Below are 54,584 nucleotides of genomic sequence, written 5' to 3' on the forward strand. Positions count from 1 at the left end.
TCACTGAAGAGCTGATCCGCCAGGCTGCCATCTCGGCCTGCGGCAGTGCCGTCCTGACCTACCAGGAACGCGAGCTGGACCTGTCCAAGCCCTTCGATCGCCTGACCATCTGCGAAGCCATCCTCAAGTACGCCGACGGCTACACGCAGGCCCAGCTGGATGACCCGGCCTTCGTGCGCGCCGAACTGAAGAAGCTTGGCGCCGACGCCGACGGCCCCGTGCTCTCGCGCGCCGGCCTGGGCGCGCTGCAACTGGCGCTGTTCGAAGAGACCGCCGAAGCCAAGCTCTGGAACCCCACCTACATCATCGACTACCCGGTCGAAGTCTCGCCGCTGGCACGCGCCTCCGATTCGCGCGAAGGCATCACCGAGCGCTTCGAGCTCTTCATGACCGGCCGCGAAATCGCCAACGGCTTCTCGGAACTGAACGACCCCGAAGACCAGGCCGAACGCTTCCGCTCGCAAGTCGAAGCCAAGGACGCCGGCGACGAAGAAGCCATGTTCTACGACGCGGACTACATCCGCGCCCTGGAATACGGCATGCCCCCGACAGGCGGCTGCGGCATCGGCATCGACCGTCTGGTCATGCTGCTGACCGACAGCCCGAGCATCCGAGACGTCATCCTCTTCCCGCATCTGCGCCGTGAAGACTGATCGTCGGCGCGCGTCATGATCTTCAAGATCCTGATGCTGTTGCTGGTCGTGGCGGGGCTGGTCTACTGGATCAAGCAACCCCGCCGCATCCAGCCGGGCGCTCCCTACCGGACCGTCCCCGCGCGCCGGCCGGTATTCATCGTGCTGTGCGTGGCCACCGCCATTTCGCTGATCGCCGCCATCCTGACTGCCCTGCTCTGGATGGGCGGCGTGGCCGGCGGTGTCACCGGTGGCGGGTATCACGGCGAAGCCGATTTCCTGCTGCCCGTCGCGGCCGCGCTGCTCGCACTGTCCGTTGCCTGCGCCGTGGGTGCGTTCCTCAAGCGGCGGGGTTAGGGTCCACCGGCCACCTGCCCGCGTTCGCCGGCAGCGCCGGCAATGACGCCTGCAGCATCGCGTCGATGAACGCGGCGGGCGCCAGACGCCCGCCCGGCTTGTACCACTGCACCGTCAGGTTCATCGCGCCCAGCACGCATCGCTTGATGACGCGCGCATCGCCGCGCAGCAACCCCGCTTCCACCGCCCCCGCCACCACCGACTGCCACATCGCCTCGTAGCGGTCGCTCAGGACCTTCACCGCGGCCTGGCTGGGCGCAGACAGGCTGCGCCATTCGTACACCAGTGCGTTCATTGCATCCCCGCCCGCGCCGTGCAGCATGCTCCACATGTGCACGCGGAACAGCGCCGCCAGGCGGTCCTCCGGCTCGACATAGCTGGCCAGCGCCTTGCCGCCCAGGTCGATCACTTCCTGGATGCCGTTATTCATGACGGCGACCAGGATTTCCTCCTTGCTGCGAAAGTGATGGAAAAGGCTGCCCGACTGCAGCCCCACGGCCTTGGCTAGCTCGCGGACCGTAGTGCGTTCGTAACCCCGCTTGCTGAAGAGCCTTCCGGCCGCCAGGACCAGTTCCCGGCGCCGCTCGGTCTCCGCGCCATCGTCCCGCGGCGCGGCGGTCCCGGTCTTGTCCATGGCGTGTCAAACCCTCTGGATGATGGTCGCAGTCGCCATGCCGTGGCCGATGCACATGAGCTGCATGCCCAATTCTCCTTCGGTGGCCTCCAGCCCCGCCAGCATCTTGGCCATCAAACCCGCGCCCGTGGCGCCCAGCGGATGGCCATGCGCGATCGCGCCGCCCCACGGATTCACGCGCGCCAGGTCGGCGCCCAGTTCGCGCTGCCACGCCAGCACCACACTTGCAAAGGCCTCGTTGATCTCGATCCAGTCGATGTCCTCCAGCGCCAGGCCCGCGCGGGACAGCGCCTGCCGCGCCGCCGGGATCACGCCCGTCAGTTGCATCACCGGATCCGACCCCAGCACCACCCGCGCCAGGAATCGCGCCCGGGGCCGCAAGCCGTCGGCCAGGGCCGTATCCTTGTCGGCCAGCAGCACCGCCGCCGCGCCGTCGGCGAGCTGGCTCGCATTGGCGGCGGTGACGCCGCCCTGACCCGGCTGCCGCAACGCCGGCGCCATGGCCGCCATGCGGGCCGAGTCCGTGGTCTCGCGGATACCCTCGTCGCGCAGCGCCGGCGTGCCGGGCAGCAGCTCCGCATGCAGTCCGGCGCTGGCAGCCGCCCAGGCACGCGCGTGGCTCTCCCGCGCCCACTGATCCATCTCGGCCTGCGACAGTCCCCAATGGCTGGCGATACGTTCCGCGCTTTCGATCTGATGGATCAGCGGATATCGCGCCAGCAGCGCCGGGTTCAGCGATTCAAAGCCGCGGAATTCCGTCTGGCCAAGCGTGACGTCCAGGAACATGGGCACGCGGCTCATGCTCTCGACACCGCCCGCGACCACGTACCGCATGTCGCCCGCGGCGATGGCCTGTGCGCCGAAATGCACGGCCTGCTGGCTGGACCCGCACATCCGGTTGAGCGCCACGCCGGGCACGCTCTCCGGCAGCCCGGCTAGCATCGCGGCCAGCCTGCCGATGTTGGCGCCCTGCTCGCCCGCCTGGCTGACGCAGCCGGCAATCAGATCCTCGACCTTGCCGCCCGGCAGTCCCGCGCGCGTCAGCAGGCCCTGCACAGTCTCGGCCAGCAGCGCGTCCGGCCGCGTCTGCGCCCACCATCCACCGCGCCGCCCGAACGGCGTGCGCACGGCTTCCAGGATCACGGCTTGGTTCATGCCGTCGTCTCCTCAACGTAGAGCGTTTCGATTTCGTTGGCGTAAGCGCGGTAGATGCTGGCGCGCCGCACCTTCATCGTCGCCGTCACTTCGCCGTCGTCGTGGTCCAGTTCCTTGGTCAGCAGATGAAAGCGCTTGATCTGCGACACCGGCGCCAGCCCGGCATTGGCCCGCGCGACCTCTTGCTGCACCAGTTCGCGCACCTGCGGGCATTCGGCCAGAGACCGGAAATGCGTGAATGCGATGCGCCGCGATTCGGCCCATTTGCCCACCGTGTCGAACTCCAGCTGGATCAGCGCGGACACGTACTTCCTGCCGTCCGCGATGACGATGCATTCCTTGACGTACGGGCTGCCCTTGACCGCGTTCTCGATTTCCGACGGCGTCAGGTTCTTGCCGCCCGCCGTGATCATGATGTCCTTGAGCCGGTCCACGATGCGCACGCGTGCCCCGTCCTGCGCCACGACATCGCCCGTGTGCAGCCAGCCGTCGCGCGTCGCCTCGGCCGTCGCCTCCGGGTTCTTGTAGTAGCCCTGGAACACCATGTCGCCGCGCACGAGCAGCTCGCCGGCATCGCCGATTTTCCATTCCACGCCAAGGATCGGCTCGCCCACCGTGCCCACCTTCACGCGGTCGGGATGCTGGCCAAAGATCATCCCCGTCGACTCCGTCAGGCCGTATACCTCGACCAGCGGCACGCCCAGCGTGCGAAAGTAGCGCACGACGTCTGGCGGTATGGGAGCGGCGCCCGTCATTGCCACCCGCACGCGCCGCAGCCCGATGAAGTTCTGCAGCGCGCGCAACACCAGCCAGTACCACAGCCAGTGCGTCAGGCGTTCGCCCAGCCGGTACTGCGCGGGCGATTTTTCCAGGAACGGCGCGCATTGCACCAGCGCGCGGCCGTACAGCCAACGCTGCACCGGGCCGGCCTCCTGCATCTTGATGGAGATCGCGGCATGCAGCTTTTCCCAGATGCGGGGCACGCCCAGGAAGATCGTCGGCGCGACTTCGCGCAGGTCTTCCTGCACGGTGCGCAGCGACTCGCCAAAATTCACCTGCGAACCCAGGTAGATCGGCACGAACGTGGACAGCATCTGCTCGGCAACGTGGCACAGCGGCAGGTACGACAGGTGCACGCTGGACGCATCCATCGACACGCGATCGGCAATCCCGGGCGCCACGCCGCGCATGTTGCGGTAGCTCAGCATCGCGCCCTTGGGCTTGCCGGTCGACCCGGACGTGTAGATCATCAGTCCGGTGTCGTCCAGGCACTGGCCGTCCAGCATGGCATTCAGCGCGGCCAGTTCCACGGCTTCGCGCTGGCCGCCATCGGCCTCGACCTCCGCAAATGTCACAATGCGCGCGCGGTCCGCGGCCGCATACGAACGCAGGCCTTTCGTCTCGATCACCACGATGCGGCGCAAGCGCGCCAGCCTGTCCGCCACCTGCAGCACCTTGTCGGTCTGTTCCTGGTCTTCACACACAACCAGTTCGACGTCCGCATGCGCCAGCACGTAGCCCATTTCCTCGGCCGGACTGGTGGAATAGACCCCTACCGCCACGCCGCCGGCCGCGCAAGCGCCCATCTGCGTCAACAGCCACTCCACCCGGTTGTCCGACACGATGGCGACCCGGCCGCCCACGCTCAGCCCCAGCGCGCGCAGTCCCAGGCCGACCCGGCAGGCGCGCTGCCAGTATTGATCCCACGTCAGGGGCTTCCAGATCCCAAAGTCCTTTTGCCGGATCGCAACGGCGGATGGCTGCCGTCGCGCCTGCTCGCGCAGCATCTGCGGCAGCGTCAGCAGCGGCCAGCCGCCGGGATCGGTATGCGCGTTCGTCATGACAGCCAGCGCTTGCGGCGCTTGTAGTGCTTGATATCGCGAAAGCCCCGAGCCTCGCCCGAGCCGCCGATGCCCAGATAGAACTCGCGCACGTCGGGGTCGGCCGCCAGCTTGTCGGCAGACCCGTCGATCACCACCTTGCCGGTCTCCATGATGTAGCCGTAATGCGCCACCGCCAGCGCCACGGACGCGTTCTGCTCCACCAGCAACATCGACACCCCCTGTTCGATATTGATGCGCGCAATGATCGAAAAAATGCTTTCGACCAGCATCGGCGACAGGCCTAGCGACGGCTCGTCCAGCAGCATCAACGTGGGCTGGGCGATCAGCGCGCGGCCGATCGCCAGCATCTGCTGCTCGCCGCCGGACAGATAACCGGCCAGCCCGCGCCGCCGTTCGAAAAGCCGCGGGAAATAGCCGTAGACCAGATCGAAGTCCGCGCGCGCAGCCGGCCGCCCTGTCAGCGCATACGTCGCCGCCACCAGGTTCTCTTCCACGGTCAGGTCCTCGAACACGCGCCGCCCTTCCATCACGTGCGCCAGACCGGACCGCACCAGGTTCTGCGGCTTGATGCCCGCCGTGTCGCCGCCACCGAATACGATCTGGCCGCGCACCAGCTCGCCGTCCTCCAGATCCAGCAGACCCGAGACGGCCTTGAGCGTGGTGGACTTGCCGGCGCCGTTGCTTCCCAAGAGCGCCACGATACTGCCGGCCGGTACCGACAGGGACAAGCCGCGCAGCACCTGCACCGCCTTGTTGTAGACGACCTCGATGTTGTTGATGTCGAGCACCGCCTTGGGCGGCGCCGCGGCGTTCGTGCCCGCTCGCACGTCAGGTCCCCGCGCGTCATGTCCCGGATTCACGGCTGCCTCACTTGAGCACGATCCAATCGGACGCCGGCACCATCTGCTTCTGCTTCACGTCCGCGCGATAGATCCGGCCCACGGGGATCGAGTTGCCCTTAATGGAGATCGGCACGCCGATCAGCCCGCCCGTATCGAAGTCCTTGATGCCGTCCAGCGAGGCCTTCATGTTGGCGGCGGTCAGCTCCTTGCCGGCGTCCAGCGTGCGCTTGGCCACCTCAGAGAACAGCATGGCGGCCAGAAAGCCCTGCATGTATCCCGTGCTCTGATACTGCGGCCGCATTTCACGGATTTTCTTCAGCATCGGCGCGTCGGCCGCCTGGTCGTAGTAATAGCGGTACGGCATCACGCCCATGAAGCCCTCGGCATCCTCGCCCATCTGCATCACGGTCGAGTTGTCCATCGTCCAGAACGTGCCCATGTAGCGCGTCTTCAGCCCCATGCGCTTGCCCTGCCCCACGAACTCGGGAATCGGCGCCAGCACGTAGCCATGGAAGATGGTGAAGTCCGGATCCGCACGGCGCAGCTTGATGACCTCGGTCGACACGTCCACGCTGCCCGGCGGCGTCATGATCTCGGTCGCCACCTTCAGGCCCAGCTTCTCGGCCACCGCGCGCGAACTGGCGATCGGATCGCGCCCGAACTCCGTGTCCGAATACACGAACGCCACCTTGGCGCCCGGCTGCTCCTTGGCGATGTAGCGCAGCAGGATGCCGAACATCTCGGTGTAGTCCGGCCCCAGCATGAACTGGGCGGGATACTTGGCCGGGTCGTTCAGCTCGGTCGCAAAGGACGCGCCCGTCATCAGGATGTCGCCCGTACGGTTCAGCTCGGCATTGATGGTCTTGGAAAAGCCGGTCGAATCGCCGTAATAGAAGTTCACCTTGTTCTGGCTGGTGATCTTCTTGAACGCCGCCACCGACGCGTCCACCTTGTACGCGGTGTCCTCCGGCACGTAGCGCAGCTTGCGGCCCTTGATGCCGCCCTGGTCGTTGATGATCTTCACGTAGTCCGTGATCCCGGCGTGGATGCCCTGCCCGGCAAAGGCGAATACGCCGCTCAGCGGAATCGAGCCGCCCAGCACCAGGTCTTCGGCCGCCTGCGCGGCGGGCGCCGCCGCCAATGCCGCCGCCAGGCCCAACGGGGCCAACAATCTCGATAAACCGCTGCCTATCCGGATGCGCTTCATGGTTTGTCTCCTGGGTCTTATAGGTGGCCGCCGTCACGCCGCACGCATCGCGCTACGTGCGAAAAGGCCAGAGGTGAAAGAATCGGCGCACGCGCCGCCAGATTTCCGCGAGCCCGTGCGGCTCGAAGATCAGGAAGCCCACGATCAGCAGGCCGAAAACAATGGTGCGCACCGGCGATATCAGGCGCAGAGCATCACCGCCCACCGGCAGCCAGCCGACGACCAGCTTCAGGAACTCGGGCACCATCGTCATGAAGATGGCGCCCAGGATGGATCCCAGAATCGAGCCCATGCCCCCCACGATGATCGCCGCCAGAAAGAAGATCGACATGATGAGCGGAAAGCTCTCGGGCGTGACGACTCGGAAAAAGTAAGCCCACAGGCCGCCCGCCACGCCCGCGTAGAACGAGGAAAGGCCGAATGACAGCAGCTTGTAGCGCAAGAGCCGGATGCCCAGCACCTCGGCGGAAATGTCGCGGTCGCGGATCGCGATGAATGCCCGGCCGATGCGGGTGCGGAACAGATTGGCCGCGCCCAGCACCATCAGCACCGTCACCGGCACGATCAGCCAATAGATCTTGAACGAGGTGTCCAGGTCCATGCCCAGCACACGTGCCGGCGGCACCTGCAGTCCGCTTGTGCCGCCCGTGAACTGCCAGTTTGCAAAGATGAAGTGCGCGATGAAGGACGCGGCGATCGTCGAGATCGCCAGGTACAGTCCCTTCACCCGCAACGACGGAATGCCGACCAGCAGCCCGCCCAGCATGGCGACGATGCCGCCGGCCAGCAGGTTGACGAGAACCGGCGTGCCCAAGTGCAGTTCCATCACCGCCACGGTGTATGCGCCCAGGCCCATGAACGCCGCCTGGCCCAAGCTGACCAGCCCGGTGTAGCCAGTCAGGATGTTCAGCCCCGTCGCGCTGGCGATGTTGATCGCGACCAGACACGCCAGGTAGAGCCAATAGGCGTTCGCCATGAAGGGAAACAGCACCAGCGAGGCCGCCAGCAGCGCCAGCCACACGTGCTGCGTGCGCGTGTCGAAAAGCGCCTCGTCGGCCAGGTAGGTCTGCTTGGCGGTCGCGATGCGCATGGTTCAAAGCCTCTCGATTTCACGGGTGCCGAACAGGCCATAGGGCCTTGCCATCAGCACGACCACCAGCACGACAAACGTGGCCAGCAGCTTGTACTCGCCCCCCAGATAGGCGCCGGCCCACGCTTCCAGCAAGCCGATGAAGATGCCGCCGACCAGCGCGCCTGCAACGCTGTCCAGGCCGCCCACGATCACCACCACCAGCACCGACAGCCCGAACACGCCCATCGACGACGAGATGCCGCCGATCGCACCCACGATCACGCCGGACACCGCGGCGATGGCGCCCGCCGCCACCCACGCCAGCGAAAACACGCGCGGCACGTTGATCCCCATGGCATAGGCCGCGCCCTGATCCGACGCGGTCGCGCGCAGAGCCACCCCGCCGCGCCAGTAACGGAACACCACCAGCACCAGCAGCGCCAGCACCACCGCCACCCAGAAGCCATAAAACACCTTGGGGGCCACGAACGCTTCGCCCACCATGACGGGCGCGCGCGGCATGAATTCCGGCAGGCGCCGCTGGTCTGCCGTCCAGATGAGTTCGACCGCGCCCACCAGAATCGACGCCAGGCCCACGGTGATCATGAAGACGGAGATCGGCGACTCGCCCAGCATTGGCCGGATGGTCAGGCGCTCGACGACCGCGCCCAGCGCACCGGACACGACGACCGCGCCCACAATGGCCAGCCAGATGGGCCATTGCATGCCTGTCGCGAACGCGTAGAACACGTACGCGCCCAGCATCAGGAACTCGCCGATGGCGATGTTGACCACCCGGGTCGCCTTGTACACGATCACAAAGGCCAGCGCGGCCAGGGCATACAGGCCGCCGCTGCCCAGCCCGGCCAGCGACACCTCCAGCAGGAACAGCCAGTCCATCAGGCCGCCTCCCGCAGCCGTCGGCGCAGATCGCCCACGTCGCCCGCGCCAAGATATGCCTTGACGACCTCGGGGTTGGCCTGCACCTGCGCCGGCGTGCCGTGGGCGATCACCTGCCCGAAATTCAGCACCACGACGTGGTCCGACAGGTCCATCACCATGCCCATGTCGTGCTCCACCATCAGCACCGTCACGCCCCACTCGGAGCGCGCGTCCAGGATGAAGCGCGCCATGTCGTCCGTCTCTTCGCGGTTCATGCCGGCCACGGGCTCGTCCAGCATCAGCACCTTGGGCTGCATTGCCAGCGCCCGCGCCAGTTCCACCCGCTTTTGCAGCCCGTAAGACAACGCCGCGACCGGCGCGTGGCGGATATGGTCGATCTCAAGAAAGTCGATGATGCGTTCTTCGATGTCCGCCCGCAGCGCCATCTCCTCGCGGCGCGCGCGGCCCAGGTAGAACAGCGCATCCAGCACGTTGGTGCGCAGATGCGCGTGGCGGCCCAGCTTGATGTTGTCCAGCACCGTCATGCCGCGGAACAGCGCAATGTTCTGGAAGCTGCGCGCCAGGCCAAGCTTGGCGCGTTCCGGCGCATGCACGCGCGTGATGTCGCGGCCCTCGAAGCGGATGCGCCCGGCGGCTGGCTTGTAGAAACCCGAGATCGTGTTGAACAGCGAGGTCTTGCCGGCGCCGTTCGGGCCGATAACCGTGGTGATGGAACCGGGCGCGACGCGAAAGCCCACATTGGTGAGCGCCTTCACCCCGCCGAACGCCAGCGTCACCCCCTCGGCCTCCAGCAACGCAGGCCTGTCGGACTGATCCACCATTTGTCTCCCCGCTTTTGATGCGAAGTTTTTTTGCCGCCTGAGGCGGGCATTTTTTACGACGGTGAACCTGGCGACCCTGCGAGGCAGGTGATGCAACGAACCTGTCTTTACCTTCGCCAGTACAGCGCCGGAAAATCGTTCTATGCGTTACGCTAAGCGTGCTCAAACCCCAACCAAGCAAGCGCTCGGTTCAGACCATAGCATCGCGGTTTTTTGATCGAAAGTTGGTATTTACCCGACAACGGAGACTCGCCATGAACCAGGAACCACCGGTGTTCCAGACGCTGTTGCTCGAGACTGACGGCGCCCTCGCCACCCTGACGCTGAACCGCGCGGACGCGCTCAATGCCATCGATGTCGCCATGGCTCGCGACCTGCTGCGCGCCGCGCAATGGCTCGACACGCGCGATGCCGTGAAGGTCGTGCTGTTGCGCGGCGCGGGCAAGGCATTCTGCGCGGGCGGCGACATCAGCATGTTCACGGGCGACACCGCGACGGTGCGCGCCACCCTGTCGGATCTCTTCACGCCGCTCAATGAATTTGTCGCGCGCATACCGCGCATGGACAAGGTCTGGCTGGCGCAGGTGCACGGCGTGGCGGCAGGCGCGGGCCTGTCGCTGGTCCTGGCTTGCGACCTCGCCATCGCCGAGGCCGGCACGCGCTTCATGACGGCCTATCTGAAGCTCGGCGCCACGCCCGACGCCGGCATGACGCACGGCCTCCTCCGCGCCGCCGGCCCCAAGCGCGCACTGGATCTGCTGTTGCGGCACGACGCCTTCACCGCCGACGAGGCGCAGGCCTGGGGGATCATCACACGCACCGCGCAGGCTGGCGAACTGGCAGCGTCGGCGCAGACATATGCGCAGGGCCTCGCCCATCACGCGCCGCACGGCATCGCGGGCGCCAAGGCGCTGCTGCGCAGTGCCGCCCATGCGCCGCTTGAGACCCAGCTTGCCGAAGAAACCGCACGTTTCCTGCAGTCGGCCGCGCGGGCCGACTTCGCGGAGGGCGTCGCGGCATTCCGCGAAAAGCGCCCTCCCCGTTTCACCGGCCAATAGCGCTAGCGCGTCTCGGCGACGCTGGCCCAGTCGGGCGCGCGCTTCTGCACGAACGCGTTCAGGCCTTCGCGCGCTTCCGGCGTGGCCGCGGCGTTGCAAAACACCTCCACCGCCGTCGCCACCCGGCGGCGGTATTCGTTGTCGTTGCTGTACACGAACGCGCGGCGCCCCATCGCCAGGACTTGCGGGGGCTTTGCGGCCAGCGCCCGCGCCAGCGCGCGCGCCTGATCCAGCAGCTCGGCCTCCGGCGCCACGCGCGTCACAAGGCCCATCGTGTGCGCCTCTTGCGCGTCGAAGGTACGGCCCGTGAACAGCAGATCGAACGCCCGGTGCTTGCCCACAATGGCCGGCAGATGCACGTAATGAATGGCGGGCAACACGCCCACGTCGATCTCCGGATAGCCGAATGTCGCGGTGTCGGCGGCCACGATCATGTCGCTGGAAATCGCCACCGTCATGCCGCCGCCGCGCACCGCGCCCGACACGACGGATATCGACGGCTTGGTCAGATTGAACTGCGCGTCGTACAGCCTGATGTAGAGCCGGGTCAGCAATTCGCGCACGCGTGCCGGCGTGCTTTGCAGCAGCTGCTTCATGTCCAGCCCCGCGCAGAACCGTCCCGGCAGGCCGCTCGCCAGCAGCACCGCGCGCACGGACGGGTCCGCATTGGCCTCGTCCAGCGCACCGATCAGCGCGTCCAACACGTCCACGTCCAGCGCGTTGACGGGCGCATGGCACAGCTGGATCTCCGCGACGCCGTCGAGGACTTCATAACGCAATGAACTCATTTCGCATCTCCGTTGGAGGCGTGTTGCTGCACGCTGCCATGGGCCAGCATCGCTGCGATCTCAGCGTCTTCAAAGCCCAGCTCCGCAAGGATCTCGCGGCTGTGCTCGCCCAGCATCGGCGCGGGCCGTGCGGCGACGCGCGGCTGACGGCCGAAGCGCACGGGCAGGCCCACGTTACGCACCTCGCCCAGCACTGGATGCTGGCTCGTCACGATCAGCTCGCGCGCCGCGACCTGAGGATGGGCCAGCGCCTGGTCCAGCGTGTGGATGGCGGAGCAGGCAATGCCCGCAGGCTTGAGCAGTGCCAGCCATTGCGCCACCGTGCGCGTCTCGATGCAGGACTGCACCAGGGCAACCGTCGCATCAAAGTTGCGGACGCGTTCGGCATTGGTCGCAAACGCCGGCGCAGTCACGTAGTCCTGCAAACTCGCCGCCGCGCAGAAACGCTGCCACTGCGCGTCGTTGCCCACGCCCAGCATGAGGTCGCCATCGGATGCGCGAAAGGCCTGGTAAGGACACATGGCCGGATGCCCAGTGCCCATGCGACGCGGCACCTTTCCCGTGCGCCAATAGTTCTGCGCCATGTAGGACATCAAACCCAACGACGTATCCAGCAGCGACACGTCCAGGTACTGCCCCTTGCCCGTCTGGCCGCGCTCGAGCAGCGCCGCCAGAATCCCGCTCAGCGCAAACGATCCCGTGCCCAGATCCACCGGCGAAAAGCTGGCGCGCGCAAAATTTCCGCCCGGATCGCCCATCGTGCTGATCATGCCGCTGAAGGCTTGCAGCATGACGTCATAGCCCGGCTCCTGGCCCATGGGTCCCTCGCGGCCATAGCCCGAGATCTCGCAGTACACGAGGCGCGGATTGATACCGGCAAGCGTCTCGTAATCCACGCCCAGACGCGCGGCCGTCTTACCGCCAAAGCCCTGCAGCACGACGTCGGCCTGAGCGGACAGGCGATGCACCACGGCGCGCCCCGCCTCGGTCTTCAGGTCCACTGCCAGGCTGCGCTTGTTGTGATTGACGGCCAGAAAGGTCGCGGACTCTCCCGCATCCTGCGGCAGCCACGCCCGCGTATCGTCCCCGGTGCCCACCGGCTCGACCTTGATCACGCGGGCGCCCAGTTCGCCCAGATATTGCCCGCAAAGCGGCCCCGCCAGCACCTTGCTCAGGTCCAGGACCGTGATGTTCTTCAATGGAGTCATGCGATGCCCGCCTGCCGTAGTCACTGTTCCGCCTTCAGCCCAATGGTGTTCGCCGCCTGCGTCCATTGCGCGGTTTCCTGCTTGAAGAAGTCATCCAGCTTCGACGGCGCCACCTGGAAGGCCTCGGCCCCGCGCTCCTGCATCGCTTTTCGATACGCGTCGCTGGCCACCACCTTTGCGACCGCGGCGCGCAGCGTCTGCACCACGTCGTCCGGCGTGCCGGCGGGCGCCTGCAGCGAGAACCAGAACTTCAAATCCAGACTGGGGTAGCCCGCTTCCTTCAACGTCGGCACGTTCGGCAGCAGGGGCGATCGTTCGGCCGACGTGATGGCCAGCGCCTTCAATCGGCCGCCTTGCACCTGCCCGATGCTGGTGGACATGCTGTCGAACAGAAAATCGACCTGACCGCCGATTACGTCCGTCACCGCATTCGCGCTGCCCTTGTAGGCCACGCCCACAGCCTGGAAGTTGGCCAGCTTCTGCAGCGACGCGCCGTACACATGCGGCGAGCTACCCGGCCCGAACGTCGCATAGCTCAGGCCATGCGGCGCGCTGCGACCGCGCTCGACCAATTCGGCCAGCGTATTGACGGGGGTGCGCTCGGGGTTCACGACCAGCAGGTTCGGCATGGCGCCCGTCGTACCGACCGGCACATAGTCCTTCAACGGATGCATCTTGGCGCTGGGATACATCAGCGGATTGATGGCCTGCATGGCCACCGTGTTGTGCATCAGCGTGTAGCCGTCGGCCGGACCATTGAGCACGCTCTGATAGCCCACATTGCCGCTCGCACCCGGCTTGTTCTGCACGATGACCTGCTGCCCCAGTTCGTGCGACAGCGGCTCGGCCACCAGCCGCGCGATGAAATCCGTCGGCCCGCCCGCCGAAAACGGCACGACCAGCGTGATGGGCTTGGACGGCCACGCATCCGCAAACGCGGGCGCGGACAGTGCCGAGCAAGCGAGGCAGGCGGCAAAAATTTTGTTGAGTGTCATGACGTCTCCTGTGGTTCTTCTTGGATGACGCTCATTATCGGAAGCGGATTGCTATATTAGAAATACCGTTTAAATATGCTGGCCATAACAAAAACATGATGGCCTGCCTCTTTCCGGAGCCCTTCATGTCCATGTCCATACGCGCGATGCAGTGCTTTGTCGCGGTGGTGTCAACGGGTTCGATCAGCCGCGCCGCGGCGGCGCTGCATGTGGCCCAGCCTGCGCTCAGTTTGCAGATCCGTAACCTGGAGGAAGACCTGGGCGTCGTGCTGCTCTATCGCAGCGCCCGCGGCGTCACGCCCACCGCAGCGGGCACGCGCCTCTTGGCGCACGCGCGCGAAATCCTCGGCCGCATCGATGCGGCGCGCGCGGACGTGCGAGAAGACCTCAGCGCCCCGCGCGGCACGGTGTCGCTGGCCATGTCGATGTCCATGGCAAAGATGCTGACCGTGCCGTTGCTGCGGTTCAGCCTTGCCCATTGGCCGGGCGTCTACTTGAAGATCATCGAATCCAGCACGGGCTATATCCCCGGCTTTGTCAGCTCAGGCCACGCCGATCTGGGACTGACATTCAGCGATGAGGCGTCCGTCGATCTGCGTTTTCAGCATCTGATCGACGAGGAACTGGTGGTCGTTTCGCCGCCCGTGGCAAAACACGCTAAACAAGCTAAACGCGCGTCATCGGAGCTGGCTGCACTGCCGTCCATCAGCTTGCGCGCCCTGTCCGCGTTGCCGCTGGTGCTGCCGGGCAATCCGCACAGCCTGCGCCGCTTGCTCGATCAATACCAGCAGCGCGAACAGGTTGCATTTCGGGTCATTGCCGAAGCCAACGCCATCCCGCAGCTGATCGAGCTGGCGCAGGCCGGCGTCGCCCATACGATCCTGTCGTTTGAGGCGGTGCGCCAGGAGGCCGAACGCGGCCTGGTGCAATTGCGGCGGATCAGCCGGCCCCGGCTGACCCGTCCGGTCTTCCTGTGCCGTTCGGATGTGCTGCCGCTGTCGATGGCGGCGGTAGCCGTCGCGGACCGCGTCGCCCGCATCATCACGGACGCAGGGCCTGCCGCGGCGCGCGCGTAGCGCTCAGACGATCCGCTTTTCGACCGCTTGCGCCCAGCGCCGCGCGACCGTGGGCGACGTCGCGCACGTGGCCGACTCGGTCACCACCCGCACCGCGCGTTCCAGCAACTGGATGTCGGCCTCGTGCTGGCGCGCGACATGGGGGTCTTCGAAAAAGATGACGCGCTGGCACTGATGCTCAAGCACCAGTTCCGCGATCTGCGCATCGCCACCCAGGGGTCCGCTCAGGTAACGATGCACCCACGGCGTGTCCTTGGGCCAGCCGCGCGACCAGGCCAGCTCATTCAGCCGGCCACCCGTCGTGCCGGTGGCCACGCGCCGCGCAAAGCGCGAAAGCACATCGAAATGCTCGCTGGCAAACGCCACCATTTCGTCCTTGAGCGCATCGTGGGCGATCATCGCCAGCGTCTGACCCGAGAAATTGAAGTGGCGCGACGCCGACGCGTCCGGCGCCAGCCCGGCGTGGATGCGTTCAACTTCCATCCATTCGATGGCGCCAGCCAACGTCGAGATGAACGGACGGCCGTGCGTGATGCACTGCCGCTTGAGCGCCAGCGCTTCGGGAAAAATCGACGACGGGTCGACGGGATCAATCAGGTAGATCGCGCCGTCAAACGGCGCCTGCCCATCGCGCCCTTCGGTCACGCGCGCCACCAGCTTCATCAGGCCGCCCTCGCGGCCATAGGGATAGCGGATCAGGCCGGGATAGCCCTGCAGCATGCCTTCGCGCACGATCGCATCATGGGTGCGCCCGACCGTGTGCAACTGCACACCCAACTCGCGGATGGTGGACGAGCACGCACGCAGCCAAGTGAACAAGGCAGCGTCGGGGGTTTCGTGGTGCAGACGATTGGCGGCCAGGCCAAAACGCAATTGGGCAGCGGGCATCGGTAGACTCGGCTGGAAAGGTCAAACAAACGGATCCCCGATGATACCGTGGCCCACGAGACGACGGCGTGTCAGACGCAGGACCGCGCTCGAGCCTGTCCGCAGCATGGCGGCAGCGCCCAAAAAAAACGCTCCCAACAGGGAGCGCCTTGCGCAGCCGCAATCAGTCGGCTTCTTCGATCCAGGCCATCTGAATGGCCTCCAGGATCTTCTCGCCGCAATGGGCGGGATCGTCGCTGAAGCCCGGCAGAGCCATGACCCAGTCGCGCAGCTGCGTGAAGCGCAGCTCCTTCGGGTCGACGTCAGGATGCGCGTCGTACAGCGCGGCCGCAATCTCGTAGGTGTCGGTCCACTTCATCAATGGCCCTCTTTGGCGTGATTGATCGTGTACTTGGGAATCTCGACTGTCAGGTCAGCGTCGGTCACCAGCGCCTGGCACGACAGGCGCGACGTCGGGGTCAGGCCCCAGGCCTTGTCCAGCAGGTCTTCCTCGTCGTCCGTCGCGTCTTCCAGCGACGAATAACCCTGCTTGACCACCACATGACAGGTCGTGCAGGCACACGACAGTTCGCAGGCGTGCTCGATATCGATGTGGTTGTCCAGCAGCACGCGGCAGATCGACACGCCTTTGGGCGCATCTTCGATCACCGCGCCTTCGGGACAGTAGTCGGGATGAGGCAATACAGTCAGTTTCGGCATAACTTCTTATCAGGCGATTTCGTCTAGTTTGCGGCCGGCCAACGCGGCGCGGATGCTGCGGTCCATGCGGCGCGCGGCAAAGTCGTCGGTCGCGGCGGACAGCGCTTGCACGGCTTGCGTCACCGTGTCCACGTCCTGGGCCTGCTGCGCCGCGATCGCGGCTTCCAGGCACTCGTCCACCCGCTTGCGTTCTTCCGGCTCCAGCAGGTCGCCATCAACGGCTAGCGCCGCCTGCACCGATTCCACCAGCTGGCGCGCGTCGACTTGCTGCTCGCGCAACATGCGCGCCTTGGCGTCGGTATCAGCCTGCGCCACGCTGTCGGCCAGCATCTGCGCGATCTCGTCATCGGACAGACCGTAAGACGGCTTGACCGACACCATCGCCTCCACGCCCTGGCTCTGCTCGCGCGCGGTAACGCTGAGCAAGCCGTCCGCATCCACCTGGAAGGTCACGCGGATACGCGCGGCGCCGGCCACCATGGGCGGAATGCCGCGCAGTTCGAAGCGCGCCAGCGAACGGGAATCCGCCACCAGGTCGCGCTCGCCCTGCACCACGTGAATGCTCATGGCCGTCTGGCCATCCTTGAACGTCGTGAATTCCTGGGCGCGCGCCACTGGAATGGTGCTGTTGCGCGGAATGATGCGTTCGACCAGCCCACCCATCGTTTCCAGGCCCAGCGACAGCGGAATCACGTCCAGCAACAGCCAGTCTTCGCCCGGCGCCCGGTTGCCCGCCAACAGATTGGCCTGCAGCGCGGCGCCCAGCGCCACGACCTGATCCGGATCCAGATCGGTCAGCGGTTCCGTGCCGAACACCTTGGCCACCGCGGCGCGCACGACAGGCATACGCGTCGCGCCACCCACCATCACCACGCCGCGCACGTCGGCCGCCTTCAGCGACGCATCGCGCAGCGCGCGGCGCGCCGTGTCCAGCGTGCGCTCGATCAGCGGCTGGGCCAGCGATTCAAACTCGTCACGGGTAAGCGTCAGCGCGACGTCGCGCCCGCCCGACAGCGTCAGGTTCAGGCTCGTCACGTCGGCGTCCGACAGCGTTTCACGCGCGGTGCGCGCGGCCATCAGCAAGCCGCGGCGCTCAGCGGGCGACAGTTCGCCCAAGCCCAGCTTCGCCACGGCGTGATCCGCGATCAAGACATCGAAATCGTCGCCGCCAAGCGCCGTATCGCCGCCTGTGGAGATCACTTCGAACACCCCCTGCGTCAGGCGCAGGATGGAAATATCAAACGTGCCGCCGCCCAGGTCGTACACCGCGTAGACACCCTCGGCGGCATTATCCAGCCCATAGGCAATGGCGGCCGCGGTCGGTTCATTCAAAAGGCGCAGCACGTTCAGGCCCGCCAAGCGCGCGGCGTCTCGCGTGGCTTGGCGCTGTGCGTCATCAAAATACGCAGGCACGGTGATGACCGCGCCCACCAGTTCGTCGCCCAATACGTCTTCGGCGCGCTGACGCAGCACCGCCAGGATCTGCGCGGACACTTCCACGGGGCTCAGGTCGCCCTGCGCCGTGCGAATCCGCACCATGCCGGGCGCATCGACAAACTCATAAGGCGCGCGCGTTGCCTGCGCCTCTTCCAGCGAGCGACCCATGAAACGCTTCACGGACACAACCGTGTTCAGCGGATCCTCGGCCTGCTGAGCCAGCGGCTCACGGCCCGTCGTGACCTTGCCGCCAGGGAAATAGCGCACCGCCGAGGGCAGCAAGGCATGGCCTTGCGCATCGGGCAGCACTTCAGCCACGCTGCTGCGCACGGCAGCGACCAGCGAATTGGTGGTGCCCAGGTCAATCCCGACCGCCAGCTTGCGCTGGTGCGGCGCGGGCGACTCGCCGGGCTCGGATATCTGCAATAAGGCCATGATTCTGTTTTTCTGGTCAGTAGGCCGCGCCGGACAGGCGCCCATGACGGGAACGCCCCAGCGCGCCGTTGGCTATCCTGCGGGCTGCACGTGGGCCAGCTCCTGCGCCAGCTTTTCCACGAACATCCATTCCCGCACCTTGCGCCCGGCCGCCGCGTAATCGCGTTCGTCATCCAGAAGGCGCGTCAGCGTGGCGCGCATCTCTGCACGCGCATCGTCCAGTTCGGCTTGCAACGCGTCCAGGACGCCGGCGTCATCGCGCCCATCGTCCAGCATCTCACGCCAAGTCATCTGCTGCATCAGGAAAGCCGCGTCCATCGACGTGTTGCTTTCGGTCTGCAGGTCCACGCCCGCCTGCTCGCACAGATAGCGCGCCCGCAACAGCGGATCCTTCAACTCGCGATAAGCCTCGTTGGCACGAGCCGCCCATTGCATCGCCACGCGGCGTTCCGCCGGGCTGGCCGTGGCAAAGCGGTCGGGGTGCACCTTCGCGGCAACGGAGCGCCAGGCGTGTTCAAGCGCCTGGCCGTCCAGGTCGAATCGTGCCGGCAAGCCAAACAGGCTGAAGTGATCGTCACCAGCCAAGACTTACACCGTGAACGACTCGCCGCAGCCGCAGGTCGCCTTCTCGTTGGGGTTGCGGAACTTGAAGCCTTCGTTCAGGCCCTCGCGGGCGTAGTCCAGCTCCGTGCCATCGAGGTACGACAGGCTCTTGGGGTCAATGAAGACCTTCACGCCAAAGCTCTCGAAGACGACATCTTCCGACTCGACCGCGTCGACATATTCCAACTTGTAGGCCATGCCGGAGCAGCCCGTCGTCCTAACGCCGAGCCGCAAGCCGATACCCTTTCCGCGCTTTTGCAAGTAGCGGCCGATATGGGTGGCAGCCTGTTGGGTCAGGGTAACGGACATGATCAGCCCGCCACAGCTTCGGCGGTGACCGAATGCTTTTCTTTGTAGTTCTGCACCGCGGCCTTGATCGCGTCTTCGGCCAGGATGGAACAGTGCACCTTCACCGGCGGCAGGGCCAGTTCTTCGGCGATCTGCGTGTTGCGGATGTTCATCGCTTGATCCAGCGTCTTGCCCTTGACCCATTCGGTCACGAGCGAGCTGGAGGCGATGGCCGAGCCACAGCCGTAGGTCTTGAAGCGCGCGTCTTCAATCACGCCGGCTTCGTTCACCTTGATCTGCAGCTTCATGACGTCGCCACAGGCCGGCGCGCCCACCATGCCGGTGCCCACCGAGTCGTCCGACTTGTCGAACGAACCGACGTTGCGGGGGTTTTCGTAGTGATCCAGAACTTTGGTGCTGTAAGACATGTTAATTCTCCACGTATATCAAGGCGCGGGCGCTTAGTGCGCGGCCCACTGCACGGTGTTCAAGTCGATGCCTTCCTTGGCCATTTCCCAAAGCGGCGACATATCGCGCAGCTTGCCAACCCGGCTCTTGATCAGTTCGACCGCAAAGTCCACTTCCTTCTCGGTCGTGAAACGACCCAGCGTGAAGCGGATCGAGCTGTGCGCCAGTTCATCGTTGCGCCCCAGGGCGCGCAGCACGTACGAAGGCTCCAGGCTGGCCGAGGTGCAAGCCGAACCGCTGGAAACCGCAAGCTCCTTGATCGCCATGATCAGGGACTCGCCTTCGACGTAGTTGAAGCTCACGTTCAGGTTATGCGGCACGCGCTGGTCCATGTCGCCGTTGAGGTAGACCTCTTCGATTTCCGACAGGCCGTTCCACAGGCGATCACGCAGCATGCGAATGCGCTCGTTTTCGGTGCCCATTTCTTCGCGCGCCAGGCGGAAGGCTTCGCCCATGCCGACGATCTGGTGCGTGGCCAGCGTGCCCGAGCGGAAACCGCGCTCATGACCGCCGCCGTGCATTTGCGCTTCGATGCGGATACGCGGCTTGCGGCGCACATACAGCGCGCCGATGCCCTTGGGGCCGTAAGTCTTGTGCGCCGAGAACGACATCAGGTCGACCTTCAGCTTTTGCAAGTCGATTTCCACCTTGCCGGTCGCCTGAGCGGCGTCGACGTGGAAAATGATGCCCTTTTCGCGGCAGATCTCGCCCAGCGATTCCACGTCCTGGATCACGCCGATTTCGTTGTTCACCATCATCACGGACACCAGCACGGTATCGGGACGCAGCGCAGCCTTGAAGACATCCAGGTCGATCAGGCCGTTGTCCTTGACGTTCAGGTAGGTGACTTCGAAGCCCTGGCGCTCCAACTCACGACAGGTGTCCAGAACCGCCTTGTGTTCCGTCTTGACCGTGATGATGTGCTTGCCGCGCTCGGCATAGAAGTTGGCCGCGCCCTTGATGGCGAGGTTGTTGGATTCGGTGGCGCCGGAGGTCCAGACGATTTCGCGCGGGTCGGCATTGACCAGCTTGGCGACTTCTTCGCGGGCGCGTTCGACGGCTTCTTCGGACTCCCAGCCAAACGCATGGCTGCGCGACGCCGGGTTGCCAAAGTTCTCATAGAGCCAGGGCACCATCGCGTCGACGACGCGGGGGTCAACGGGCGTCGTGGCCGAATAATCCAGATAGATAGGACGGGTGGTCATTTCTACAACTCCTGATACTTCTTATACGGTGGCGTTGGCAGCAACAGTGGTGGTCGGAGCGTTGGCGGCGGTAGCGCCTCCCACCCGGTTCACACGCACTGCGCAGGCCTGCGCTTGATTCGTGGCTTCCTGCAACTGGCGCACGCGCTGCTGATCGACGAGATCCTGCAGGGACACCGAATCCAGGTAATCCACCATCTTGCGATTCAACGTAGCCCAGAGTTCATGCGTCATGCACTTGCCCGGCTTGCCGTCGTTGCCGCTCGTACAGTCCCGCTTGCCGCCACAGCTCGTGGCGTCCAGCGGTTCGTCGACGGCGAAAATGATGTCTGCAACAGTCACGTTGCGCGCCAGACGCGCAAGCGAATAACCGCCGCCCGGGCCGCGGACGCTGTCCACGAGCTCGTGACGACGGAGTTTTCCGAAGAGCTGTTCCAGATACGAAAGCGAAATGTTCTGACGCTGGCTGATGGCCGCAAGAGTGACCGGGCCGCTATGCTGCCGCATAGCCAAGTCGATCATGGCAGTCACGGCGAAACGCCCTTTGGTAGTTAGCCGCATGGTGAATTCCCTGTGATTCCGGCAATGGCCGCCAGCGAATCCAGCGGTCAATACCCGAGTAATTGGCTCAAGTATAGCCTATTCCCGACTAATTTGGTATGGCTCCCAGCTACAAAAAACCGCGCATCTGCGCGGTTATTTACTGCCTTGTGCCTTGAGAGCCGCCCTGCGAGCGGCTCTGCAACCGGCCGATCAGGCAGCCTGGTACTGGGTAGCGCGCTTGCGGACCAATTCGAGGACGCCCTGACAGGCATCTTCCAGGTAGTCCAGGACCTTGCCGAAGCCGTCGGCGCCGCCGTAGTACGGGTCGGGCACGGTGGCTTCTTCGAACTCATTGGCAAAGCGCATCAGGAGCATCAGCTTGTGCTGATACGCCTTGGGGCATTGCTGCTGCATGGCGGACAGATTGTCCCAATCCATGGCGAGGATAAGATCGAAGTCACGGAAGTCTTCCGCGGTGACCTGACGCGCCTCGCAGTGAGTGATCTCGTAGCCGCGCTTACGTGCCGCAGCCTGCGCCCGGGCATCAGGCGCCTCGCCGATATGAAACGCGTGCGTGCCCGCGGAGTCGATGCGAACAACATCGCCCAAACCCGCGTCATTCACCAAATGGCGAAACACGCCCTCTGCGCTCGGCGAGCGACAGATATTGCCCATGCAAACGAAAAGTACCTTGGTCATCATGGGAGCAAGTGTGCGGGAAAACCCGAGATAAGGCAAGCTTTTTTTGCACTCGCGCAATTGATGCAGCGCAAATTAAAGGCCCACATAACAACAACAAAATCATGGACTTGCAAGCTGATATTCAGGTACCCCATGAGACTCAAGCAGCGCAAAATTCCGGAATGGTTACACCATGATGGCAACGCACCACTTTTTGCACAATTTCAGCCCGCAGTAAGCAACGAGACATGACTTGAAACATATGATCCGGCCCTAAACTGCCCCGTCGAGCAACACCCGTTGCTTGAGCGCATTGAGCGAATCTCGCGCGGCCGCAGCCTGTTCAAATTCAAGGTTGCGGGCGTGGTCCATCATCAGTTTCTCCAGGCGCTTGATCTCGCGCGCCAGGGCCTTCTCGTCCTTCAACAATTCCGCAGGCACCGCCGCTTCCAGCGTGTCGTGCTGGGCAGGCGCCACGATACCGTCGATCAGTTCGCGTACTGCCTTATGCACACCGCGCGCCGTGATGCCGTTGTCGACGTTGAATTGCAACTGCTTCGTGCGCCGGCGCGCGGTTTCGTCCATGGCGCGCTTCATGGAATCCGTGATTCGGTCGGCATACAGAATGGCGTGACCGTTCAGGTTGCGCGCCGCGCGCCCAATGGTCTGAATGAGGCTGCGCTCTGAACGCAGGAAACCTTCCTTGTCCGCGTCCAGGATGGCCACCAGCGACACTTCCGGAATGTCCAACCCTTCGCGCAGCAGGTTGATGCCCACCAGCACGTCGAAGGTGCCCAAGCGCAAGTCGCGCAGGATTTCGACGCGCTCGACCGTATCGATGTCCGAGTGCAGGTAGCGCACCTTCACGCCATGCTCGCTCAGGAAGTCGGTCAGGTCTTCGGCCATCCGCTTGGTCAGCGTCGTGACCAGCACGCGGTCGCCTTGCGAAACGCGAGTCTTGATCTGGCCCAGCAGATCATCCACCTGCGTGCGGGCAGGCAGCACCTGCACGATCGGGTCGACAAGCCCCGTGGGACGCACCACCTGCTCCACTACGTTGTCCGCGTGCTCCTGCTCGTACGCGGCCGGCGTTGCCGATACGAACACGCATTGGCGCATCCGGGTTTCGAACTCCTCGAGCTTGAGTGGACGGTTGTCCAGCGCCGAGGGCAGCCGGAAGCCGTACTGCACCAGCGTTTCCTTGCGCGAGCGGTCGCCGCGGTACATGGCGCTGAGCTGGCCGATCGTGACGTGGCTTTCGTCAATGAACATCAGCGCGTCGGACGGCAGGTAATCAATCAGGGTCGGTGGCGGGTCGCCCGGCGCGGCGCCCGACAAATGACGCGAGTAGTTCTCGATGCCTTTGCAGAAACCCAGCTCCTGCAGCATTTCCAGGTCGAAGCGGGTTCGCTGTTCAAGACGCTGGGCCTCCACCAGGTGACCATCATCGACGAAGCGCTTGACGCGTTCGCGCAGCTCTTCCTTGATGGTTTCGATGGCGCGCAGCACGGTATCGCGCGGCGTCACGTAGTGCGAGCCAGGATAGACGGTGAATCGCGGCAACTTCTGGCGGATGCGGCCCGTCAGCGGGTCGAACAGTTCCAGGGTTTCGATTTCGTCATCGAACAACGTGACACGCAAGGCGAGCTCGGCACTTTCCGCCGGGAAGATGTCGATGGTCTCGCCGCGCACGCGGAAAACCCCACGCGTGAATTCGGCATCGTTGCGCGTGTACTGCATGGCAACCAGGCGCGCGAGAATCTCGCGCCGGGCGATCTGGTCACCGGCGCGCAGGATCAGCACCATCGCGTGATAGTCGCCGGGGTTACCGATACCGTAGATGCACGACACCGTGCCCACGATGATCGTGTCGCGCCGCTCGAGCAGGCTCTTGGTGGCCGACAGCCGCATCTGCTCGATGTGTTCGTTGATGGACGAGTCCTTCTCAATGAACAGGTCGCGCGTCGGCACGTAGGCCTCGGGCTGGTAATAATCGTAGTAAGAAACGAAATACTCCACCGCGTTCTTCGGGAAGAACTCGCGCATTTCGGCGTAGAGCTGCGCGGCCAATGTCTTATTGGGTGCAAGGACCAGCGCCGGGCGGCCCATGCGCGCGATGACGTTGGCCATGGTGTAAGTTTTGCCTGACCCGGTCACGCCCAGAAGCGTCTGGTACATGAGACCGTCTTCGACACCCTGGGTCAGCCCTGCGATGGCCGTGGGCTGGTCCCCCGCCGGCGGATAGGGTTGATAGAGATGAAACGGGCTGTCAGGGAAATCGACGAATCCCGGACCTGCGGCGGGAGCCCCCGCGCTTGGATCTATTGCGCTCTTAGGCATGCTAGACTGTTCCAGGGTAAACCCCCCATTATCCACAGCACTTCGTACTGCGTCCACCCACCTCATCAGAGTCCCATGAGCACCCTATTCGATTCCGTCGAGCTCGCGCCGCGCGACCCCATTCTTGGCCTGAACGAACAATACAACGCGGACACCCGCCCCGGTAAAGTGAACCTGGGTGTGGGCGTGTATTACGATGATCAGGGACGGATCCCGCTCCTGGGCGCAGTGCGCAAGGCTGAAACCGCCCGCATCGAGGCCGCTGCTGCTCGCGGCTACCTGCCGATCGAAGGCATCGCCGGCTACAACGCCGGTGCGCAAGCGCTGCTGCTGGGCAAGGATTCCGCGCTGGCCGCCGCCGGCCGTGTGCTGACCACGCAGGCACTGGGCGGCACCGGCGCCCTGAAGATTGGCGCCGATTTCCTGCACCAGTTGCTGCCGGGCTCCAAGGTTCTGATCAGCAATCCCAGCTGGGAAAACCACCGCGCCCTGTTCGAGCGCGCCGGTTTTGAAGTCGGCACCTATGCCTATTACGACGCCACCACCCGCGGGCTGAACTTCGAAGCCATGCTGGCCGACCTCAAGGCCGCGCCCGCCAAGACCGTCGTTGTGCTGCACGCTTGCTGCCACAACCCCACCGGCGCCGATCCCACCCCCGATCAGTGGAAGCAAATTGCCGCTGTCGTGAAGGACAACAACCTGGTCCCGTTCCTGGACATCGCCTACCAAGGGTTTGGCGACGGCTTGACGGAAGACGCCTCGGTCGTGCGCCTGTTCGCCGACCTGGACATGACCATGTTCATCAGCTCGTCGTTCTCGAAGTCGTTCTCGCTGTATGGCGAGCGCGTTGGCGCACTGACTGTCGTGGCCGGCAGCAAGGACGAAGCCACCCGCGTGCTGAGCCAGCTCAAGCGCGTCATCCGCACCAATTATTCCAACCCGCCGACGCACGGCGGCACGGTCGTCTCCACGGTGCTGAACACGCCCGAGCTGTTCGCCCTCTGGGAAGAAGAACTGGCCGGCATGCGCGATCGCATCCGCCTGATGCGCGCGCAGCTGGTCGACAAGATCAAAGAGCACGGCGGCAAGCAGGACTTCAGCTTCGTGCTGAAGCAGCGCGGCATGTTCTCGTATTCGGGTCTGTCCGCCGCTCAGGTGGACCGGCTGCGCGAAGAACACGGCGTCTACGCCGTGTCCAGCGGCCGCATCTGCGTGGCCGCGCTGAACAGCGGCAACATCGACAAGGTCGCAGCCGGCATCGCGGCCGTGCTGTAAATCGCCAGGCGGCGCCGCGCCGTCTTCAACCAAAAACGGGACCTGCGGGTCCCGTTTTTGTTGGCCTCGCGACCGGCTTGCTTTTTTACGCTGCGTCCCCCAGAATGGCGCTGTATATATGTACAGTCCGCTCGCAACGGATCATCGCCATGGCCAGCAAACTCACGGATCGCCAACAACAAATCCTGGACCTCATCAGGCAAACGGTCACGCGCACCGGCTTTCCGCCGACGCGTGCCGAAATCGCCCAGGCCCTGGGTTTCCGCTCCCCCAACGCCGCCGAAGACCATCTCAAGGCGTTGGCTCGCAAGGGCGCCATCGAACTCACGGCCGGCGCCTCGCGCGGCATCCGCTTGAAGGACGCCACCACACCGGTCCAGTCCTCGCTTCCCATCCCCGCCCTCGCCCAGCTCCTATTGCCGCTCGTCGGCCGCGTTGCGGCAGGCAGCCCGATTCTTGCAGCCGAGCACGTTGAACGCGAAGTCGGCGTAGACCCTAGCCTCTTTGCACAGGCGCCCGATTATCTGCTCAAGGTGCGCGGCATGAGCATGCGCGACGCAGGCATCCTCGAAGGCGACCTGCTCGCTGTCAAAAAGGCATCTGAAGCCCGCAATGGCCAGATCGTGGTGGCTCGTATTGGCGACGATGTCACGGTCAAGCGCCTTCAGCGCCAGAACGGCCACATCGAGCTGCTGCCCGAAAATCCCGACTTCGAAACCATCGTGGTCAAGGCCGATCAGGAATTTGCGCTCGAAGGCATTGCAGTGGGCCTCATCCGCACCCAGGCGCTGCACTAGGCCGGGCTCGGCCTATGTAAAGTCGGGCCGCCATCATGCGGCCTGCGCCCCGCCCCTTGCAGGGGGGCCCAAGCTCAAAAAACAAAACCCCGCTCATGTGAGCGGGGTTTTTTGCTTTCGGGGCGTTCGCAACACTTGCGCCACCCCTGGGCTTCGGACGCCCTCTTTCGAGAGCGTCCTGCGTTCAAGACGCCATTAGTGCTTCATGACCGGGTCGGTCGAGCCGGGTTCAGCCGGCTTGGCAACCAGGGCATCCTTGACGGATTCTTCCTCGGCCAACGGCTCCGGCAGACGTTCCAGGGCCAGTTCAAGCACCTTGTCGATCCAACGCACCGGCACGATCTCAAGGTGGTTCTTGACGTTGTCCGGAATCTCCGCCAAATCCTTGACGTTTTCTTCCGGGATCAGAACCGTCTTGATACCACCGCGGTGAGCCGCGAGCAGCTTTTCCTTCAGGCCGCCGATGGGCAGCACTTCGCCGCGCAGCGTGATCTCGCCCGTCATGGCGACATCTGCGCGCACCGGGATGCGCGACAGCGCCGACACCATGGCCGTGGTGATCGCGATACCCGCGGACGGACCGTCCTTGGGCGTCGCGCCTTCCGGCACGTGCACGTGCATGTCGTGCTTTTCAAACACGCTGTCGGCAAAGCCCAGGCGGCGAGCCCGCGAACGCACGACGGTGCGCGCTGCCTCGACCGATTCCTTCATCACGTCGCCGAGCGAACCCGTGCGCTGGATGACGCCCTTGCCGGGCATGTCCGCGACTTCAATCGTCAGCAGGTCGCCGCCGACTTCCGTCCACGCCAGGCCGGTCACCTGACCAGTCTGGTTTTCCTTCTCGGCCATGCCAAAGGCGTAGCGGCGCACACCCAGGAAATCGCTGAGGTTGTCGGCCGTGACGTTGACCGCCTTGACCTCGAGCGTCTTGCCCTCGGCCTTGGCGCGATCGCTTTGGGTCAGCAACTGCTTGATGACCTTGCGGCAGATCTTGCCCACTTCGCGTTCGAGCGCACGGACACCGGCTTCGCGGGTGTAATAGCGCACGATGTCGCGCAGCGCGCTGTCGTCGACCGTCAGCTCGGTCTCCTTCACGCCGTTGTTCTTCATCAGCTTGGGCAGCAGATGGTCGCGGGCGATGTGGATCTTTTCTTCCTCGGTGTAACCCGACAGGCGGATCACTTCCATACGGTCCAGCAGGGCCGGCGGGATGTTCAGCGTGTTGCTGGTGGCCACGAACATGACGTCGGACAGATCGAAGTCGACCTCGATGTAGTGGTCCTGGAACGTGTGGTTCTGTTCCGGATCCAGCACTTCGAGCAGGGCCGACGAGGGATCGCCGCGGAAATCCATGCCCAGCTTGTCGATTTCATCAAGCAGGAACAGCGGATTGCGCACGCCGACCTTCGACATGTTCTGCACGATCTTGCCGGGCATCGAGCCGATGTACGTGCGACGGTGGCCGCGGATCTCGGCTTCGTCACGCACGCCGCCCAGGGCCATGCGCACGAACTTGCGGTTCGTTGCCTTGGCGATCGACTGGCCAAGCGAGGTCTTGCCGACGCCCGGAGGGCCAACCAGGCACAGGATCGGCGCCTTCACCTTGTCCACGCGCTGTTGCACGGCAAGATATTCGAGGATCCGTTCCTTGACCTTTTCCAGACCGTAGTGGTCGTTGTCCAGCACCGTTTCGGCGTTGCTGATCGAGTTGTTGATCTTGCTCTTCTTTCTCCAGGGGAGATTGATGAGCGTGTCGATGTAGTTGCGCACCACGGTGGCTTCGGCCGACATGGGCGACATGAGCTTGAGCTTCTTGAGCTCGGCATCGGCCTTCTTGCGTGCCTCTTTGGGCATGTGGGCAGCGATGATCTTCTTTTCAAGCTCTTCGATGTCCGCGCCCTCTTCGCCTTCGCCCAACTCTTTCTGAATGGCCTTGACCTGCTCATTCAGGTAGTAGTCGCGCTGGCTCTTTTCCATCTGCTTCTTCACGCGGCCGCGAATCCGCTTCTCGACCTGGAGGATGTCGATTTCGGTTTCGAGTTGCGTGAGCAGGCCTTCGAGGCGTTCAGAAGTGCCGGTGATCTCGAGCATCTTTTGCTTCTGCTCGAGCTTCAGGGGAAGATGCGCGGCAATCGTGTCAGCCAGGCGACCGGCATCGTCGATGCCAGCCAGCGAGGTCAGGATCTCCGGGGGGATCTTCTTGTTGAGCTTAACGTACTGCTCGAACTGCGCGACGATGGCGCGGCGCAGGGCTTCGGTTTCGGAGCCTTGCATGGCGTCCGGTTCGATGGGCGACACCTGGCAGGTGAAGTGCGAATCGGCGTCTTCAATGGTGTTGATGCGCGCGCGCTGCGTGCCTTCAACCAGCACCTTCACGGTGCCGTCAGGCAGCTTGAGCATCTGCAGGATGCCGGCGACGCAGCCAATTTCGTAAACGTCTTCAGGCGTGGGGTCATCTTTGCCGGCGGACTTTTGAGCCACCAGCATGATGCTTTTGCCCGCTTCCATCGCGACCTCGAGCGCGCGGATGGAGCGCGGACGGCCGACGAACAGCGGGATGACCATGTGCGGGAACACTACGACATCGCGCAGCGGCAGCAGGGGAAGGTCGATCGGGTCGGAAGGCAGGGTCTGGCTGGCAGACATATGAGGTTCCTCGGTATGACTCGGCGTATGGGGACGGGACACCCGGGTAATACCCGAGCAAACTCGTCAATTACGTCTGTTATGGGAACAATAGCCGAAAATTCAAGATCTCGGCCGCCTGGATCACCAAAAGGCCCCAAAAAGGCCCTGGAACCGCCTTCAGTATGCGGCCATGGCGGACGGCTGAAAAGCGCGATCGGGGGTGTAGAAGCGCCCTAGGCAAAAAAACCCGTTACGAGAACGGGCTTTTTTGAAATATCAGGCGGCGGCATCGCGGACTTCACCGCGCTCCGGCTTCTCTGGCGCGGCGTTTTCATCCGCGTAGATCAGCAAGGGCTTGCCCTCGCCTTCGATGGCGTTTTCGTCGAGCACCACACGCTTGACGTTGCCCTGCGAGGGCAGGTCGTACATGGTGTCGAGCAGCGCCTGTTCGATGATGGAGCGCAGGCCACGAGCGCCCGTCTTGCGGCGCAGCGCCTTGCGGGCGATGGCCTTGAGCGCGGCGGGCCGCACATCGAGCTCGGCGCCTTCCATGGCGAACAGCTTCTGGAATTGCTTGAGCAAGGCGTTCTTGGGCTCGGTCAGAATCTGGACCAGCGCGGCTTCGTCCAGCTCGTCTAGCGTTGCGACAACGGGCAGACGGCCGACCAGTTCGGGGATGAGGCCGAACTTGATGAGGTCTTCGGGCTCGACTTCGGAGAACAGTTCACCGACGCCACGCTCGGACTTGGCGCGCACCGACGCCGAAAAACCGATGCCGGACTTTTCAGTGCGGTCACGGATGACCTTTTCCAGTCCGTCGAAGGCGCCGCCCACGATGAACAGGATGTTAGTCGTATCAACCTGGACAAAGTCCTGGTTGGGGTGCTTGCGGCCGCCCTGCGGGGGCACCGACGCCACCGTGCCTTCGATCAGCTTCAGCAAGGCCTGCTGCACACCCTCACCCGACACGTCGCGGGTGATGGAGGGGTTGTCGGACTTGCGCGAGATCTTGTCGATCTCGTCGATGTAGATGATGGCGCGCTGGGCCTTTTCGACTTCATAGTTGCAGTTCTGCAGCAACTTCTGAATGATGTTTTCGACGTCTTCACCCACGTAACCGGCTTCGGTCAGCGTGGTCGCGTCGGCCATGACGAAGGGCACGTTCAGCATGCGAGCCAGCGTCTGGGCCAGGAGCGTCTTGCCGGAGCCAGTGGGCCCGATCAGCATGATGTTGCTCTTGGAGAGCTCGACTTCGTCGCCCTTGATTTCGCCGTGGCGAATGCGCTTGTAGTGGTTGTAGACGGCCACGGCCAGCATGCGCTTGGGCGACGATTGCCCAATGACGTACTGGTCGAGGAAGGTCTTGATTTCAGCCGGAGTGGGCAGCTCGGAACGAATCGCCGCGCGCGCGGTAGCCTGCGCCTCTTCGCGGATGATGTCGTTGCACAGATCTATACATTCATCGCAGATGAATACCGACGGACCCGCGATCAGCTTGCGGACTTCGTGCTGGCTTTTATTGCAAAACGAGCAATGCAGCACCTTAGCGTCTGCCGATCCCTTTTTTTCAGGCATATTTCTTTCGTATCTCAGGTAAAGATGCGCCAGGCCGGATAAATGGCCTAGCGCATGCGCTTACTCAAACATGATGGCAGCGGGTCTGGATCAACCGGGAAGTCAGCCTTCGGACCGGGAGGCCATGACCTTGTCCACCAGTCCATACGATACCGCATCTTCGGCCGACATGAAGTTGTCACGTTCCGTGTCCAGCTCGATGCGCTCCATGCTCTGTCCGGTGTTGGTGGACAGGATGCGGTTCAGGCGCTCGCGCAGATCCAGGATTTCGCGGGCCTGGATCTGGATGTCGGAAGCCTGCCCCTGGGCGCCGCCCGAGGGCTGGTGGATCATGATGCGCGAGTTGGGCAGCGTGAAACGCTTGCCCTTCTTGCCAGCCGCCAGCAGGAACGCGCCCATGCTGGCCGCAAGGCCGGTGCACAGGGTGGACACGTCCGGCTTGACGAACTGCATGGTGTCAAAAATGGCCATTCCCGCGTACACCGACCCGCCGGGCGAGTTGATGTACAGGGAAATGTCCTTGTCAGGATTCTCCGATTCCAGGAACAGCAACTGAGCCACGACCAGGTTGGCCGTGGCGTCGTTCACCGGACCCACCAGGAAAATGAGCCGTTCGCGGAGCAGACGCGAATAGATGTCGTAGGCGCGCTCGCCGCGCCCCGACTGCTCGATCACCATGGGAATGTAGCCCAGGCCGGTGGGGGTCACCGAAGACCCGCCATTCATTGCCGCATAGAAATCGGTGAATCTCTGCATAGTGTTACGCCATCCCCATCAACTGATCGAAAGCCACCTTTTCGTCGGTGACCTTAGCCTTTTCCAGAACATGCGCGACGACGTTGTCTTCGAGCACGATAGCCTCGATTTCAGCACGACGCTGGCGGTCTGCCAGGTAATAGCTGACAACCTGGGCGGGTTGTTCGTAGTTCTGGGCGAATTCTTCGATGCGCGCGCGAACCTGTTCCGGCTTGGCTTGCAGCTGAGCTTGCTTGACCAGTTCGGACACCAGCAGGCCCAGGCGGACACGGCGCTCGGATTCGGTCGAGAAGGCCTCGGCCGGGATCGGCACGGATTCGGCGTTCGGCACGCCGCGCTGCTTCAGTTCTTCGCGGGCAGCGGCGATACGGCCTTGCACGTCGTTGTCGATCAGGGCCTTCGGCACGTCGAACTTACCGGCTTCGACCAGGGCGTCCATGACGCTGGACTTGGTGCGGCCTTGCGAACGAACTTTGACTTCGCGCTCGATGTTGCTGCGGATGTCGGCCTTCAGCTTTTCGACGTCGCCTTCGGCTTGGCCGAGCGACTTGGCGAATTCGCCGTTCAGTTCGGGCAGGACGCCTTCAGCCACTTCCTTGATGGTGATGGTGAATTCGGCAGTCTTGCCAGCGACTTCCACACCTTGGTAGTCGTCCGGGAACTTGAGCTGGAAAACCTTGGTTTCGCCAGCCTTCAGGCCGCGGGCGGCTTCTTCGAATTCCGGCAGCATGCGGCCTTGGCCCAGCACGAACGGGAAGTCTTCGGCCTTGCCGCCTTCGAACGGCACGCCGTCGATGGTGCCGGCGAAGTCGAGGGTGACGCGGTCGCCGTCGGCGCTGGCGCGGCCTTCACGGGCTTCGAACGTGGCGCGTTGCTTGCGCAGCACATCCAGCGTCTGCTGGACTTCTGCGTCGGTGACGGCGGTTTCGTAGCGGGTGACGGCCAGGTCGGACAGGTCCGGCACGGCGACTTCAGGATAGACCTCGAACGTGGCGGTGAACGCCAGCGTGTCGTCGGAAACGCCTTCCGTCTTGGGCTCGAGGTTCGGGGCGCCAGCGACGCGCAGCTTGGCGCCGTCGATGGCTTGTTCAAAGGCACGGCCAACTTGGCTATTGATCACGTCGTAGCGGATGCTGGGACCATGGCTGCGCTCGAGCATGGCGAGCGGCGCCTTGCCCGGACGGAAGCCGGGGACCTTGGCGGTCCGAGCCACGCGCTTCAATTGCGCCTGGACTTCCTTTTCGACGTCGGCCACCGAGACGGCCAGATCAACACGGCGCTCCAGGCCGGAGAGGGTTTCAACCACAGGCTGCATTAAAAGACCTATTTTCCGAGAGATGAGATTACGGGCGGATAAACGCGGCATTTTACCGGAAACTTCCGGAACCCTGACGCAAAGGGGCGCGAGCCCCGGAATTGCCCGGATGCTCGCGCCCCGTTTATCGCCCAAAAAGCGAGGACGGACGCCTGGCCGCGAGGTTACTTGGCCTTGGCGATGCGATCTTCGATGTGCTGCGCACGCTTGGTCGAGGACGGGTGGGAGCTCATCATATCGCTCTTGCCGCCGTTCAGCTCGGCCAGCTTCTGGAACGCGGTCACGAGACCACGGGTGTTCTGCTTCTTGGACTGCAGCAGATCAAACGAATAATCGTCCGCCGCGCTTTCCTGCGACTGCGAGAACTGCGCATTGATGAACTTCTCGGACAGGTCGCCCAGTTGCGAGGCGCTCAGCTTGGCAACAGTCGCGCCGCCCGCCGCGCCAGCCGCGTCACGCGCCGCCGACACCGTGTAGGCCGTCTGCATCGCCTTCTTGGTGTGACCCAGCGCCACGTGGCCGATTTCGTGACCCACCACGCCCATCACCTCATCGTCGGTCATCAGGTCCATGAGACCGCTATAGACGCGGATGCAGCCGTTGGCCATGGCCCACGCATTGACATCCTTGGTCATGTAGACCTTGTAGCTTGCCTTCTGGCCATTGACCGAGCTGCCCAACGACTTGGCGATCTTTTGCAGCCGGGCGTCATATTTGCTGCCCGGCGCGGCGATCTTTTCTTGCGAGTCGAGTTGCGCGCACGCTTGGTCAGACACGGACTTGATCTCGGCGTCGCTCAGCGTAGCCGCCTGGACAACCTTGCTGCCCGCGCCAACGAGCCCACCGATATCGAACGCATGTGCGGCCGAGTACGGTGCGAGCACAAAGGCCAACGCGGCGACGGTGTAGCGGATCTTCATGGGAACAAACTCCTATTGACTTGTTCTATGCAAACGAGGCGGCAATTCTATATACGCCAATAGCTCTCGAAGCATTCCGGCACAGAGTTTCGCAAATGCGATTTTCACTTACCAAAAAGCCGAGCAATTCGAGGGCTGCCATGCTACGCACCGCCAGGCCTCTTGAAGCCAGCCAAAAGAGATGTCCGCTGTCCCATGGCGTTGTTAGAATTGCCGCCGCGCTTTTTTTCGCAAACCCCAACGGCTCGCACCCAACATGATCCCGAATCCCCCTCCCCGCCTTGGCCTGCTTCCCAGTCTCATCTTCAGTTCGCGCTGGTTGCAGCTACCGCTGTACCTGGGCCTGATCGTCGCGCAGGGCGTCTATGTCATGCTGTTCCTCAAGGAGCTCTGGCACCTGGTCACGCACGCCACCAGCTTCGGCGAAATGGAGATCATGCTGATCGTGCTGGGACTGATCGACGTGGTCATGATCTCCAACCTGCTGGTGATGGTCATCGTGGGCGGATACGAGACCTTCGTGTCCCGCCTGCGCTTGCAGAACCACCCTGACCAGCCTGAATGGCTCAGCCACGTGAATGCCAGCGTGCTTAAGGTAAAGCTTGCGATGGCCATCATCGGCATCTCGTCGATCCACCTGCTGCGCACCTTCATCGAAGCCGGCACCATCGGCACGCCGAACGCGCGCTTTACCGAAGCCGGCGTGATGTGGCAGACCATCATCCACGCCATCTTCATCCTGTCGGCGCTGGGAATCGCCCTGGTCGACAAGCTGTCGTCCAGCGGCAACGGCAAGCACTGAAGAAAGCCAGGACAAAAAAAGCCCCCACGCAGCAAGCCGTGGGGGCTTTTTTATGGATAGAACGCCGGGCGGACCCGGAACGCTACCCGAGAGATCTCAGGCCGCGACCTTGATGTTCTTGGCGCTGGGACCCTTGGGTCCGGTTCCAACGTCGAAAGTGACCCGCTGGTTTTCTTGTAGCGACTTATAGCCTTCGCTACGGATTTCAGAGTAGTGAGCGAAAAGATCCTTGCTGCCGTCGTCGGGCATGATGAAGCCATAACCCTTCTCGGCGTTGAACCACTTGACGATGCCGGTTGCCATGGGATGTCCTTGACCTAAAAAGCGATTGCTCGCGGGACGCCAGATCTTCAAGGATGGGAGAGGATAGCAACCGCGGCACCACTGACGGCGACCAAGGAGAACGCAGACCGCGTCGCTTGAGAATCTCGCTGAAATCAGTTTATTGGCGAACCCGGAAAAACGTCAAATGTCCGAAAGGGCGGGATTGACCCCGGAAAACGCCTGCTACACCCGCTAAAGAGCGCAAGCCGGGCCCGTGCGGGCGCCCAACATTTTCAACTTGCCACGTACCGATACACGTGGACACCGCGTCGCTTCGCGCCGCCTGCGCGCAGCGGAGCCCTACCCTGCAAAACCGCCCGACTCCAGGAACTCGCGTTCAGCCTGGGTGGTCTGGCGTCCCAGCGCCGCATTCCGATGCGGGAAGCGTCCGAATCGCTTGATGATGTCGCGATGCAGGACGGCCCAGCGCACGGCGTCGGCGCCCAGCGGCTCCATCAACGCGATAGCCCGATTCTGCGCGGCCAGGTTCTCGGCGTGTTCGAACGGCATATAGAAAAACTGGCGCAGCGAGGCATCGACTTGCAGGTCGTGGCCTGCCGCGATGGCGCGTTCGGCAAAATGCAGCGCCAGCGCATCGGTGGCGAACATATGTCCAGTATCGCGGTAGGCATTGCGGGGGAACTGGTCCAACAGAATCATCAGCGCGATCGCGCCCGCGGGTTCGTCCAGCCACGCATCGAGTTGGCGGGCAGCAGCCGCCATGTGCGCGGCTTCGAAGCGCGCGCAAAAGTCGGCATCGAACTGTGCGCTCTTACTGAACCATTGCGCGGGCCCGGAATCGAGCCAGAAATCGACCACTTCGTGGGGTTGCGTGACGAACGGCGTGGCAATCGGCGTGGGCAAGGTAGCGGTCATGGCGGCGATGGATCCGTAGGATTGATAACGCGCAGAAAACAAAAAAGGCCCCACTAGGGGGCCTTCTTGAGAAAACTCAGATCCTTACAGGACTTGAATCTTCGTGGCTTGCGGGCCCTTGGGGCCATTGGCCGTCACAAAGCTGACGCGCTGGTTCTCTTCCAGAGACTTGAAGCCCGAGCCCTGAATTTCGGAGAAGTGAGCGAAGAGGTCCTTGCCGCCCGCTTCCGGGGTGATGAAGCCATAACCCTTTTCCGAATTGAACCACTTAACGACGCCGGTTTCCATACTGTATTTCCTAGAGATAATGGGCAAATGCCCGGAGGTCACGAATCAATCAAGGAGGGGACAGTAGAACAATAACGCTGAGCCGGAAAAGGCACGGCACTGATCGAAAATCGCAACGCTTGTGATCGTGTGCCGACACTATCGTTATGTTCCCCTCACAAGTCAACATAATCCTAAAAAATACGTGCCAATAATGCAACAAAGAGAAACTGCGCAGTTAATTCGCACGTTTTTAAAGGCAAAACGGGTCCCTGCATAGGTGTAAACACCCATACATCATAAAAAAACAAACAAGGCTTATATAAATGCCATCTAAAGTCAGCGCGACCTGCAATACGCCGTTTGGATGACACTATGGTTTGCCGTCAGGCTTACTCGTCGATAGGTAAACCCAACAAGTCGAGCGCCGCGCCGAAAGCATCGGGGCCCGAGCAAAGGAAAACCGCCACGTCGCCGGGATTCATATTTTCCAGCACTTGGTCGATCTGTTCTTGCGCATTATCAACATTGTCGACATTGGCGGCGTGTATGTCCGCTCCTGCTTCGACTTTTTCGCGCGGCACGATGTCTGCGATCGCATTGAGATCATCCACGCCCATGACGGCGTAGACGCTGATGCTTTCGCCATCCAGCGTGGTGTGCAGCTCGACGCCGCCCGCTACGTCGGCAACGTGCCGACTGAGTATTTCCATTTCCATCTTCCTTGATTTGCGGGCCGAGCCCGCCAGGGCGCGCACCGTGCAGGTGCTCACGCACGCCCAGGCGCGACTATAACAGCCTTGGGCTAACGTTTCTTGGTCAGGGGGCCGAGTGACTGGCGAGCGGCCCCGGATGTGGCGGCCACACTGCGGCTGCGCACCCCGGCTTCGGCCAGCACACGGGCCAGCGGCTTCTGTGCGGCCAGGAACGCGGTCTTCTCGTCACCAGCCAGCTTGCAGAGGAACATCTGAGCTTGGAGCTGGGTGCGGCGGGCCTTGCGGTTGTCGGCCTCTTTGGCGAGCCATTCGCCCACCCAGACGGCGGCGGACTCGGCATCGCCCTGCTGCTTGACGTGGCCGAGCAGGTCGTAAACGGTCACGCCGTCGATACGCTCATCCTCGCCGCGCGAGAGATACAGCTTGGCGGACTGGCCCGTGTAGCCGGGGACGACCGCCAGGCAATCCCGTTCTGCGGGTTTTTTCATGGTGTTTTCGAATGTGGTTTAGCAAGAACCCCGGACTGTAACGCAGGCGCGCGCGCTGTCCTATTGCTGCAGCCGAAGTCTGCTATCGTCGTCGTGTTCTTTTATCCCTACATGGTGGACATCATGCAACGCGATTTCGATCTGGTCGTCACGATTCTGGGCGCCCTGCGCGACGCCCCCGGCCCCAACCTGAGCACGCACGACATCAAGAACGCCGCGCTGGCGCCCCACCCCGAAGAGCAAGGCCTGCAGGTCATCGCGCATCACCTGGACTTGCTGGAAGACGCCGGCCTGGTCAAGCAGGTCAGCGAGACTTCGGCGAATGCGGGCGCAACGCGCTGGCGCATCACCTGGAAGGGGTACGACGCCCTCGAGCAGGATGAGGACGACGAAGACGATGAGGACGAGGACTACGACGCGGAAGAATGAAGCCGCTGCTGCCGGATGCGACGCGTCAGCAGCGCCGCTGCCGCGCCAATCACCAGGCTGAACATGAAGGCGGCGATCGACAGCATCGCCGCCAGTTCGTCGAATCCCCCCTGGCGCGCAAGCAATAGCACCGCCGTGAAGATCGCCGCCGCCAATCCCAGCAGGCCGATCACCAGATGCTTGATCGACTGCAGCCGGCCGCACAAGGCGCCGCCGGCAAGCGCGGCGGCCACCATGGCAGCCATGGACCAGAACAGATACTCGTAGTGCATGTGGACGGTCTCCGCCAAGGGCATTGAGGCGCAGGCATTATAGGCGGCGCCTGTCCTTCGGCCTTTGGGGCCACACCCTCCCCCCCCGGGCAGAATGCGAACCGCGTTCAGGTCACCGCTACCACACTGATTTCCACCAATGCGCCGTAGTGGAGTTCACGCGTGGGCACGATGGCGCGCGCCGGGCGATGGCTGCCAAAGCAGGCTTCGTAGACCGCGTTGACCTCATCCCACAGGCTGACGTCCGGGATGTACACGGTGACGTTGACCACCGACGACAGCGACGAGCCCGCGGCCTCCAGAATGGCCCGCACGCTGCGTAGCGCCTCACGTGTCTGGCCGGCCGCGTCCGCCGCCAGAACGGGACGCGCGCCAGGTTCGGCCGGCGGCAAAAAGCCCAGTTGGCCCGAGACGAAGACGAAGCCGTTGGCGCGAACCGCCTGGGAGTAATGCCCGGCGGGCGGCGTGGCCTCGGACGTTTGAATGAAGTCCATGGCGGATTCCTTGTTGAGGTGCGGCCTACCAGCCACGGAAGCGTTCCCAACGTGCAACGACGCCCGGCTCGCCGGGACGCACGACCTCGTAGGCATCGTGCTGCGCGCAGGTCGCGCAAGCGTGATTCGGGACGATGCGCAACTTGGCGCCGATGGGCAGGTCGGGCAGGACCGCGTTGCTGCCGGGGCGCACCTTGATGATGCCCTGCTCCTGGTTGGTTTCGGCCAGCAGCACGTCCGGGTAGACCTTGCCCTGCGCATCGCACACCAGGCCGTATAGCTGGTCTACCGGCTGCTTTGCCGTGCCGCGGTCCCGCGACATGGCCATCCATCCCGCGTCGACCAGAATCCAGCCCTTCTCGGGCTGATGGCCGATGACGGTGGTGAGCACCGTGGCGGCGATGTCGTCCACGCTGCACACGCCCAGCCCGGCCATGACCAGATCAAAAAAGACATACACCCCGGCGCGGACTTCCGTCACGCCATCCAGCTTGCGCGCAAAGTGCGCGGTGGGCGTTGAACCGACGCTGACCACCGGGCACGGCAGGCCTGCGCCGCGAATCGCTTCTGCGCAACTGACGGCGGCCCAGCGCTCCTGTTCGGCCATGTCTGCAATCGCCTCGACGCTGCGGCACCCATAGGATTCGCCCGCGTGCGTCATGACGCCGCGCAGGCAGGCGCCGTCTTCGTGCAGCACGCGTGCGATCGCCAGCAGTCGATCCGTGTCCTTGGGCTGCACGCCGGCGCGGTGGCCATCGCAATCGATCTCGATGAGCGCCGGAATGGGGTCGCCAGCGGCCTTCGCACGCGCCGACACCGCACGCGCGGCTTCCAGGCTGTCGACCACCACTGTCAGGTCCACGCCGCTCTGACGCAAGGCCAGCACGCGGTCGAGTTTCGACGGCGACACGCCGACTGCATACAGCAGATCCGTGACGCCTGCGGCGGCAAACTGTTCGGCCTCCTGCAGGGTCGAAACGGCGGCCGGTCCTTGCGGCGTTGCCATGAGACGACGGGCTACCTCGATGGATTTGGGGGTTTTCAGATGGGGACGCAACCGGACGCCGTGACCGGCCATCAAGCCGTTCAGCCGTTCGATATTGCCCGTCATGCGCGTTTCGTCGAGCAGCAGGCAGGGCGTTTCCAGGGCATCCAGCGTGGACGCGGCGGTTTGCAGGGTCATGGCAATCTCTTCGGCGAGGGAGCGCGGGCACGACGGACCCGCGGGAATCAGCGTGCAGTATGGCGCGGATGCCGCTTACCGGGTTTAATAGCAACTTAATATCCCATTAAGCCTTGACTGAATGATCGCGACCGATGATCTGCGTTTTTTTCTAAGCCTGTCCTCTGCCGGCTCGCTTGCGCAGGCGGCCCGCGCGCTGGATGTGACGCCGCCTGCGGTGACGCAGCGTCTGAATGCGCTGGAGAAGCGGCTGGGCGTCAGATTGGTCAACCGGTCGGCCCGCGGCATTGCGCTGACCGAAGAAGGCCATCTCCTGACCAAGCGCGCCGCACAGATCTGCAATGACCTGACCGAGCTGGCGGACGAGCTGGCGGGCCGGCGCGGCGTCGTGGCGGGGCATCTTCGTGTGGTGGCGCCGCTGGGATTCGGCCAGCGCTACATCGCCGGATTGGTGGCGGATTTCCGATCGCGCAGTGAAGACGTGACGGCCAGCCTGACGTTGTCGGACGGCCCTCCCCGCCTGGCGTCGGACAACTGGGACGTGATGGTCCACATCGGTGAGCTGCGCGATTCAACGCTGGTTGCCTACCCGCTGGCGCCCAACCGCCGCATTCTGTGCGCGTCGCGCGATTACCTGGCGCGCCGCGGTGCGCCCGCGACGCCGGAAGACCTGCGCAACCACGACTGCATCGCCTTACGCGAGAACGACGAGGACGTGACGCTGTGGCGGTTCCGGCGTCTCCGCGGCACGGCTGTCGGCGTGCGCATCGCGCCCGTCATGTCCTGCAATGCGGGCGCGACAGCGCTGGACTGGGCGCGTGCTGGACACGGCATCATTGCGCGATCGGAATGGGACGTGGCCGAGCACGTGCGCACGGGCGAGCTCGTGCCGCTGCTGTCGGGCTGGAACTTGCCCGACGCGAATGTGGTGGCGCTGGTGAAATCGCGGCAGGAACTGTCCGCGCGCACGGCGGGATTTCTGGCGTCCCTGCGCGCCGCCTTCGCCGTGCCGCCGTGGCGCGAGGCGCCGGCATGACGGGCCCGCAGGCATCGCGCCCGCCGGCCTGCAATCTACTCAATCCAGCATCGCTTCCGCTTCAATCTCGATCAGCCATTCCGGCAGCGACAGCCCGCTGACGATGATCCATGAAGACGGCGGCGGATCCACCTTGAAGCGGTCCCGCAGCGCCTGCGCCACGACTTCCTGTTCGGTACTTACCGAGTCGCAGATGTAGATGCGAAGCATGATGACCTGCGACAGATTGCCGCCGCCCGCCGCCAGTACCCGTTCGATATTGTCCAGCGCGGCCTCGGTCTGCACCTGCAGCCCCGGGCCGACTGTCTTTTCGTTGGCGTCCACGCCAACCTGGCCGGACAGCAGCATGCGGCGCTGGCCGGTCACGATGACCGCCTGGCTGAAACCGTACTGCACAGAGTTGAATACCGTATCGGGATTGACGACGATTCGGGACATGAACTTCTCCTGTGCAAGCCGGCGCTGAGGGGCCGGCCATTCTAGCAACACGAGCGGCACGCGCCAGAAAACGGGCGCTGCGCAGGATCGACCAAACGCGGTATGGATGGGCGGCACGGCGTTTGCTACGCTGGTTCATCTGTTCAGCCAGGGTGATGGCCATGAGCGACAAGATCCGAGTCCTGTGCATTCAGCCCGCCTCCACGTCCGCGCGTTTCGCGTTTTTGCTGATCGCCTTGAAGTGGTCGCTGGGCGCCACGCCCCGGCCGTCGCGGCTGCAGATAGGGCCCCATGATCTGGCGCCCGAAGGTTCGGAAGCCGCGTTCTGGCAGTTTGCGCTGCGCCACGCCTTTTCCAGCCAATCCATTCTTGTGACGCGCGGCGACCATTGGGATGTGTCGGCGTCGGTGGACGGCGACGAGGTCCGCGCGTTTGGCCGGACCTTCGCGCTGAGGCAATGCCTGTTTTGATCCGCAGCGTGATTGGGTCCGCAATGTGACGCGCCTCAGGCGTCGGCGGGGGCCTTGCGGTGAAAGGCAGCTAATTCCTCGGCGGTCCAGCGCTGACGCGCCTCATCCTGACAGCAGGTGCGGTACACCAGGGCGCCCACGTCCAGGAAGCGCTTCACATCGGTTTCCGTGAGCTTTCCCTGCACCTGCATGAGACAGTCCGCAAGGGTGGAGAGTACGCCATCCCACCCGTCGAACCTGCCCGGCGACACTGGCAATGTGATCATGCGAGCCATCATTTCACTATGGTCCATGCTGAATCTCCGCTAAGACTCGGCGCCGCTCGGTCCGCATAGGCGAGGCGCCCCTGGATTCCTGCAGCAAGTGGCGTTCCTGATGGGAACCGGTGTCTGACACCTGCGTAGCCGCACGGAAGGGTCGCTCATCGGGCGGGCGCTCGCCCTGTCACCGGATCCGGCGCGCGGCCCCGCAGCAACGATCCCGGATGGGTTTGCAGGTAGTCGGCCAGTTCCCGCAAGGAACGCGCCGTGCGCGCCAGTTCTTGCAGCAGCGCGCTCGTGTTGACGGGCAAACCGGAATCGGGGCTGAGCAGCCCACCGACGGCGGCCAGTGACCGGCTTGCCTGACGCAACGTCGCGGTCGCCTCGGGCGCAAGCTGCGTGTCCAGGCGCTTTATCAGCTTGGACGTGCCCTGCAGCAGGTTGTTGAGTTCGCTGCCCAGGCCTTCAAAGGGGATCCTGTCGAGCTTGGTCAGGATGCTGTTCAGTTGAAGCTGCAACTGGTCCAGATTGTTCGGCACCGTGGGGATGAAAGGCGCTTCTTCCATCTTGAACGTCACGGGCTCGGCGTCGGGAAACACCGCCATGGCGACATACAACTGGCCCGTCAGCAAATTGCCGATGCGCAACTGCGCCCGCAATCCCTGGTCGATCATGGCGGCCATCAGCTTGCCGCTGGGATGCGTGTCGGTCGAGCCGGAAAACTCCTTGATTTCCTCGAACGTCTTCGCGCCCAGCCGCTCGGGATAGAGGGTGGCGTCCACCAGCGCATAGAACTGCTGCGTGGTGCGATCCAGTTCCAGTCCGATGGCATCCACCTGCCCGACCGACGCGCCGAACGCGTCGATCGGCGCGCCGACGGACAGTCCTCGCACCGACTGATCGAACCGCATGCGGATGCGCAGCGGCGCGCCGTCCGGCTGCGCGCGCGCCGCGGTTTCGGAAGGGAAGATGACGAACGCGGCGTCCGGCTTGGCCGCAGTGTGCAGCCGGGTCTCGACGGAGTCGAAAGCGACGCCGCCAACGATCACCGAGACCAGCGACGGAGACCGCACTTGCAGCCCGCCCGCGTCCACCGAGAAATCCACCCCGCTGGCGTTCCAGAAACGCGTGCCTTCGTTGACGAAGGCGTCGTTGGGGGCATCGACGAACACCTGGATGTCGACGCCCTTGCCGGCGGCATCCAGGCGATAGCTCACCACCTGTCCCACCGCGATGCGCTTGTAATAGACGGGCGACCCGATGTCCAGCGAACCGAGGTCGTGGCCCTTTAGGGTGAAGCGCTTGCCCGGCCTGTCCTGCGTCACCTCGGGCGGGACCTCCAGGCCGGCGAAAGCGAATTTGGTCGCCTTGTCAGGATCGCTGCCGCCCTTCAGGCCGGCGGGATCCAGCCCGATGTAGGCGCCGGACAGCAACGTGCTCAGACCGGAAACGCCGCTGAGTGTCAGGCGGGGCCGCACCACCCAGAACACGGTGCCTTCTTGCAGGAGCCCTGCCGCGTCCTTGTTCAGCCGCACCGTCGCGATCACGCCGGTCCGGTCCGCGTTGAGCGCCACGCGTTGGACCGTGCCGACGTTCACTTCCTTGTAGCGGACCTGTGTCTTGCCGGCCTCCAGCCCTTCGGCCGTCTGGAAGCTGATCGTGGCCTCGGGCCCGGCGTCCATCCACACCTTCAACACAAGCAGCAGGCCACCCAGCGCCGCGACGATCGGCACCAGCCAGATCCAGGAAAACCGCCGGCCACGGCCAGCAGGCGGCGGCTTGTGGGCCGCGGCAGTCGAAGTCTCGGGCATTGAGGGCATCCTTCGTGAGCACGCGTCCGGACTCTGGGTGCAATCCCGATCAAGCGTCGCGCCGGGCGGTCCGCCGCGCAACAAGGGTATTCCCGACGTCGCCACCTGCCCCCTGCGCCAATAGCGAGTAGGATAGCCATCCCAATAAACAGGAAAGCTCCGTGAACATCGAAATCCGTCCCGCCGCGCCGTCGGACGCGGCCCAGATCCATGCCTTCATCACCGAACTAGCCGTCTATGAGCGCGCTGCCCATGAGGTGATCGCCAGCGCCGCCGACGTCGAGCGCACCTTGTTCGCCGAAGGCGCCCCCGCCCGTGCATTGATGTGCCTGCTGGACGGCAAGGCCATCGGCTACGCCGTCTATTTCTACAGCTATTCCACTTGGCTCGGAAAGAACGGCATTTACCTGGAAGACCTATACGTCACACCCGAGCACCGTGGCATCGGCGCCGGCCGCGACCTGCTGCGCCATCTGGCGCGCGAGGCCGTGGCCAACGGCTGCGGACGGCTGGAATGGAGCGTGCTGGACTGGAACCAGCCCGCCATCGACTTCTATCAATCCATCGGCGCCCTGCCCCAGGACGAATGGGTGCGCTATCGGATGGCGGGCGACGCATTGGTCAACTTCGCCGAGGGCCGCCGCTAGGGCAGCCCGGGCCTGTCAGAACTCCGGCAGGTCGAACAGCGTGTGCAAGGTCGAACTGGGTACCGGCACGGATGCGAGGTGTTCTCGCCCGCCGGCATCCACCAGCACGCGCACCGCGCGCGATGCGACGGTCAGGCCATCGACGCTGATCGCGGTTTCGACGTCGGCGCCGTCCTTGATGAGTTCGATCACTTCGGAGGCTGCGGCCGTCGTGGGCTCCGAGATCCACCCGGGGACGCCGCGCACGGCCTGCCCCCAGCGCACGTAGGCGATATGGCCGCTCCCGGCCTCTTTGCGCACGGCGACGATCACATACAAAGACATCCAGGCCTCCCTAAAGTGTGGCCTGGATCGTATAACAGCTTGGCGGCCGTGTGATGACCGCGCGCGCGTCAGGGTTCGATGTCGATCGGCGCAAAGGACTTCACCAGGTCGTCCAGCTGCTTGAGCTGCGTCAGGAAGGGTTCAAGCTTGTCCAGCGGCAGGGCGCTGGGGCCGTCGCATTTCGCGTTCTTGGGATCGGGGTGGGCTTCCAGAAAGAGGCCCGCCAGCCCGACCGCCATGCCGGCGCGTGCCAGGTCCGCCACCTGTTCACGACGGCCACCGGATGCCGCGTCCAGCGACGAACGCTGCTGCAGCGCGTGGGTCACGTCGAAGATCAGCGGGCGGTTGCCGGACACCTTTTTCATGACGCCGAAGCCCAGCATGTCGACGACCAGGTTGTCGTAGCCAAAGCTTGTGCCGCGATCGCAGAGAATCAGCTTGTCGTTGCCGGCTTCGGTGAACTTCTCGACGATGTTCAGCATCTGCGCGGGGCTGAGAAACTGCGGCTTCTTGATGTTGACCACCCGCTGCGTCTTGGCCAGTGCGACCACCAGATCGGTCTGGCGCGCCAAAAAGGCCGGCAGTTGCAGGATGTCTGCGACTTCGGCCACCGGCGCCGCCTGCCAGGGCTCGTGCACGTCGGTAATGACCGGAACGCCGAACTCCTTTTTCACGGCTTCGAAGATCTTCATGCCTTCTTCGAGGCCCGGTCCGCGATACGAGTGGATCGACGAGCGGTTGGCTTTGTCGAACGAGGCCTTGAACACGTAGGGGATGCCCAGCTTGGCGGTGACGCGCTGGTATTCCTCGCAGGCGCGCAGCGCCAGATCCTTGGATTCCAGCACATTGATGCCGCCGAACAGCACGAAGGGCCGGTCGTTCGCGCAGGCGATCGAGGGGGAAATTACGACTTCTGGGGCGGTCATGATGGGCGATCCTGTAAAGGTGAAGCAGGTGATAGTGCGTAATGTACAACCTGCCTCGTTGCCCCTCGCCCGGACCGCCCCCGTTTTCCAGCTGGCGGCGCCAAATTTGATCCGCGACGCCGCGCTTCGGGCTTGTCAGGCGCGCTCGATCGCCGGGTCGCTGACCAACCGGTAGGCCACCGCCCCGATGATCGCGCCAACGATCGGCGCCACCCAGAACAGCCACAACTGTTCCAGCGCCCAGCCGCCCACGAACAGCGCCGGTCCGGTCGATCGCGCCGGGTTCACCGACGTGTTGGTGACCGGAATGCTGATGAGGTGGATGAGGGTCAGCGCAAAGCCGATGGGGATGGCCGCAAACCCGGCCGGCGCCCGCCTGCTGGTGGCGCCGAGAATCACGAAGATGAACCCGGCCGTCAGCACCACTTCGGTCACCAGCGCTGACAGCAGCGTGTATTTGCCCGGGGAATAGGCGCCATAGCCATTGGCGGCAAAGTGGCTAGCCTTCAGGTCGAAACCCAGTTTGCCGTTTGCAATGCACGCGAGAACCGCCGCAGCCGCGATGGCGCCCAGGACCTGGACGATGACGTACGGCACGATTTCGCGGGCGGGGAATCGGCCGCCAGCCACCAGCCCCACCGTGACGGCCGGGTTGAAGTGCCCGCCGGATATGTGGCCAACGGCAAAGACCATCGTCAGGACAGTCAGGCCGAATGCCAGCGCAACGCCCGCGAATCCGATGCCCAATTGGGGAAATCCGGCGGCCAGCACCGCCGCGCCGCAACCGCCCAGCACCAGCCAGAAAGTGCCGAAAAACTCCGCGCCACAACGCTTGGGTAGTGAGTACATGTCCAATCCTTAAAAACGAAAGCCCTAAGGTATCGGCAAGCGCACGAGGCAATATTCAAGAATCGACAATCTTGACGATTCTTGAATGCCCGGCGTGCCGGGCGCACAGGTGCTGGACAAAATAGCCGGAGCGCCGGCCGCGTGAAATCGTGCGGATGGGCGATGGCGCCGCCGTGTTCGGGCGCGATCAAGGGACGAATTTCGTTGGCGAAAACAAACGGCGAGTGCTAATTTCAGCGGCACGCCTTCGCCGGAGGAACATCCGTGAAACTACTGCTCGCCTTTGTTCCCTTCATCACCTTTGCGCTACTGGAGCACCGAGTCGGCACCCACGCCGCGCTCGTGGCGGCCACGGCCGTTTCTGCCCTTCTGGTAATCCGGGACCGGTTCATCCTTCATGCTTCGCCCAAGACACTGGAAGTGGGATCGCTGGTCCTCTTTGGGGCGCTGGCCTTCGCGACGCGCTTCGCGGAATTCAGCCCGTCGCTCTTGAGCGTTCGGCTGCTGGTGGACGCGGGCCTGCTGGCCATCGTGCTGGGTTCGATCTTTGCCGGCCGGCCTTTCACGCTTCAGTACGCGATAGAACGCGTGACCCCCGAAGTGGCCGCCCGTCCCGCGTTCCGGCGCACTGCGGAACGGATCGCGTGGGCGTGGGCTGGCGCTTTCATGGTCATCGTGCTGGCGGATCTGGCGATGATGTACGTGCCGGCTTTCACGCCCACCGTCGGCACGGTGGTCATCCTGGCGGCGCTGGCAGCGGCGGCCTGGTTTACCGCGTGGTTGCCGAAGGCGGCAAGGCGGTAAATTCGCGCGGTGACTGCCGTGGCGGATCAGTCCCGCCGGACGCGCTCCGGCCACCGCACGGCAGGCACCCCATTGAGCGCTGGTCTGGCAAACAGATAGCCTTGGAACCGTTCGAATCCGGCGGCTTGCAGCCAGCACCATTCCTCGACCCGCTCCACGCCTTCGGCGACGGGCGTGATGCCCATGGCGCTGCACGCGCGGGCAATGGCGCAGACGATCGCCTGGCGGGGTCCATCCAGATGAATGTTCTGAATGATTTGACGGTCAATCTTGAGCTTGTCCGGCTGAAATTCGGCCAGCAGCGACAAGCCCGCAAACCCCGCGCCGAAATCGTCGATCGCGACGCCAATGCCTGCCCGGCGCAGGCGCTCGATCGCGTCCCTGAAGGCATGCGGCCGTTCGATGGCTTCCTGTTCGGTGATTTCAACGATTACGTTCTGCGGCAATAGCTCGCACGCAGCGACCTGATCCACTAGGCGGTCGACGGCGGACGAGTCCTCGATCAGCGACATGGGCAACAGATTGACCGACAGCTTCACGTCGGTCAGGCCCAGCCGTTGCGCCAGCGCGAATGCCGAGGCTTTGGACTCAAGGTCCACGCGGTAACGATCCGCGGGATCGAGGCTGGCGAACAACTGTTCCGGCGAGCCGCCGGATTGCCCGCGGATCAGGAATTCAAAGGAGGTTATCTCGCGCCGCAGGGGATCGACGATGGGTTGCAGCGCAAAAGGATACGGCCGCGCAGGCGCCGCGGGGTCTTCATGGGCCAAGGGGGCATTGCTGGTCTCAAACCGCCAGTTGACCGCGTCCTCGCCTTCGACGATATGGTCCGTGCCATGCGCATCGGCATACCAGCCAAGGATCTTCAGCACCCGGTCATCACTGCCCGCCCACCGCGCCGGCTTTTTCATCTTTGCGAGGATGCGCGCGGAAACCTGTTGCGGGTCGAGCGCTCGCAGGTCAAGCAGGGCCATCGCGTCCCCGCCAAACCGGCGGGCGGGACCATGATCCCGCATGAGAAGCACAACGTTCTTGTGGGTCTCGTCGCGCTGGATGGCATCGAATATCCGGCTGACCGCCGCATCAGGGCCTTCCAGCAGTTGCACGAAATGAACGCCGTCAAAGAGCAAAAGGCCGGTGACCTGCATCGCAGCGTTGCGTGCGCGGGCGGGCGTCAGGAGGTCGTCCAGCGCCTGAGCGTTCATCGGTTCGACAGCTCGGCTGCGGTATATCAGTGTCGAAAGCATGTCGTGCTCTTTGCAAACGGGTCTGAAGGGTAATGGCTCGCGGCCAGACAGTTCAACCAGGCAGGCGACCGCTGCGGGCAATCTGTGCGCATGCGCCGTAACTGCGGCTACGTTGATTGATCGGCCAGTGGGCGCCAAGCATGCGGCGCTGCAGATGAACCGTGTGGATGGTGCCACGGCTGATTGGCGCGAAATGGCGGCCGATGCCGTCTGGAGTCTGGAGACTTCAAGACCGCAGGCATGCGGCCTGAAAGGATCGCTCTGGCGGGTTCGGGCTGGATGATTCGGGAAAACCGGAGGTAAACCGGAAACCTTCCAAGAACCGAAGCCGTCGCGGCCTGATCGGTCCCAATCATTCCGAAAATGACAGGCTCAGGACCTAAATCATTGAAATCATGGGGGGGTTTGGTGGTGCGAAGGAGGGGACTCGAACCCCTACACCTGTTACGGCGTCAGGACCTAAACCTGGTGCGTCTACCAATTTCGCCACCTTCGCAATAGGCCAAGCCCGCTATTGTAGCTTGCTTGTTAAAATCTTGCGTCATGAATCCGCGCCTCGATGCCCTACACCCCTACCCGTTCGAAAAACTGCGGGCTTTGCAGGCCTCTGCCAGTTCGCAGCCGGACGGCATTGCGCCCATCAACCTGTCGATCGGCGAGCCCAAACACGCCGCGCCGGAGCGCGTGGCGCAAGCCATCCGCGATAGCATGGCCGGGCTGTCCGTCTACCCGTCCACGAAGGGCGATCCTGCGTTGCGCCGGGCGATTTCGGAGTGGCTGGCGCGCCGGTACAGCATTCCCGCGCCCGACGCCGACACGCAGGTGCTGCCGGCGCTGGGATCGCGCGAGGCGCTGTTTGCGTTCACCCAAACCGTGATCGATCCCTCGGCCGGCTCGGTGGTGATCTGCCCCAATCCGTTCTATCAGATCTACGAAGGCGCCACGCTGCTGGCGGGCGCGACGCCCTACTTCGTCAACGCCGATCCGGTGCGCAATTTTGGCAGCGACTGGAACCAGGTGCCGGACGACATCTGGAAGAAGACGCGCCTGGTGTTCGTGTGCTCGCCGGGCAATCCCGCCGGCAACGTCATGTCGCTGGAAGAATGGGAAACCCTGTTCAAGCTCTCCGACCGTCATGGCTTCGTGATCGCGTCGGACGAGTGTTATTCCGAGATCTACCTGGACGAAGGCGATCCCCCGCTGGGCGGTTTGCAGGCGGCGCGCCGTCTGGGCCGGGACGACTACCGCAATCTGGTGGCGTTCTCCAGCCTGTCCAAGCGGTCCAACGTGCCGGGCCTGCGGTCTGGCTTCGTGGCGGGCGACGCGGCGCTGGTCTCCCGGTTTCTGCTGTATCGCACGTATCATGGCAGTGCGATGAGCCCGATCGTGTCCGCGGCCAGCGTTGCCGCGTGGACGGACGAGTCGCACGTGAAGGAAAACCGGCGCCAGTACCGCGAGAAATTCGATGCGGTCGTGCCCATCCTGCAAAAAGTGCTGGATGTGTCACGGCCGCAAGCCTCGTTTTATCTGTGGGCGGCAACGCCCGGTTCGGATACCGCGTTCGTGCGCGACCTCTATGGCCGCACCGGTGTTACCGTGCTGCCGGGCAGTTTCCTGGCGCGCGAAGCGCATGGCTTCAATCCCGGCCAGGGACGCATCCGCATCGCCCTGGTGGCGCCTTTGGCCGACTGCGTGCAGGCGGCCGAACGCATCGCCCATTTTGTACATACCTCTGTTTGACCAACCTTTAAAAGCTGAGCCGATATGACTCTCGACCTGCAGACCACCATTGAACAAGCCTGGGAAAACCGGACCAACCTGTCGCCCACCGACGCCAGCGCGGAAGTGCGCGAAGCCGTTGAGCACACCATCGACGGGCTGGATCTGGGCCGCCTGCGCGTGGCCGAGAAGATCAATGACGACTGGGTCGTGCACCAGTGGATCAAGAAGGCCGTGCTGCTGTCGTTCCGTCTGAACGAGAACGCCATCATGGGCCAGGCGCCCCTGCAGTTCTACGACAAGGTGCCGCTCAAGTTTTCGGAGTTCGGCGACAACGCGTTCAAGCAAGGCGGCTACCGCGTGGTGCCGCCGGCCGTGGCCCGCCGCGGCTCGTTCATCGCCCGCAACGTCGTGCTGATGCCGTCGTACGTGAACATCGGCGCCTACGTCGATGAAGGCACCATGGTCGACACGTGGGCCACCGTCGGTTCGTGCGCCCAGATCGGCAAGAACGTCCACCTGTCGGGTGGCGTCGGCATCGGCGGCGTGCTCGAGCCCTTGCAGGCCAACCCCACCATCATCGAAGACAACTGCTTCATCGGCGCGCGCTCCGAAGTCGTGGAAGGCGTGGTGGTCGAAGAAAACTCGGTGCTGGCAATGGGCGTGTTCCTGTCGCAAAGCACCAAGATCTATGACCGCGCCACGGGCAAGGTCACCTACGGCCGCGTGCCCTCGGGTTCGGTCGTGGTCCCCGGTTCGCTGCCGTCGGCCGACGGCTCGCACAGCCTGGCCTGCGCCGTGATCGTCAAGCGTGTCGACGCGCAGACCCGCGCCAAGACCAGCATCAACGACCTGCTGAGGGCTTGATGAGCAATTCGGCCGTACTGGATCTGGTCAAGGACCTGATCGCGCGTCCCTCCGTGACGCCCGCGGACGAAGACTGCCAGGCGGCGCTTGCCGCCAGGCTCGAACGCATCGGCTTCACCTGCGAGACCATCGCGCAGGGCGGCGTGACCAATCTGTGGGCCCGGCGCGGCAGCGCCGCCCCGCTGACGGTCTTTGCCGGCCACACCGACGTGGTGCCCCCGGGTCCGCGCGAAAAGTGGCACAGCGATCCCTTCGTTCCCACCGAACGCGAAGGCTGGCTGTATGGCCGCGGCGCGGCCGACATGAAAAGCTCGATCGCCGCCTTCGTGGTGGCGGCCGAGGAATTCGTGGCGGCCCATCCGCAGCATGGCGGTTCGATCGCCCTTCTGATCACGTCCGATGAGGAAGGCCCGTCCATCGATGGCACCGCCATCGTCTGCGACGCGCTCAAGGCGCGCGGCGAGCAGCTGGATTACTGCATCGTCGGCGAGCCCACGTCGGGCGACGTGCTGGGCGACACCTGCAAGAACGGCCGCCGCGGCTCGTTGTCGGGCAAGCTCACGGTCAAGGGCATCCAGGGCCACGTGGCCTACCCGCATCTGGCGCGCAACCCCGTGCACCAGCTTGCGCCGGCGCTGGCCGACATCGTGAACATCGAGTGGGACAAGGGTAATGAGTACTTCCCGCCCACGACGTTCCAGGTGTCGAACCTGAACTCCGGTACGGGCGCCACGAATGTGGTGCCGGGCGAGGCAGTGGCGTTGTTCAACTTCCGCTTCTCGACCGCCAGCACGCCCGAAAGCCTGAAGCAGCGGGTTCATGCCGTGCTGGACAAGCACGGCCTGGAATATGACCTGGAGTGGGAACTGGGTGGCGAGCCCTTCCTGACCCCGCGCGGTTCGCTCACCGATGCTTTGGTGCAGGCGATCCACGCAGAGACGGGCGTGACCGCCGAGCTGTCGACCACGGGCGGCACGTCCGACGGCCGCTTCATCGCCAAGATCTGCCCGCAGGTCATCGAGTTCGGCCCCGGCAACGCCACGATCCACAAGGTCAATGAGCGCATCGAGGTCGCCTCGCTGGAACCGCTTAAAAACATCTATCGGCGCACGCTGGAAAACCTGCTGTTGCCCGCATGATGCACGCGCCGGCGGGACTCGCGTCCCGCCGCGCACACTTTCCAGCCCCCTTCCAGGGGGCGTTTTTCCGTTTTCCCCCTGGGGCGGTGAATTGAATGCCTGATACGAACGCAACCTCCCGCGAAGAACTGCAGACCGTGCGCGACCTGATCCGCTACGGCGTGTCGCGCCTGAATGGCGCCCAGGTGTCGCTGGGACACGGCAGCGACAATGCCTGGGACGAGGCGGTCTACCTGACCTTGCACGCGCTGCATCTGCCGCTGGATACGCTCGATCCCTTCCTGGACGCCCGCGTGGTGCGCGAAGAGCGCGAGCGCGTGCTCGACCTGCTGGACCGCCGCGTGACCGAACGCGTGCCCGCCGCCTACCTGACCAACGAAGCGTGGCTTCGCGGCCACCGGTTCTACGTCGACAAACGGGTCATCGTGCCGCGCTCGCCGATCGCCGAGCTGCTGGACCAGGGGCTGTCGCCGTGGGTGCAGGATGCGCTGGCGGTAGAGAACGTGCTGGACATGTGCACCGGATCAGGTTGCCTGGCGATCCTGTCGGCGCTGTCCTTCCCCTACGCGCACGTGGACGCGGTGGATGTGTCCGCCGACGCGCTGGAAGTCGCCCGCCGCAACGTCGACGACTACGGTCTTTCGGACCGCCTGGACCTGCACGCCAGCAATCTCTTCGACAACCTGCCCGCGCGTGAATACGACGTGATTGTCTGCAATCCGCCCTACGTGAACAGCGGTTCGATGCGCGTCCTGCCCCAGGAATACCTGCACGAACCGCAACTGGCCCTGGCCGGCGGCGACGACGGCATGGACCTCGTGCGCCGCATCCTGGACGCGGCGCCCCAATACCTGTCGGAGAACGGCGTCCTGGTGCTGGAGATCGGCCATGAGCGCGATTTCTTCGAGGCCGCCTTCCCGCAGCTTTCGCCCGTCTGGCTGGACACTGAAGAAGCTTCGGACCAGCTTCTGCTGCTTACCCGCGAGCAACTGAGCCTGTGATACGCGCCAATGGATTGACCCTGCGCCGCGGTACGAAAGTGCTGCTGGACGGCGCCGAATTCGTCGTAAACCCGGGTGAACGGGTCGGCATCGTGGGCAAGAACGGCGCGGGCAAGTCCTCGCTGTTCGCGCTGCTGACCGGCTCGCTGGACCTGGACGCCGGCACTTTGTCGTTGCCCGCTGGCTGGCGCATCGCCAGCGTCGAGCAGGAGCTTCACGCAGACGACCGCCCTGCCCGCGAGTTCGTCATCGACGGCGACACGCACCTTCGCGCGCTGCAGGCGCAGCGCGCGGCGCTGTCCGATGATCAAGGCACGCAGATCGCGGAAGTGGAAGCCGCATTGGTGGAAGCCGGCGCCTGGAGCGCCGCGTCGCGCGCCGAACAACTGCTGGCCGGCCTGGGCTTCAAGCCGGCCGAATGGACGCAGCCCGTCGAGAGCTTCTCAGGCGGCTGGCGCATGCGCCTGGCCCTGGCCCGTGCGCTGATGGCCCCGTCCGAATTGCTGCTGCTGGACGAGCCCACCAACCACTTGGACCTGGACGCCATGCTGTGGCTGGAGAAATGGCTGGTCGCCTATGAAGGCACCGTCATGCTGATCTCCCATGACACCGAATTCCTGGATGCGGTCGCACGGTCCATCCTGCACTTCGACCATGCGAAGCTGACGCGCTACCGCGGCGGCTATGGCGACTTCCTGACGCAGCGCGCAGAGCGCCTGCGCCAATCCAACATTGCCTACGAGCGCCAAACGCGCGAGACGGCCCGGCTGCAAGGCTTCATCGACCGCTTCAAGGCCAAGGCATCCAAGGCCAAACAGGCGCAGAGCCGCGTGAAGGCGCTGGCGCGCATGCAGGTGCTGGCGCCGCTGCAGGCCGAAGCGGGCATCGACATCCGCATTCCGTCGCCCGAACAGGTGCCCGATCCGCTGCTGACGCTGGAACACCTGTCGGCCGGCTACACGGACGCCGACGGCAACGCCGTGCCCATCCTGCGCGACGTGACCCTGATGGTGCGCGCCGGCAGCCGCGTGGGCGTATTGGGCGCCAACGGGGCTGGCAAGAGCACACTGATCAAGACCCTGGCCGAAGAGATCCCCGTGCAGGCTGGCGAACGCCGCGCTTCACGCGGCTTGGCCATCGGGTACTTCCACCAGCACCAGCTAGACATGCTCGATGTGGACAGCACGCCGATCGCGCACCTGGCCCGCCTGGCGCCGGAAGCGCGCGAGCAGGAGCTGCGCAATTACCTGGGCGGTTTCGGTTTTTCGGGCGATACGGTGACCAGCAAGGTCGGCCCGATGTCGGGCGGCGAAAAAGCGCGGCTCGCGCTGTCGCTCATCGTGTGGCAAAAGCCCAACCTGCTGCTGCTGGACGAACCCAGCAACCACTTGGACGTGGAAACGCGCGAGGCCCTGGCCACCGCGCTGGCGGACTTCGGCGGCAGCATGCTGCTGGTCTCCCACGACCGGCACCTCTTACGCACCACCGTGGACAGCTTCTGGATCGTGGCGGACGGCGCGGTGCGCGAGTTCGACGGCGATCTGGAGGACTACCGCGACTGGCTGGCCGCCCGCAATGCGGACGAGCGGGCCGAGGCGCGCGAGAACGCCGAGAACGGCGGCGACGCGGTCGTGGATCGCAAGGCCCAACGCCGTGCCGAGGCCGAACAGCGGCAACGCCTGTCCGCCCTGCGCAAGCCGCTGGAGTCCAGGCTGGCCAAGGTGGAAACCGAGATGGAAAAGCTGAAGGT

The 54,584-nt window shown here is 64.1% G+C and carries 59 protein-coding genes and 1 tRNA gene (2 of these 60 running past the window's edge); 17 read left to right on the plus strand and 43 right to left on the minus strand.

Going from position 1 to position 54,584, the window contains the following annotated elements:
- Positions 1–653, plus strand: the 3' portion of a protein-coding gene (gene lysS / locus ASD71_RS09235; RefSeq protein WP_056562361.1) for a lysine--tRNA ligase. Its footprint begins 871 nt before the window's first position; only the last 653 of its 1,524 coding nucleotides appear in the window; the start codon falls outside the window, past its left edge; the stop codon is at positions 651–653.
- 15 nt (positions 654–668) lie between these two features.
- Positions 669–989: a hypothetical protein gene (locus tag ASD71_RS09240; RefSeq protein ID WP_056562363.1), complete on the plus strand. Its 321-nt coding sequence runs from the start codon at positions 669–671 to the stop codon at positions 987–989.
- On the opposite strand, the gene ASD71_RS09245 is transcribed toward ASD71_RS09240, so the two are convergent.
- From ASD71_RS09245 to ASD71_RS09280, 8 genes are all read right to left on the minus strand, one after another.
- Positions 973–1,623, minus strand: coding sequence for a TetR/AcrR family transcriptional regulator (locus ASD71_RS09245; protein WP_056562365.1), 651 nt, complete (start codon positions 1,621–1,623; stop codon positions 973–975). The two genes, ASD71_RS09240 and ASD71_RS09245, sit on opposite strands and share 17 nt — an antisense overlap.
- 6 nt (positions 1,624–1,629) lie before the next feature.
- Entirely contained in the window at positions 1,630–2,778 is a 1,149-nt protein-coding gene (locus tag ASD71_RS09250; protein WP_056562369.1) for a thiolase family protein, read from the minus strand.
- The gene (locus ASD71_RS09255) at positions 2,775–4,619 is read right to left on the minus strand and encodes a long-chain fatty acid--CoA ligase (protein WP_056562372.1); all 1,845 of its coding nucleotides are present in this window, start codon (positions 4,617–4,619) and stop codon (positions 2,775–2,777) included. Before ASD71_RS09255 ends, ASD71_RS09250 begins: the two co-directional genes overlap by 4 nt.
- A complete protein-coding gene (locus ASD71_RS09260) occupies positions 4,616–5,410 on the minus strand; it encodes an ABC transporter ATP-binding protein (RefSeq protein ID WP_056566675.1) in 795 nt (264 codons plus the stop codon). Before ASD71_RS09260 ends, ASD71_RS09255 begins: the two co-directional genes overlap by 4 nt.
- A gap of 79 nt (positions 5,411–5,489) precedes the next feature.
- Positions 5,490–6,671: an ABC transporter substrate-binding protein gene (locus ASD71_RS09265; RefSeq protein ID WP_056562375.1), complete on the minus strand. Its 1,182-nt coding sequence runs from the start codon at positions 6,669–6,671 to the stop codon at positions 5,490–5,492.
- A 52-nt stretch (positions 6,672–6,723) separates the two neighbouring features.
- Positions 6,724–7,761 (minus strand): branched-chain amino acid ABC transporter permease, encoded by a 1,038-nt coding sequence (locus ASD71_RS09270; protein ID WP_056562379.1) that lies wholly within the window; start codon positions 7,759–7,761, stop codon positions 6,724–6,726.
- Positions 7,762–7,764: 3 nt separating this feature from the next.
- Entirely contained in the window at positions 7,765–8,643 is an 879-nt protein-coding gene (locus ASD71_RS09275; RefSeq protein ID WP_056562382.1) for a branched-chain amino acid ABC transporter permease, read from the minus strand.
- Positions 8,643–9,467, minus strand: coding sequence for an ABC transporter ATP-binding protein (locus ASD71_RS09280; protein WP_056562385.1), 825 nt, complete (start codon positions 9,465–9,467; stop codon positions 8,643–8,645). Before ASD71_RS09280 ends, ASD71_RS09275 begins: the two co-directional genes overlap by 1 nt.
- Before the next feature lie 254 nt (positions 9,468–9,721).
- Between ASD71_RS09280 and ASD71_RS09285 the strand changes: the two genes are divergently transcribed.
- Positions 9,722–10,525, plus strand: a complete 804-nt coding sequence (locus ASD71_RS09285) for an enoyl-CoA hydratase/isomerase family protein (protein WP_056562387.1) — start codon at positions 9,722–9,724, stop codon at positions 10,523–10,525.
- Between the two features lie 2 nt (positions 10,526–10,527).
- Here the strand turns inward: ASD71_RS09285 and ASD71_RS09290 are convergent, their stop codons facing one another.
- From ASD71_RS09290 to ASD71_RS09300, 3 genes are read right to left on the minus strand one after another with little or no spacing between them, the layout of a single operon-like run.
- A complete protein-coding gene (locus ASD71_RS09290) occupies positions 10,528–11,313 on the minus strand; it encodes an enoyl-CoA hydratase/isomerase family protein (RefSeq protein ID WP_056562390.1) in 786 nt (261 codons plus the stop codon).
- Positions 11,310–12,521, minus strand: a complete 1,212-nt coding sequence (locus tag ASD71_RS09295; RefSeq protein WP_056562392.1) for a CaiB/BaiF CoA-transferase family protein — start codon at positions 12,519–12,521, stop codon at positions 11,310–11,312. Before ASD71_RS09295 ends, ASD71_RS09290 begins: the two co-directional genes overlap by 4 nt.
- Positions 12,522–12,541: 20 nt before the next feature.
- Positions 12,542–13,516, minus strand: coding sequence for a tripartite tricarboxylate transporter substrate binding protein (locus ASD71_RS09300; RefSeq protein ID WP_056562395.1), 975 nt, complete (start codon positions 13,514–13,516; stop codon positions 12,542–12,544).
- 125 nt (positions 13,517–13,641) lie between these two features.
- Between ASD71_RS09300 and ASD71_RS09305 the strand changes: the two genes are divergently transcribed.
- Positions 13,642–14,592, plus strand: coding sequence for a LysR family transcriptional regulator (locus tag ASD71_RS09305; RefSeq protein WP_056566679.1), 951 nt, complete (start codon positions 13,642–13,644; stop codon positions 14,590–14,592).
- Between the two features lie 3 nt (positions 14,593–14,595).
- Here ASD71_RS09305 and ASD71_RS09310 read toward each other — a convergent pair whose 3' ends face one another.
- From ASD71_RS09310 to uvrB, 11 genes are all read right to left on the minus strand, one after another.
- Positions 14,596–15,480, minus strand: a complete 885-nt coding sequence (locus tag ASD71_RS09310) for a methylglyoxal synthase (RefSeq protein ID WP_056562398.1) — start codon at positions 15,478–15,480, stop codon at positions 14,596–14,598.
- Positions 15,481–15,643: 163 nt separating this feature from the next.
- Complete coding sequence (iscX, locus tag ASD71_RS09315; RefSeq protein ID WP_056562403.1) at positions 15,644–15,838, minus strand: Fe-S cluster assembly protein IscX; 195 nt, start codon at positions 15,836–15,838, stop codon at positions 15,644–15,646.
- Entirely contained in the window at positions 15,838–16,179 is a 342-nt protein-coding gene (gene fdx / locus ASD71_RS09320) for an ISC system 2Fe-2S type ferredoxin (protein WP_013394592.1), read from the minus strand. The genes iscX and fdx overlap by 1 nt, the downstream gene beginning before the upstream one ends.
- 9 nt (positions 16,180–16,188) lie before the next feature.
- The gene (gene hscA, locus ASD71_RS09325) at positions 16,189–18,051 is read right to left on the minus strand and encodes a Fe-S protein assembly chaperone HscA (RefSeq protein ID WP_056562406.1); all 1,863 of its coding nucleotides are present in this window, start codon (positions 18,049–18,051) and stop codon (positions 16,189–16,191) included.
- 72 nt (positions 18,052–18,123) lie between these two features.
- Positions 18,124–18,636 (minus strand): Fe-S protein assembly co-chaperone HscB, encoded by a 513-nt coding sequence (gene hscB / locus ASD71_RS09330; RefSeq protein WP_056562409.1) that lies wholly within the window; start codon positions 18,634–18,636, stop codon positions 18,124–18,126.
- A 3-nt stretch (positions 18,637–18,639) separates the two neighbouring features.
- Positions 18,640–18,963 carry an iron-sulfur cluster assembly protein IscA gene (iscA, locus tag ASD71_RS09335; protein WP_056562412.1) on the minus strand — a complete coding sequence of 108 codons (324 nt, stop codon included), beginning with the start codon at positions 18,961–18,963 and terminating at the stop codon, positions 18,640–18,642.
- 2 nt (positions 18,964–18,965) lie between these two features.
- Positions 18,966–19,370, minus strand: a complete 405-nt coding sequence (iscU, locus tag ASD71_RS09340) for a Fe-S cluster assembly scaffold IscU (protein WP_056562415.1) — start codon at positions 19,368–19,370, stop codon at positions 18,966–18,968.
- Between the two features lie 33 nt (positions 19,371–19,403).
- Complete coding sequence (locus ASD71_RS09345; protein ID WP_056562418.1) at positions 19,404–20,615, minus strand: IscS subfamily cysteine desulfurase; 1,212 nt, start codon at positions 20,613–20,615, stop codon at positions 19,404–19,406.
- Positions 20,616–20,636: 21 nt separating this feature from the next.
- A complete protein-coding gene (gene iscR, locus ASD71_RS09350) occupies positions 20,637–21,176 on the minus strand; it encodes a Fe-S cluster assembly transcriptional regulator IscR (RefSeq protein ID WP_056318865.1) in 540 nt (179 codons plus the stop codon).
- A gap of 192 nt (positions 21,177–21,368) precedes the next feature.
- Positions 21,369–21,860, minus strand: coding sequence for a low molecular weight protein-tyrosine-phosphatase (locus tag ASD71_RS09355; RefSeq protein ID WP_006386176.1), 492 nt, complete (start codon positions 21,858–21,860; stop codon positions 21,369–21,371).
- 252 nt (positions 21,861–22,112) lie between these two features.
- Complete coding sequence (gene uvrB, locus ASD71_RS09360) at positions 22,113–24,179, minus strand: excinuclease ABC subunit UvrB (RefSeq protein WP_056562421.1); 2,067 nt, start codon at positions 24,177–24,179, stop codon at positions 22,113–22,115.
- Between the two features lie 75 nt (positions 24,180–24,254).
- Between uvrB and ASD71_RS09365 the strand changes: the two genes are divergently transcribed.
- Positions 24,255–25,454: an amino acid aminotransferase gene (locus tag ASD71_RS09365; protein WP_056562426.1), complete on the plus strand. Its 1,200-nt coding sequence runs from the start codon at positions 24,255–24,257 to the stop codon at positions 25,452–25,454.
- Positions 25,455–25,603: 149 nt separating this feature from the next.
- Positions 25,604–26,251: a transcriptional repressor LexA gene (lexA, locus tag ASD71_RS09370; RefSeq protein WP_056562429.1), complete on the plus strand. Its 648-nt coding sequence runs from the start codon at positions 25,604–25,606 to the stop codon at positions 26,249–26,251.
- A 195-nt stretch (positions 26,252–26,446) separates the two neighbouring features.
- On the opposite strand, the gene lon is transcribed toward lexA, so the two are convergent.
- The 5 genes from lon to ASD71_RS09395 form a co-directional block, all read right to left on the minus strand.
- A complete protein-coding gene (gene lon, locus ASD71_RS09375; RefSeq protein WP_056562432.1) occupies positions 26,447–28,897 on the minus strand; it encodes an endopeptidase La in 2,451 nt (816 codons plus the stop codon).
- 258 nt (positions 28,898–29,155) lie between these two features.
- On the minus strand, positions 29,156–30,454 hold the full coding sequence (clpX, locus tag ASD71_RS09380; protein WP_056562435.1) for an ATP-dependent Clp protease ATP-binding subunit ClpX: 1,299 nt from the start codon (positions 30,452–30,454) through the stop codon (positions 29,156–29,158).
- A gap of 102 nt (positions 30,455–30,556) precedes the next feature.
- Entirely contained in the window at positions 30,557–31,210 is a 654-nt protein-coding gene (gene clpP, locus ASD71_RS09385) for an ATP-dependent Clp endopeptidase proteolytic subunit ClpP (RefSeq protein WP_056562440.1), read from the minus strand.
- A gap of 4 nt (positions 31,211–31,214) precedes the next feature.
- Positions 31,215–32,525 (minus strand): trigger factor, encoded by a 1,311-nt coding sequence (gene tig, locus ASD71_RS09390; RefSeq protein ID WP_056562442.1) that lies wholly within the window; start codon positions 32,523–32,525, stop codon positions 31,215–31,217.
- Positions 32,526–32,689: 164 nt separating this feature from the next.
- Positions 32,690–33,445, minus strand: coding sequence for a M48 family metalloprotease (locus ASD71_RS09395; RefSeq protein WP_056562445.1), 756 nt, complete (start codon positions 33,443–33,445; stop codon positions 32,690–32,692).
- A 256-nt stretch (positions 33,446–33,701) separates the two neighbouring features.
- On the opposite strand from ASD71_RS09395, the gene ASD71_RS09400 reads away from it, so the two are divergent.
- The gene (locus tag ASD71_RS09400; protein ID WP_056562448.1) at positions 33,702–34,247 is read left to right on the plus strand and encodes a TIGR00645 family protein; all 546 of its coding nucleotides are present in this window, start codon (positions 33,702–33,704) and stop codon (positions 34,245–34,247) included.
- A gap of 96 nt (positions 34,248–34,343) precedes the next feature.
- Here ASD71_RS09400 and ASD71_RS09405 read toward each other — a convergent pair whose 3' ends face one another.
- From ASD71_RS09405 to ASD71_RS09425, 5 genes are all read right to left on the minus strand, one after another.
- On the minus strand, positions 34,344–34,550 hold the full coding sequence (locus ASD71_RS09405; protein WP_042794090.1) for a cold-shock protein: 207 nt from the start codon (positions 34,548–34,550) through the stop codon (positions 34,344–34,346).
- Positions 34,551–34,871: 321 nt separating this feature from the next.
- A complete protein-coding gene (locus ASD71_RS09410; protein WP_056566682.1) occupies positions 34,872–35,447 on the minus strand; it encodes a DUF924 family protein in 576 nt (191 codons plus the stop codon).
- A gap of 84 nt (positions 35,448–35,531) precedes the next feature.
- Positions 35,532–35,735: a cold-shock protein gene (locus ASD71_RS09415; protein ID WP_006220190.1), complete on the minus strand. Its 204-nt coding sequence runs from the start codon at positions 35,733–35,735 to the stop codon at positions 35,532–35,534.
- Between the two features lie 371 nt (positions 35,736–36,106).
- The gene (locus ASD71_RS09420; protein ID WP_056562450.1) at positions 36,107–36,427 is read right to left on the minus strand and encodes a hypothetical protein; all 321 of its coding nucleotides are present in this window, start codon (positions 36,425–36,427) and stop codon (positions 36,107–36,109) included.
- Between the two features lie 92 nt (positions 36,428–36,519).
- A complete protein-coding gene (locus ASD71_RS09425; protein WP_056562453.1) occupies positions 36,520–36,918 on the minus strand; it encodes a hypothetical protein in 399 nt (132 codons plus the stop codon).
- A 123-nt stretch (positions 36,919–37,041) separates the two neighbouring features.
- On the opposite strand from ASD71_RS09425, the gene ASD71_RS09430 reads away from it, so the two are divergent.
- A complete protein-coding gene (locus tag ASD71_RS09430) occupies positions 37,042–37,347 on the plus strand; it encodes a DUF2513 domain-containing protein (protein WP_056566684.1) in 306 nt (101 codons plus the stop codon).
- Here ASD71_RS09430 and ASD71_RS09435 read toward each other — a convergent pair.
- From ASD71_RS09435 to ASD71_RS09445, 3 genes are all read right to left on the minus strand, one after another.
- Complete coding sequence (locus ASD71_RS09435; protein ID WP_056562456.1) at positions 37,329–37,619, minus strand: hypothetical protein; 291 nt, start codon at positions 37,617–37,619, stop codon at positions 37,329–37,331. The genes ASD71_RS09430 and ASD71_RS09435 overlap by 19 nt on opposite strands.
- 107 nt (positions 37,620–37,726) lie before the next feature.
- Positions 37,727–38,113 (minus strand): RidA family protein, encoded by a 387-nt coding sequence (locus tag ASD71_RS09440; RefSeq protein ID WP_056562457.1) that lies wholly within the window; start codon positions 38,111–38,113, stop codon positions 37,727–37,729.
- Positions 38,114–38,138: 25 nt separating this feature from the next.
- The gene (locus ASD71_RS09445) at positions 38,139–39,296 is read right to left on the minus strand and encodes a DSD1 family PLP-dependent enzyme (RefSeq protein ID WP_056562460.1); all 1,158 of its coding nucleotides are present in this window, start codon (positions 39,294–39,296) and stop codon (positions 38,139–38,141) included.
- Between the two features lie 121 nt (positions 39,297–39,417).
- Here ASD71_RS09445 and ASD71_RS09450 point away from each other — a divergent pair, with 121 nt between their 5' ends.
- Positions 39,418–40,332, plus strand: coding sequence for a LysR family transcriptional regulator (locus ASD71_RS09450; RefSeq protein ID WP_056562463.1), 915 nt, complete (start codon positions 39,418–39,420; stop codon positions 40,330–40,332).
- Between the two features lie 39 nt (positions 40,333–40,371).
- On the opposite strand, the gene ASD71_RS09455 is transcribed toward ASD71_RS09450, so the two are convergent.
- Complete coding sequence (locus ASD71_RS09455) at positions 40,372–40,770, minus strand: RidA family protein (protein ID WP_056562466.1); 399 nt, start codon at positions 40,768–40,770, stop codon at positions 40,372–40,374.
- A 161-nt stretch (positions 40,771–40,931) separates the two neighbouring features.
- Between ASD71_RS09455 and ASD71_RS09460 the strand changes: the two genes are divergently transcribed.
- Entirely contained in the window at positions 40,932–41,240 is a 309-nt protein-coding gene (locus tag ASD71_RS09460; protein ID WP_056566687.1) for a hypothetical protein, read from the plus strand.
- 35 nt (positions 41,241–41,275) lie between these two features.
- Here ASD71_RS09460 and ASD71_RS09465 read toward each other — a convergent pair whose 3' ends face one another.
- The gene (locus ASD71_RS09465) at positions 41,276–41,533 is read right to left on the minus strand and encodes a hypothetical protein (protein WP_056562469.1); all 258 of its coding nucleotides are present in this window, start codon (positions 41,531–41,533) and stop codon (positions 41,276–41,278) included.
- 128 nt (positions 41,534–41,661) lie between these two features.
- Positions 41,662–43,311 carry an intermembrane transport protein PqiB gene (locus ASD71_RS09470; protein WP_056562472.1) on the minus strand — a complete coding sequence of 550 codons (1,650 nt, stop codon included), beginning with the start codon at positions 43,309–43,311 and terminating at the stop codon, positions 41,662–41,664.
- Positions 43,312–43,472: 161 nt separating this feature from the next.
- Between ASD71_RS09470 and ASD71_RS09475 the strand changes: the two genes are divergently transcribed.
- Entirely contained in the window at positions 43,473–43,958 is a 486-nt protein-coding gene (locus ASD71_RS09475; RefSeq protein ID WP_056562474.1) for a GNAT family N-acetyltransferase, read from the plus strand.
- 15 nt (positions 43,959–43,973) lie between these two features.
- Here ASD71_RS09475 and ASD71_RS09480 read toward each other — a convergent pair whose 3' ends face one another.
- From ASD71_RS09480 to aqpZ, 3 genes are all read right to left on the minus strand, one after another.
- Positions 43,974–44,282: a DUF3892 domain-containing protein gene (locus tag ASD71_RS09480; RefSeq protein ID WP_056562476.1), complete on the minus strand. Its 309-nt coding sequence runs from the start codon at positions 44,280–44,282 to the stop codon at positions 43,974–43,976.
- A gap of 68 nt (positions 44,283–44,350) precedes the next feature.
- Positions 44,351–45,208 (minus strand): 3-deoxy-8-phosphooctulonate synthase, encoded by an 858-nt coding sequence (gene kdsA / locus ASD71_RS09485; protein ID WP_056562479.1) that lies wholly within the window; start codon positions 45,206–45,208, stop codon positions 44,351–44,353.
- A gap of 135 nt (positions 45,209–45,343) precedes the next feature.
- Positions 45,344–46,057: an aquaporin Z gene (aqpZ, locus tag ASD71_RS09490; RefSeq protein WP_056562482.1), complete on the minus strand. Its 714-nt coding sequence runs from the start codon at positions 46,055–46,057 to the stop codon at positions 45,344–45,346.
- Between the two features lie 264 nt (positions 46,058–46,321).
- Here aqpZ and ASD71_RS09495 point away from each other — a divergent pair, with 264 nt between their 5' ends.
- Positions 46,322–46,861: a hypothetical protein gene (locus ASD71_RS09495; RefSeq protein ID WP_056562486.1), complete on the plus strand. Its 540-nt coding sequence runs from the start codon at positions 46,322–46,324 to the stop codon at positions 46,859–46,861.
- Positions 46,862–46,887: 26 nt separating this feature from the next.
- Here the strand turns inward: ASD71_RS09495 and ASD71_RS09500 are convergent, their stop codons facing one another.
- On the minus strand, positions 46,888–48,189 hold the full coding sequence (locus tag ASD71_RS09500; RefSeq protein ID WP_235512074.1) for a diguanylate phosphodiesterase: 1,302 nt from the start codon (positions 48,187–48,189) through the stop codon (positions 46,888–46,890).
- 328 nt (positions 48,190–48,517) lie between these two features.
- A tRNA-Leu gene (locus ASD71_RS09505) sits at positions 48,518–48,604 on the minus strand.
- A 47-nt stretch (positions 48,605–48,651) separates the two neighbouring features.
- Here ASD71_RS09505 and dapC point away from each other — a divergent pair.
- The 5 genes from dapC to ASD71_RS09530 form a co-directional block, all read left to right on the plus strand.
- The gene (dapC, locus tag ASD71_RS09510) at positions 48,652–49,848 is read left to right on the plus strand and encodes a succinyldiaminopimelate transaminase (RefSeq protein ID WP_056562493.1); all 1,197 of its coding nucleotides are present in this window, start codon (positions 48,652–48,654) and stop codon (positions 49,846–49,848) included.
- 24 nt (positions 49,849–49,872) lie between these two features.
- Complete coding sequence (dapD, locus tag ASD71_RS09515) at positions 49,873–50,694, plus strand: 2,3,4,5-tetrahydropyridine-2,6-dicarboxylate N-succinyltransferase (RefSeq protein WP_056562496.1); 822 nt, start codon at positions 49,873–49,875, stop codon at positions 50,692–50,694.
- Entirely contained in the window at positions 50,694–51,833 is a 1,140-nt protein-coding gene (gene dapE, locus ASD71_RS09520) for a succinyl-diaminopimelate desuccinylase (RefSeq protein ID WP_056562498.1), read from the plus strand. The genes dapD and dapE overlap by 1 nt, the downstream gene beginning before the upstream one ends.
- A gap of 95 nt (positions 51,834–51,928) precedes the next feature.
- The gene (prmB, locus tag ASD71_RS09525) at positions 51,929–52,834 is read left to right on the plus strand and encodes a 50S ribosomal protein L3 N(5)-glutamine methyltransferase (RefSeq protein ID WP_056562501.1); all 906 of its coding nucleotides are present in this window, start codon (positions 51,929–51,931) and stop codon (positions 52,832–52,834) included.
- A protein-coding gene (locus ASD71_RS09530) for an ABC-F family ATP-binding cassette domain-containing protein (RefSeq protein WP_156395108.1) crosses the window boundary here: on the plus strand, positions 52,831–54,584 show its 5' portion. The gene runs 181 nt beyond the window's last position; only the first 1,754 of its 1,935 coding nucleotides appear in the window; the start codon lies at positions 52,831–52,833; its stop codon lies beyond the right edge, outside the window. Before prmB ends, ASD71_RS09530 begins: the two co-directional genes overlap by 4 nt.

Origin of the sequence: Achromobacter sp. Root565 (assembly GCF_001427425.1) — a bacterium.
In the GTDB taxonomy this organism is placed as follows: Bacteria; Pseudomonadota; Gammaproteobacteria; order Burkholderiales; family Burkholderiaceae_B; genus Achromobacter; species Achromobacter spanius_D.

Coding starts and splice junctions, on each gene's coding strand:
- ASD71_RS09240 (WP_056562363.1), top strand. CDS start 669: ATGATCTTCAAGATCCTGATGCTGTTGCTGGTCGTGGCGGGGCTGGTC.
- ASD71_RS09245 (WP_056562365.1), bottom strand. CDS start 1,623: ATGGACAAGACCGGGACCGCCGCGCCGCGGGACGATGGCGCGGAGACC.
- ASD71_RS09250 (WP_056562369.1), bottom strand. CDS start 2,778: ATGAACCAAGCCGTGATCCTGGAAGCCGTGCGCACGCCGTTCGGGCGG.
- ASD71_RS09255 (WP_056562372.1), bottom strand. CDS start 4,619: ATGACGAACGCGCATACCGATCCCGGCGGCTGGCCGCTGCTGACGCTG.
- ASD71_RS09265 (WP_056562375.1), bottom strand. CDS start 6,671: ATGAAGCGCATCCGGATAGGCAGCGGTTTATCGAGATTGTTGGCCCCG.
- ASD71_RS09270 (WP_056562379.1), bottom strand. CDS start 7,761: ATGCGCATCGCGACCGCCAAGCAGACCTACCTGGCCGACGAGGCGCTT.
- ASD71_RS09275 (WP_056562382.1), bottom strand. CDS start 8,643: ATGGACTGGCTGTTCCTGCTGGAGGTGTCGCTGGCCGGGCTGGGCAGC.
- ASD71_RS09280 (WP_056562385.1), bottom strand. CDS start 9,467: ATGGTGGATCAGTCCGACAGGCCTGCGTTGCTGGAGGCCGAGGGGGTG.
- ASD71_RS09285 (WP_056562387.1), top strand. CDS start 9,722: ATGAACCAGGAACCACCGGTGTTCCAGACGCTGTTGCTCGAGACTGAC.
- ASD71_RS09290 (WP_056562390.1), bottom strand. CDS start 11,313: ATGAGTTCATTGCGTTATGAAGTCCTCGACGGCGTCGCGGAGATCCAG.
- ASD71_RS09295 (WP_056562392.1), bottom strand. CDS start 12,521: ATGACTCCATTGAAGAACATCACGGTCCTGGACCTGAGCAAGGTGCTG.
- ASD71_RS09300 (WP_056562395.1), bottom strand. CDS start 13,516: ATGACACTCAACAAAATTTTTGCCGCCTGCCTCGCTTGCTCGGCACTG.
- ASD71_RS09305 (WP_056566679.1), top strand. CDS start 13,642: ATGTCCATGTCCATACGCGCGATGCAGTGCTTTGTCGCGGTGGTGTCA.
- ASD71_RS09310 (WP_056562398.1), bottom strand. CDS start 15,480: ATGCCCGCTGCCCAATTGCGTTTTGGCCTGGCCGCCAATCGTCTGCAC.
- iscX (WP_056562403.1), bottom strand. CDS start 15,838: ATGAAGTGGACCGACACCTACGAGATTGCGGCCGCGCTGTACGACGCG.
- fdx (WP_013394592.1), bottom strand. CDS start 16,179: ATGCCGAAACTGACTGTATTGCCTCATCCCGACTACTGTCCCGAAGGC.
- hscA (WP_056562406.1), bottom strand. CDS start 18,051: ATGGCCTTATTGCAGATATCCGAGCCCGGCGAGTCGCCCGCGCCGCAC.
- iscA (WP_056562412.1), bottom strand. CDS start 18,963: ATGTCCGTTACCCTGACCCAACAGGCTGCCACCCATATCGGCCGCTAC.
- iscU (WP_056562415.1), bottom strand. CDS start 19,370: ATGTCTTACAGCACCAAAGTTCTGGATCACTACGAAAACCCCCGCAAC.
- ASD71_RS09345 (WP_056562418.1), bottom strand. CDS start 20,615: ATGACCACCCGTCCTATCTATCTGGATTATTCGGCCACGACGCCCGTT.
- iscR (WP_056318865.1), bottom strand. CDS start 21,176: ATGCGGCTAACTACCAAAGGGCGTTTCGCCGTGACTGCCATGATCGAC.
- ASD71_RS09355 (WP_006386176.1), bottom strand. CDS start 21,860: ATGATGACCAAGGTACTTTTCGTTTGCATGGGCAATATCTGTCGCTCG.
- uvrB (WP_056562421.1), bottom strand. CDS start 24,179: ATGCCTAAGAGCGCAATAGATCCAAGCGCGGGGGCTCCCGCCGCAGGT.
- ASD71_RS09365 (WP_056562426.1), top strand. CDS start 24,255: ATGAGCACCCTATTCGATTCCGTCGAGCTCGCGCCGCGCGACCCCATT.
- lexA (WP_056562429.1), top strand. CDS start 25,604: ATGGCCAGCAAACTCACGGATCGCCAACAACAAATCCTGGACCTCATC.
- lon (WP_056562432.1), bottom strand. CDS start 28,897: ATGTCTGCCAGCCAGACCCTGCCTTCCGACCCGATCGACCTTCCCCTG.
- clpX (WP_056562435.1), bottom strand. CDS start 30,454: ATGCCTGAAAAAAAGGGATCGGCAGACGCTAAGGTGCTGCATTGCTCG.
- clpP (WP_056562440.1), bottom strand. CDS start 31,210: ATGCAGAGATTCACCGATTTCTATGCGGCAATGAATGGCGGGTCTTCG.
- tig (WP_056562442.1), bottom strand. CDS start 32,525: ATGCAGCCTGTGGTTGAAACCCTCTCCGGCCTGGAGCGCCGTGTTGAT.
- ASD71_RS09395 (WP_056562445.1), bottom strand. CDS start 33,445: ATGAAGATCCGCTACACCGTCGCCGCGTTGGCCTTTGTGCTCGCACCG.
- ASD71_RS09400 (WP_056562448.1), top strand. CDS start 33,702: ATGATCCCGAATCCCCCTCCCCGCCTTGGCCTGCTTCCCAGTCTCATC.
- ASD71_RS09405 (WP_042794090.1), bottom strand. CDS start 34,550: ATGGCAACCGGCATCGTCAAGTGGTTCAACGCCGAGAAGGGTTATGGC.
- ASD71_RS09410 (WP_056566682.1), bottom strand. CDS start 35,447: ATGACCGCTACCTTGCCCACGCCGATTGCCACGCCGTTCGTCACGCAA.
- ASD71_RS09415 (WP_006220190.1), bottom strand. CDS start 35,735: ATGGAAACCGGCGTCGTTAAGTGGTTCAATTCGGAAAAGGGTTATGGC.
- ASD71_RS09420 (WP_056562450.1), bottom strand. CDS start 36,427: ATGGAAATACTCAGTCGGCACGTTGCCGACGTAGCGGGCGGCGTCGAG.
- ASD71_RS09425 (WP_056562453.1), bottom strand. CDS start 36,918: ATGAAAAAACCCGCAGAACGGGATTGCCTGGCGGTCGTCCCCGGCTAC.
- ASD71_RS09430 (WP_056566684.1), top strand. CDS start 37,042: ATGCAACGCGATTTCGATCTGGTCGTCACGATTCTGGGCGCCCTGCGC.
- ASD71_RS09435 (WP_056562456.1), bottom strand. CDS start 37,619: ATGCACTACGAGTATCTGTTCTGGTCCATGGCTGCCATGGTGGCCGCC.
- ASD71_RS09440 (WP_056562457.1), bottom strand. CDS start 38,113: ATGGACTTCATTCAAACGTCCGAGGCCACGCCGCCCGCCGGGCATTAC.
- ASD71_RS09445 (WP_056562460.1), bottom strand. CDS start 39,296: ATGACCCTGCAAACCGCCGCGTCCACGCTGGATGCCCTGGAAACGCCC.
- ASD71_RS09450 (WP_056562463.1), top strand. CDS start 39,418: ATGATCGCGACCGATGATCTGCGTTTTTTTCTAAGCCTGTCCTCTGCC.
- ASD71_RS09455 (WP_056562466.1), bottom strand. CDS start 40,770: ATGTCCCGAATCGTCGTCAATCCCGATACGGTATTCAACTCTGTGCAG.
- ASD71_RS09460 (WP_056566687.1), top strand. CDS start 40,932: ATGAGCGACAAGATCCGAGTCCTGTGCATTCAGCCCGCCTCCACGTCC.
- ASD71_RS09465 (WP_056562469.1), bottom strand. CDS start 41,533: ATGGACCATAGTGAAATGATGGCTCGCATGATCACATTGCCAGTGTCG.
- ASD71_RS09470 (WP_056562472.1), bottom strand. CDS start 43,311: ATGCCCGAGACTTCGACTGCCGCGGCCCACAAGCCGCCGCCTGCTGGC.
- ASD71_RS09480 (WP_056562476.1), bottom strand. CDS start 44,282: ATGTCTTTGTATGTGATCGTCGCCGTGCGCAAAGAGGCCGGGAGCGGC.
- kdsA (WP_056562479.1), bottom strand. CDS start 45,208: ATGACCGCCCCAGAAGTCGTAATTTCCCCCTCGATCGCCTGCGCGAAC.
- aqpZ (WP_056562482.1), bottom strand. CDS start 46,057: ATGTACTCACTACCCAAGCGTTGTGGCGCGGAGTTTTTCGGCACTTTC.
- dapC (WP_056562493.1), top strand. CDS start 48,652: ATGAATCCGCGCCTCGATGCCCTACACCCCTACCCGTTCGAAAAACTG.
- dapD (WP_056562496.1), top strand. CDS start 49,873: ATGACTCTCGACCTGCAGACCACCATTGAACAAGCCTGGGAAAACCGG.
- dapE (WP_056562498.1), top strand. CDS start 50,694: ATGAGCAATTCGGCCGTACTGGATCTGGTCAAGGACCTGATCGCGCGT.
- prmB (WP_056562501.1), top strand. CDS start 51,929: ATGCCTGATACGAACGCAACCTCCCGCGAAGAACTGCAGACCGTGCGC.